The organism is Eubacterium sp. AF34-35BH (assembly GCF_003477765.1).
Taxonomy (GTDB): Bacteria; Bacillota; Clostridia; order Lachnospirales; family Lachnospiraceae; genus Eubacterium_G.
The window spans coordinates 57,672-115,342 of record NZ_QUDZ01000001.1; the positions used below are offsets into that span (position 1 = coordinate 57,672).

A 57,671-nucleotide genomic window follows, 5' to 3' on the forward strand; every position below is an offset into this window, starting at 1 on the left:
TGTAACGGTTGATTTCATCATTCGGCATGGAAACAAAATCATTCATCAGCGTGTGGTTCACTTCATGGAGAAATTCTGTGAACGTCAGCCACACCGATTTTTTGATGTTCTTCAGATTGAGCTGTTCTTCCGTAACCATGAGCTTAAAGCCAAGAAAAAAGCGGTAGTCCACTTGATTGTCCCCAATCATAGATACTAACGCTTCGGTCTGTTCGTCTATCTTCTGGCAGGCAACTTCCTTTAATTTTCCAGTTACCAGCTTCTTTGACTGTTCCTGCATACTGCGGATTGAGCTTTCTGTGGCAATCTGCAACGCATGAATTTTACCCTCACGGGACTGTGCGATAAGCTGTCGGAAACTGTCATGCACGATAAATTTCTGCTCTGCGGATAGAAAAGAATAGTTGTATGGTATCAGCTCATAGTAGGCGAACACCTCATTGTCCTTGTTCCAGACAAGGTTATTGTCAATATATTTTATCGGGAACATAGTTCACACTCCTTACTGCCGTGATTGTTTCATTCAATATCTGCTTATGCAGTTTTACGGCTTTTCCTGCATAAGTGATTTTTGGTCGCAGGGCATAGGTTATCTGTGATTTCAAAAAGCTGTACGGCTTCTTTCCGTCAAAGGTTTTCTGCGACATGAACCAAGTGAGAGCAACGGGAATACCAAAGTATTTGAGAAATGCTCCCTCAATCATGGAAAGTGGGGGAATATCCCCAAACAGAATGATGATAAATTCCGTAATCACAAACCATGTAATCTGTGTAAAAGTAACGGGAAAGGGTAAGTTAAAGTCATTGATTGCATACAAGACTTTTTCCACGTTCCAGATACCCGTGTAGCTTTTAATCTTTTTCAAGTTCTTTCAGCTCCTTTCAAAATAGAAAAGGACAGCCATTTTCAGACTGTCCCTTAAAGAGAAATACGCTGTCAGTAGCAACAATGCTTGTCGCTGATCTTCCAGCGTTAATATGGTATCTCGCACATACCTCGGCTTGTTTCAATAAAGCAACCGCCCATATCCAAATCTCGCCCGTAGGCTTCATAGTCAATGTAATTCTGTAAGCTGGGTGGAATGTCCCCAAGTGCCTGCAATTCGTCTATGTAGTAGTAGGCAACATCTGTCATGGTTTCACAGTCGGGATAATAGTAAATATCGTCCTTATGTTCCACGACTTCTTCCAGCGTCCCATAGTGGCTGATAAATTCGTCCAGACACTCTACAATATAGTCGGGAAGTTCCTCTATCATTTCATACATCTCATTGAGTTCTTCAATGGAAACATACTCGCCAATCGCAATGGGAAAGTTGTCGGTATCATGGATAGCGTATTCCTCATACTGTTCATTCAAGCCGATTTTTTCTTTCACATCTTCCTCGTCAATGGGGAACGTGAACCAAGCACCGACTAAATAGCCCTCATTGTATTTGCCAAGATTAGCAATATAAACCGCCATATCATCAATCATAAGCACCACCTCATTTCCTACTCTGGCAGTTCAAAGATACCGTGTTCTGTTACTAAAAATTTCCCGTGTTCCTGCAAGTGAGAAGCGTAGGCTTCAAAGTCAAAGTAGTATTCTTGACAGTCCTCGGATAAATGCTTGAACATCGGGTCGTTCATCAGCTTTTGCCTTGCAACATCTATCATGCTTTTACAGTCGGGATAAACAATAATCACGTTCCTGCAAATATAAAGTGCTTCTAAATTTTCAAACACCGTAAGTAGTGATACATATTCTTCCTGCATATCACTTGAAAGCTGGCGGTACATAAAATCTAATTCGTTGAGCTGGTACACGCTGGTGTGTTCGTGGACTTCATCAGCATAAGGCAACACCTTTTCGATAATACGATAATCCCCACTTTCTGCACCGATACCTAACTTTTCTTCAAACTCGGCAACATCTATCGGCAGGTCGAACCAGTATGATATTGTTTCTTCGCCAGTTGTTCCTCTCGTTTCCACCAGCACCCTTGTTTCCTGCATTGTTCCTCACGTCCTTTCTGTTGCTTCATCACATCTTTTAAGCTCTGGTACGACATACCAAACACATACTTTGAAAAATCTTCTAACTGTTTTATATCATAATTCGTAAGCGGTAATCGCTTCATTTCATGCCACACTTTACGCTTGTAAGAGGGCAGGTTAGAAATATAATCACAGCCGACGTTTGCCTGCATATCCTTAAAAATATCGCTCATTTCATCACTCCAATCTGATTTTAGGTAAGAAAAAAGCAGTCAATCCTAAGACTAACTGCTTTATGTATATGGATATAATTTGATTAAGTTTTAAAACCAGTTTGTTTTTTCATCTCTAAATTGAGGGTTATCGCTGTGTTGATATGGATTATAGTTATTCAGATTGCAACCATATTCTTTTAATGATTTGATTTTGTTATCTTCTGTCCATTCAATTAAGGAAATACCGTCAAATTCTTCAACGCTTCCCGTATTCATTTCATTTTTAAAATACCATTCTACGACAGTTTGATTTTCTTTATGAAAGAACTGTTTAATATCCCAAATAATGACTTTACCACGAGTATTCCATTCATTAAACCAATGTTTTACTGTTTTAAGATTTTCATATTTAGGACACCAGCTTTCCGTATAAACAACATCTTCTGTAAAAATTTTATCTATTCCTAAGTCTTGCTGTTTCAACCACATATCAAACCATAAACGAATAATTTTTTCTCTCTCATTCAAAATAGAACACCTCGATTACTTCTTTTTTCACATTATAGCACCCATACATCAGCCCCACAATAAAATTTTATGCACCGATAATCTTATTGAACAGCTCTAACAGTACATCTTTCACACCGCCAGCATTGAATACCAAGCCGACAGCAATCAAGGCAACTACCAAGAAACCGATAAGTTTTGAAAACTCACGCTTGAACCCTAAGTAGATACCGATAACCACAATCGACATAAGCACTAAGCTCTGTGCGTTGCTTAAAAACCATTGATACAAATTTTGCCCGAAATTCATGTTATTTGTCCTCGCTTTCTTTTAATTTCTTCATTTCATAGTCAGCTCCTTTGCCAACACTTAAAATACACATCAAGGCTACGCCGATACCCGTTCCAACAGATACCAGCAGGAAGTCTTTCAATAATTCCCACATTTTTTCATCACTCCTAACTTTCTACTAAATCTTTTGCAGGGGTCGTCTGCTGTTTGATTATCATTTCATGCTTTTCTGTGAGCTTTGCCTGCTGTTCGATAGTTTTCATGTAGTCTGTTCCGTTTCCCTTATCAATCCTTTTCAGCATTTTCAAGGTCGGTGCTACCTGCCGTTGTACCCACCGCAATGTACGGTCTAAGGTGTAAGGCTCTGGCTTTGTCGTCAGCTTCAAGCTCTGTCTGTTATCGCCGATAAACCACGCCCAGCGGTCATTGAGTTTCCAGTCATTTTTTCGCTTGTCTGCTTCTTCATCAACAAACCGCACATACTGGTTGATGATAGAAAAGGCAGTCTGCTCTGCGTCATAATAGGTCAGCAAATCTCGTACTGCATAATAGGCACGTTCATTTCTAAGCCGTATCTCAAAACGGTTGATAATGTCGGCTTCTTCCAGCGGTGTCCCTAACTTGACGTACTGCTCATAGTCCTTTTCATAGATACAGAAATACACATCTGATTTTAGCGAACCAAGATAAAGGGTGCGTCCCATATATTCTCTGTCGTCCTCTCTATGCTTGATAAGCTCGCCCGACTGATAAAACTTATAACTTCTGGACTTTCCGATATATTCCCGTTTCCTGCATTTTTCCGCAAGCTCTGGAATATCCAAAATACCCGTATGGTCGTTGATAGCAAGGTCGATACGCTTCATCACGCCACCGTCTATGAGTGCGTCCATGAGAAAGTCATACCAACTTCTTTGTTGTGCCAGCAGGTAACTTTCAAACTGTCGGCAACCACGCCCCTTTAACTCTAAAAGGACACCTTTTTCTTCGTCAGCCGACGTATAGATAAAGATGTCCCCTAAAGAATAATGCTCCGTATAACTGTAATGTCCGTAATCTTCATGGAGCATATAATTGATATTCAGTTTTAATATATCTTTGATGATGTGCTGTATATCCAGCGTGGGAAAACGAATTTTCACATAATCAAACAGCATGGTAAGCGGTACTTCTGGATTGAACCTTGCCAGTTCCTTATGCAGAGTTTCCAGAAGTTCCTTTGACGGCTTCATTTTTCCACTTTCTATCTTGTTGAAATATTCCCTTGTGATACCAGAAGCCACCGCCAGCCTGCCTTGTGAGATACCGTAAGCAATCCGTTTCTCCCGTAATTCTTTTATCCGTTGTTCTTCATTCAGAACCATACCCCCAATCTGTAAAGTGTGAAGTTTTTTAAGGCGACTTCACAGCCGATTTTTGCTAGAAAACCATGCCAGAAGCCTTATGTTTCCTATGTTTTTTGTCTATTGTCTATTTGCAAACGTACCCCTCTGTTAGATACCGAGGGGTTTTACCTGCTGGCGTGGCTGACGCCACACCAGCAACGGCTAGTCCGTGCCGTCGCCTTTCGCTTCGCACGTCGCCGTCCCGTCCTGCCTTGCTTGTGCAAGAGAGCTGATAGTCTGTAAAAAATCATGTCCTTTTGGGACTAAAGGCGTGTAAAACTCACTTATGACGCTTGTTCCCACATCACAATAGCCACGCCCCTTGATACGCTTCTGGAAAAACTGCTTTTTCACATCTGAACCAAACAGCATACCGTAACCTAATTCGCTGATACGCCCAAGTCCCACACGGAAATTGAAGTTATCTCTGATACCATCTGAAAAATACTTTGCGTCTGGACGCTGGCAGGCAACAATAAGGAAATAACCTGCTTGTCGCCCTAACATAACGATTTTCTTTAACTGGCTAAGTAAGCTCACGCTTTCTTTTGTCCCCAACATTTCAAAAAACGCTACATATTCATCAAAGATAAGAAAGCAGGGTGGAAGTCCCAGATAGGCGTAGTTTTCGCCCGTCTTATAGTTCGGGTGTTGCTTCATTTCCTCACTTCGCCGTACCATGCCCTCATAAAAGGCATTGACGCAATCAATCATTTCTTCTTTGGTGTGATAGACATTAGGCATGACTGTTCCCAAGTCTGCAAGGTCGCTGTTCTTTGGGTCTAAGATATAAAGGACAGCGTTGGTATGCAGTAAGGCTTCAATGAGCGTCAGCAGAAAATAAGTTTTACCGCCACCAGTCCCACCAGCAATCAAAGCGTGAGGGAGTGCGTCATATTCCCACACAAGATTTTTCATCAGCCTAAGACAGCCGTTTTCTGCCCATACTTCATCAATGGTAATGCGGTTTGCTATCATGTCATAAAGCAGGGTGTATTCAATATAGCCGTCATGTAAGGTCTTGTCGGTCAGCTCGCAATACAAGCCACTTTCCAATTTATCCTCTAACCGTAAAAGCTGGTCTTGATATTTTCCTAACGTGATTTCACAGCGGATATGGAGCAATCCCTTTTCCATTTGATAATAAATCTTTGGAAACCAGACGATTTTTTCCCTTGATCTGCTTTGCAGGTCAGTAAAAAAACCGCTGTCTTGTACGGTATCGGCTTCATACCACTTATTTTCCAGTATCATTCGTGCCAGCTTTTGACGGTGCAATAGCTTCTTGAAACTGTCGTAACAGAAGCGGTAATACAGAAAAGCGACCAATGCACAAACACCAGTCGCTATCAGCACAGTTATGAAGTTGTAAGGGGAAAGCGTCAAGCCGTTTTCTAACAAGCTGAAATGTTCCCAGTCGGTACGCATGAGCTGTTTGATGTTCAGTAGCAGAAGAACCGCCATGAATACAAACAGAAGCGTCCCTATGGAAAAGTGGTAGACAAGGTGCTTGTCGCTGGCTCTGATACGGTGTCCTTTGTTCCAAATCATACGCATAAATCAATCCTTTCTAGGTATGAAAAAAGCAGTCAATCCTAAGACTAACTGCTTAATCAACAATAAAGTGTAAATTTTATTGTTTCTTTTCTTCTTTTTTATCTTTTTTATTTTTTCTATCCCACCAAGTACCTGCTAATGAACAACTTCCGCCCATAACTATAAAGCCAATCATAATAAGCCAAAATTCCATGATTTCTCCTCCCTTTTAATTTGTTAAATGCTGGCAAATAAAAATTACAACAAAACATATAATAAGTGCGATTACACCTGCAATGAATGCAAATATGATTTTTTGATAATTTCTTTTTCCTATTTCTTGTTGTGTTTCATCATGCGTTAATTGCTTTCCGTCAATAAATGCCAAAATTTCTTTATAGGTTTGAATGTCATGGCTCTTTTTGAATTTTTCAATCTTACTTGCCGTATAGAGCGTTATTGCAAACAAGCATAACCAAATAATAATTCCTATATTTCCCTTAATACTAAATAAAGGATAGGCACTTATGGCTACGACTATCAATTCAATTAGGAAAACTACACTTATCACATTAAACTTTTTAATAGTTGCTTTTTCTACAATCTCCCTCATCTCCTTTATATCTTCTTTTATAAAATTATCTAAAGACACATTGAAGATATTAGATAAAGTAATTAAACTTTTAACATCTGGACAACTTTTATTTGTTTCCCAGTTAGAAATTGTTTGTCTTGAAACAAATATTTTAAGAGCCAGTTCTTCTTGAGAAATTTTTTGTTGTTCCCTAAATTTTTTGATTTGTAATCCAATATCCATCTTGAATCTTCTCCTTTATTGTATATGAATATAGCTATTTTGTCTGTCAAAAGCCTTTGACATTGCCATTTTCCCTTGTCAAAATAGTTTTACATGGCTTAAAACAGAACTTTTCAACTAATTATATCGGTTCTATATATAAGTTACAAGAAAAATATGGGCTCACATTTATTTTTTCATCTGTCCTTGCGGTACATGGTTCTGTGGATTGCCTGCGTTCTGATTGCCTTTATTCTTCAACACAATATCCTCTGCCTTTACATACCAGTCCACATCTGCACCCGTATAGGTTTTTCGTGATACCGTATCGGCTACTGGATTGACAAGCTCCACAACTGCATTGTACGGAAATTCCCTTACTGGTACTTCTGGCGGTACAGACACGGGGATAATTCCACCATGCAGACTGCACTTCAAATCATAGATACGCTTTTTAAGCTGGGTACTCGGTGTCCCGTCCTCATTCTGCAAGAATACATCACGCACTGCTGTAAATTTTAATTCTCCAAATGTTTTCTCTTTGTCAATAACAAAACCGTTTGATAATCTCATAATATTTTCACTCCTTTACTTTTCTTCAACTGCTACAATATCATCAGCAAGTAACACATAATCGGTATGTCCCATATCCCCAATTGCGTAACCTCTGCCGTATAATTTCGGATTGACAAGTTTTACTTTCTGTTCATACTTGAAATGCTTTTCGCCAGCCTGCACGGGAATTTCCACGACAACATTTTCGCCTTTCTGCACATCAGAATAAAGGTTGTAGCTTCGTCTGGCTAAGACCCTGCGGTTATTTTTATCTCTTTCAAAGATAGGCTCGCTTTCGCCTGCAAATTCAAGTGTTCCAAAAGACTGTGCCATATCTGGCACGACATATTTCATTTCCATATTGTTTTACCTCGTTTCTTTCTATATTTGATAAGTTTTTGATAGTGATTTCTTATTCTGGCGGTTAGGGAAGTACCAGCAAGTCCCCAGATAGTAAAGGGTAAAATAAATGCTTACGCACCCTTGACTATCCGTGTTCTTGCAGGTAAGTAGCAGACAAGCCAGAATAAGCGGAAGTCTGCCGACACGGTATCGGCGGAGAACGTGATTTTTCTTTTCTCATATCGTTACCGCCTTATGATTTCTTCATTTTACGGCGTTTGCAGAAGAAGATACCTGCCAGTCCAGCACCAGAAGTTAGTAATAATGCAAGCAGTCCGTAAAGGTTCGTGTTATCGCCCGTTTTTGGACTGTCTGTTTTATGCGGTGTATCTGGTGTCTGTGGTGTTTTGGGTTTCTCTGGTTCTTCTGGGACTTCGGGTTTTTCCTTAAAGGTAATCGTCTGTCCCTCGTTGTCAATGTCTTTATGCTCGGTAACTTTCTTCGGCTCGTCTGGATTGCTTAAATCGTACAATTCTTCAAAAGTTACAAGCTGTTTGCCGTCAAGAGAAGTAGCGTCAAAGGTAAAGGCAACTTCCGCTTTCATAGTTTCGCTGTCTGCGGTAAAGGTGTAATCACTTTCCACACGTTTTCCATTGATAAGAAGCTCTGCATTTTCTTCTTTCAACATCTGCCAGCCTACAAGTTTGTACTGTGTGCCGACTTCTAAGCCCTCTAAGGTTATGGTATCAATGATTGTTACCTCTTTTCCAGCTTCAAGCTCTTTGTTGCCGTCCTTATCGGTAGCAGTCGTATGAATTTTGATGATACGCTCTGTGATAAGTACCGTCTGTCCGTCGTCCTCAATGTCTTTATGTTCCGCAACTTTTACGGGTTCTTCTGGATTGCTCAAATCGTATAATTCCTCGAATGTTACCAGATTTTTACCGCCAAGCTCGGACGCATTGAATGTATAAGTAATTTCCACTTTCATAGCTTCATCATCAGCGATAAAGGTATAGTCATTTTCTACACGCTTTCCATTGATAAGAAGCTCGGTGTTTTCTTCCTTTAACATCTGCCAGCCTTTGAGCTGATATTTTGTGCCTTTTGTAAGTCCGTCTAATTTGACGGTATCAACGATTGTTACCTCTTTTCCTGCAAGGATTGTCTTTTCGCCGTCCTTACTGGTCGCTGTGGTATGGATAGAGATTTCTTTTTCGTATTCATCAGTCAAAGTACCTAAATCAATCACAAGGTTATTTCTTGATACCACGATTTCAAAAGGTGGGATAAGCTCAAAGCCTTTGTTACTATCGCAACGCATTTCTTCAATGATGTAGGTATCATAAGGCAACGCCCCTTTGCTGTCGTCTGGTTTAGAAGTTCCAAACCATACACCGTCCTCGCTGGTCTTTCCTGCGTTGGTATTATGCTTATGAGAAGCCCAGTCAGAAGAAGTGGAGAATTGCCCGTTATCATCAGTTACCACAACATGACTTTCGCCCGTTGTCTTGCTTGTGATCCTAAAGGGAACATCAGCAAGACGCTTGTGTGTGCCTGCTCCGATTTTTACGCCCTCAATATCTCCACGCTTAATCTGATTGTAGATAGAATGGGCTTCGTCGGTTAAATCAACGATTTTTCCATTCTCTGTGATTGCAAAATCAATCGGTTTTGCACCGTCTGTCAAATATCCGTTTGGAGCTTCACTCTCAACGATACGGAATTTTCCATAAGGTAAAAGGTCAGCAGACGTAGAAGCGACACCCTCAATGTCTGTATGGATTGTCTTTACCACTTCATTTTTCTTGTATAGCTTGCCCTCAACCAGTACCGCATTATCATTTAAGGAAATGATGTCAAAGGCAGTATCTTTCAAAGTGGCACTTCCTTGTGGTTTTGTATCGCCCGTTTCTAAATCTCGTTTCTGAATTTTCACACCGCCACGGATAACCTTGTCTGATACAGAAAACTGGTTACTTCCAGTCAATACGGCAAGGTCGCCGTCCTCGGTAATCTGTGTTACATATAAGCCCTTAATCTGTTCGGACTTATCGCCAGCCTGCATATATGCACCGTCCAGCAAGTAACCGTTTGGAGCTTTTGTTTCTTCTACGGTTAGTGTTCCAAGTGGAAGAACGGCTTTGCCGTCCTGCATATAGAAACTGTCGCCAGATACCTTGTATGCGTCCGCTAATTTTGTAACATAGTGGATTGTACCGTCGCTGTCTGTTTCGGCGATTGTCTTTGTAACCCATGTTCTTGTAGCTTCGGCAGGGAGATTGTCTTTATTGTAGAAGCCAGTATAATACTTCCATGTAAATTCCGCACCTGCTAAAGAAGCGTTCCCCTGCGGATTGTCTTTCTGTGTTTCCATATCAATCTTGAAGAGTTCAATCAAAGTGTCTGTTACCTTTGGTGTATCTGATACGTTCAAGGTCGCTGTCTTTCCAGCTTCAACCTTTAAGGAATATATATTTGTATCAACCTTATATCCTGCTGGTGCGGATAATTCCTTGATATAGACTGTGTCAGCCGTTACCTCTACGACATCTGTATTTCCGTTTTCATCAGTCGTAAGGGTGGCAAGCTGTTTCGTGCAGTCCTTATCAGCAAAGACACCGTATGTCGCACCAGCGATAGAGTAATTCCCGTTACCGTCTGTAATGCTGGTATTACTGGAAGTCTTTTGAAGTTTCGCATTTCCAACATTGAGTTTCGCCCAGAATTGTCCCAATTCCTGCCCCTCGCCAGAGTAGATATAACCGCCACATTCATAGCGTCCTTTATTCTCTTTGACAAAGGCTTTTGCACCAGCGAAAACTTCGTCCTGCGTTGCCTTTGGAATTTCATCATAAGAAGCTCGCACGTTATCGCATTGCCAGCCAAGATGTACGCTTAATCTCTGCCAGACAACAAGCTGTCTTAAAAGGTAGGCGTGGTTTTTGCTTATTCCGTTGTGGCTGTCTGTGTACTGTTTTACATATTCGATAGATAAGGCAACGTCGCTTATCTGGTCGGCACTCATACGGGTGCTTGCGTCAGCTCTGGTCTTGTAGCCATTCTTAAAGTCTGTGTTAATGTCGATACAGTAAGCGTCCTCGCCCTCAACGGTCAAATGTCCCTCATTAAAGGTAGAACCAATCGAACCGTCATTCATTACTTTTTCAACGATACCGACACGCTCTTTTGACTCCGTCCAGTATTGCTTACTTTCTGCATGAACGGGTGTAGTCGGCAAAGCAGTAACGACAGTTGCAAGAGCTAAGAAGCCCGTACACAATCGTTTTAACATCTTTTTCATAAATCTAATGCTCCTTTCATTTTTGGTAATAAAATAACCGTCCATAATGAACGGCTGAAAATAGAAAAGGAACGTCATTTTAGGCGTTCCATAGTCTATGAGTTATTCAATTTTTCTTGTTTCAATACTGATGTGCTGTACCATATCTTTGCATATCTAGGAAAACTTGCGTATCAAGGCTCATTCAATGGTAGTAAATAAGTAGTAAATTGATGTGTTTGTTTCCTTGAAAATGCTGATAGATACTGTGTTTTAGCGGATAATCAGATTTTTATTGTGTTTTTCAATTAAAAAACGGCAATGTGTATATCAAAAAAGCAGGTGTATCTGTTAGCGAGGAAGGTGAATATATTTCTGATTTGGATAAATAGGTTCGTTTAATACAAACATGAAGATATAATAAAATTTATACAGGAAAGATTGGTATAAATTCAGCTAAAATTCCACGATTTTACTAAATACATAATTGACAAACTACCTATAAAATAATAGAATTAGTGGGTATGACAAACGCGTTGAAAGGAAGAGTAGACTCTAACAAAGCTAACAGAGAGTTCTGGTTGGTGAAAAGGAACAGTGGAGTGAAAGTTGAAGATGGCCCTGGAGCGGTGAAGGTGAGTATAGTATATGAGCCGTCAACGGTTACACCCGTTATAGTGTTAATGAGGTCTGAAAGTTTAACATATTTCATTGAAGATATTTTGATGATTGATTATGAATAGATAATGAAATTTCAGATAAAGTAAAGTGGTACCACGAAGTCAACCCTCTCGTCTTTACAAGAAGACGGGAGGGATTTTTTTCATATAAAAGGAAATTCTATTAGATAAATTTCACAGTTAGACTGTAGAGAGTGTAGAAATGAAATGGGATTTCAGAAAAATAGTAGAAGGAGAAGTAAAATGAGCAAAACATATTATTTAACAACAGCAATTGCTTACACATCAGGTAAGCCACATATTGGAAATACTTATGAAGCAATTTTGGCAGACAGTATTGTACGTTTTAAAAGACAGCAGGGATATGACGTAAGATTCCAGACAGGAACAGATGAACATGGACAGAAAATCGAAATAAAGGCAGCAGAAGCAGGAGTAACACCAAAGGAATTTGTTGACAAAACAGCAGGTGTTATTAAAGAAATCTGGGATCAGATGAACACATCATACGACAGATTTATTAGAACAACTGATCCTGACCATGAAAAACAGGTTCAGAAGATTTTTAAGAAATTATATGACCAGGGTGATATTTACAAGGGTTACTATGAAGGTATGTACTGTACACCTTGTGAATCATTTTTTACAGAATCACAGTTAGTTGATGGAAAATGTCCTGATTGTGGTAGAGAAGTAACTCCGGCAAAGGAAGAGGCTTACTTCTTTAGAATGAGCAAATATGCAGACAGATTAATTGAACACATTAACACACATCCTGAATTTATACAGCCTGAATCAAGAAAGAATGAAATGATGAACAACTTCCTTCTTCCGGGACTTCAGGATTTATGCGTTTCAAGAACATCATTCAAATGGGGAATTCCTGTAGACTTTGATCCTGACCACGTAGTTTATGTATGGATTGACGCATTATCAAACTATATTACAGGATTAGGATTTGACCTTGATGGAAACAGTGATCCAATGTTTGAAAAATATTGGCCTGCAGACCTTCATTTAATTGGAAAAGATATTTTAAGATTCCATACAATTTATTGGCCAATTATGCTTATGGCACTTGATCTTCCACTTCCAAAGCAGGTATTTGGACATCCTTGGTTATTACAGGGTGATGGTAAGATGAGTAAGTCAAAGGGTAATGTGATTTATGCTGATGATTTAGCAAGTATTTTTGGCGTAGATGCAGTTAGATACTTTGTACTTCATGAAATGCCATTTGAAAATGATGGAACTATTACATGGGATTTAATGGTTGAGAGAATGAACTCAGACCTTGCAAATACATTAGGAAACCTTGTAAACAGAACAATTTCAATGTCAAATAAATATTTTGGTGGCGTTGTTGAAAACAAGGGTGTAGAAGGTGACGTTGATGTAGACTTTAAGAAAGTTGTATTAGAAGCGCCTGTTAAAGCAGCAGAAAAAATGGATAAATTACGTGTTGCAGATGCAATTACAGAAATTTTTGCATTATTTAAGAGAAGCAACAAATATATTGATGAAACAATGCCTTGGGCTTTGGCAAAGGACGAAGCACAGCAGGACAGACTTGCAACAGTTCTTTACAATTTAATTGAAGCAATTAATATTGGTGCAAGCTTACTTGAGCCATTTATGCCTGAAACATCAGCAAAGATTTTGGCACAGATTAACGGTGCACCAAGAGCTTTTGATGATATGACTGAATTTGGTAAATACCAGTCAGGAAACAAGGTTGTAGAAAAGCCTGAAATTCTTTTTGCCAGAATGGACCAGAAGGAAGTAATGGAAAAAGTTAAGGAAATCGAGGAAGCACAGAAGGCAGAAGTTCAGGGAGAAAAATATCCTGAAGTTGAAAAGAAGCCTGAAATTACAATTGATGACTTTGACAAAATCCAGATTCAGGTTGGTGAAGTTATTAAGTGCGAGCCTGTTAAGAAGGCAAAGAAACTTTTAGTTTCACAGATTAAGATTGGCGCAGAAACAAGACAGATTGTTTCCGGTATTGCAAAATACTATAAGCCTGAAGAAATGGTTGGAAAGAAAGTGGCTGTTATTACTAACTTAAAACCATGTAAACTTTGTGGTGTTGAATCACAGGGTATGATTCTTGCAGCAGGAGATGATGAAGGAAATCTTTCTGTTGTAACAGTTGATAAGGATATTGTAGCAGGAAGTGAAATCTGCTAAAGTTATATGTAGGTTCGGGGCTTTGTCCCTGAACCCATTAAAGCAATAGTGCTTTAGCATCAGGAGGAAATAAAATGATTTTTGATACACATGCTCACTATGATGACGAGGCTTTTGATGACGACAGAGAGCAACTTTTAGAGAGAATGAGAAACAGAGGAGTTGAGTATATTGTTAATGTTGGAGCTTCAATGGCATCATGTAAAAGCACAATAGGTTTAATTAGAAGATTTCCATATGTATACGGAGCGTTGGGAGTACATCCTGACGAAGTGGCTGAGCTAACTGACGATGATTATAATTGGTTAGCTAAGAGCGTGTATAAACCGAAGATTGTAGCTGTTGGTGAAATTGGATTGGATTATCATTGGAATGACAATAGGGAGCAGCAGATTGCAGCTTTTGAAAGACAGATGGACATTGCAAGAAAAGCAGAACTTCCAATTATTATTCACAGTAGAGATGCTGCAAAAGATACATATGATGTAATGAAGTCAAATAAGGCAGATGAAATTGGCGGAGTTATTCATTGTTTCTCATATACTAAAGAAATGGCAAAGCAGTTTTTAGATATGGGATTTTATCTTGGAATTGGCGGCGTTGTTACTTTTAATAATGCAAAAAAACTTCAGGAAGTTGTGGAGTATATGCCTATGGACAGAATGGTTATAGAAACAGATTGTCCATATCTTGCACCTGTTCCAAACAGAGGTAAGAGAAATGATTCCTTTAATCTCCCTTATGTTGTAAGTAAAATTGCTGAAATTAAAGGTATAAGTTCCGACGAGGTAATTGATATAACAAGCGAAAATGCAAAGAAGTTATACGGAATTGTACAAAATCAAATATAAATTTGATTAGTGAATTAAAGCAAATTAAAGTTTTAAATTAATTTTATATTAATTATAGAAGTAATTAGTGAGGTATTATATGGCATATTTAGGTTCGCCTAGTGCAACTAAAGAAATTATTAATAAATACAGTTTTGCTTTTCAAAAAAAATTTGGACAAAACTTTTTAATTGATTCTAATATATTAGAGAGCATTGTAAGTGCGGCTGATATTACAAAGGATGATTTCGTCCTTGAAATTGGACCTGGAATAGGAACAATGACACAGTATTTATGTGAGGCAGCGCGTCAGGTAGTGGCTGTTGAAATTGATAAAATGCTTATTCCAATTTTAAAAGATACATTGTCTGAATATGATAATGTAGAAGTGATTAATCAGGATGTTTTAAAACTGGATATTAAAGCTCTTGCACAGGAAAAGAACAATGGAAAGCCAATTAAGGTTGTAGCTAATTTGCCATATTATATTACAACACCAATTATTATGGGCTTGTTTGAAAGCAAGGTTCCTATTGAAAGTATTACCATTATGGTACAAAAGGAAGTTGCCGACAGAATGCAGACAGGTCCCGGTTCAAAAGATTATGGTGCTTTATCTCTTGCGGTTCAGTATTACGCAGATGCTAAGGTGCAGTTAAATGTATCAGCGTCATGTTTTATGCCAAGACCTAATGTGGATTCTGCAGTAATCAAATTAACTGCTCATGAAAAGCCAGTGGTTGATGTTGACGAAACATTAATGTTTAAAGTAATTAGAGCAAGCTTCAATCAGAGAAGAAAAACGTTAGTAAATGGTTTGAAAAATTCTTCCGAATTGGACTACACAAAGGAAGAAATAGTTCAGGCAATTAAAGCAATTGGCAAAGAAGAAAACATCCGCGGAGAAAAGTTGACTTTAGAAGAATTTGCTGCATTAAGTAATAGCTTGAAGGTGGTAAGAAAGATGAATCAATGATGCATTGAAAACTACTTCACGTCCAGATGTTAGTAATGATTTGTTTAATGAGGTTGAGACGGAACTGTTAGAGGATGGTTTTAAACCAATTGATGTGCCGGAAAACGATTTAAAATTATTAAATTCGTTAATAAATTAATCGATAATATAAAAAAAATTTTAACGGAGTTGTATTGTGATATCAGTATAGCTTCTTTTTTTATACAATAAGTGTAACACGAATTTTTGATGTTTCAAAAACATATAATTTACAAAAATAGGAACTGCTCTATTGGTAAAACATGATATCAGTAAAAAGTTATAAAAAAATGGAAATTTTCATGGCGATTATTCTGCTTGTTTCCGTAACTGCAATTGCCTGTAACATGGAAAAAGTAGTGAAAGAGCCGACAAAAGAAAAAGGCGAAGTAGTAACCACAAAAAAATTTAATGGAAAAACTGTTGTAATTGATCCGGGGCATGGTGGAGATGATCCGGGAAAAATTGGTGTAAATAAAGAGAAAGAAAAAGATGTGAATTTGGCTATTAGTAAGAAACTTTTTCAGGTACTAAATGAACAGGGGTATAAGGTTGTACTAACCAGAAGCGAAGATGTTGTTTTGGGGGATGGAGATAAGTTTTCTAAAATAAGCGATTTAAATAAACGCTGTGAAATAATAAACAACGCCTATGAAGAAAATAATAAATGTATTATGGTTAGTATTCACCAAAACAGCTTTACGCAGACTTCAGTTCATGGAGCACAAAGTTTTTATTTTCAAAGGTCAGAGCAAAGCAAGCTGCTAGGTGAAACTTTGCAGAAAATCCTAAATGAAAAGGTAAATGATAAAGAAAAAAAGGCAAAGCCAAATGACAGTTACTATATTTTAATAAATTCAAAATGTCCGGGAATAATTGTAGAGTGTGGTTTTTTAAGCAATAGCGATGAGGCAACAAAATTGACAAATGAAACATATCAAAAAGAGCTGGCAGAAATCTTGAGTGAAGGTATTTCTACATACTTTAATATGCAGCGATAAATGGCGATTCCTGGTGAAAAGATAAAGGCGTCTAACGTTGTATTTTAGATGTAATTATGATAAAATAAAACGGATATAGGTCAGGTGAGGCGAGAAATGAACACGAAGATAATTAACATTGATAAAGACAATATAGATGGGGAAGCATTAAAGGAAGCAGGGCAGATTATTCGAGATGGAGGCCTTGTTGCATTTCCAACAGAAACGGTTTATGGATTGGGTGCAAATGCACTTGACGCCCAGGCAGCTATGAAGGTTTATGCTGCGAAAGGACGCCCATCAGACAACCCATTAATTGCACATATTTGTGACATAGAAATGCTGAAACCATTGGTAAAGAAAATACCACCGGTGGCAGAAAAATTAATGGATGCTTTTTGGCCGGGACCACTTACTTTAATTTTTGAGAAAAGCGATATTGTTCCAAAAGGAACAACAGGTGGCTTGGATACTGTGGCTATCAGATTTCCAAATCATCCTATTGCAAGCAGATTAATTAAAGAAGCCGGAACAAGCATTGCGGCACCAAGTGCCAACTTATCAGGTAAGCCAAGTCCAACACTTGGTGAGCATGTAATCGATGATTTGGACGGTCGCATTGATATGATTATTGATGGTGGCATGGTAGGAATGGGATTGGAGTCTACAATTATAGATGTAACAGTAGATCCACCTCTTGTTTTACGACCAGGATTTATAACATACGAAATGGCAAAGAAGGTTGTTAGCAACCTTGAGATAGATCAGGCCATTTTGAAGAAACCGGTAGAAGGTTTGAAACCAAAAGCTCCGGGTATGAAATACAGACATTATGCACCGGCAGCAGATTTTCGTATTTTTAAAGGTGATGCGAATAAAGTTGCTCAGCACATAATTGATTCAGCTAATGCAAAAGCTGAAGAAGGAAAGAAGACAGGAATAATAACAGCTAACCAGCATTTAGGATTGTACCAGGGAAAAATAAATGAGAACATTAAGGTAGTATCTCTGGGCGATTTGGACAAGCCGGAAACAATAGCAAACATGTTGTTTAAAGCGCTTCGCGATTTTGACAAAGAGGGAACTGAATTCATTTTTGGGGAAGCTTTTTCAGAGGACAACATTGGATGGGCTATTATGAACAGGCTTACAAAGGCAGCTGGTTATAACATAATGGATGTGTAGCAGTTCGGAGGAAAAATGTTAGAATATTCAAAAGTAATATTTGTAACTGATACAGACACTTCGTTAGGACCATTGGCGGCAGCTCTACTTAAGCATTATTTACCACAGGAGAGAGCTACTATTGAGTCTAAGGGACTAGCAGTGTTATTTCCGGAACCTATGAACCCAAAGACCGTTGCCATTGCAGCGTCAAAGGGGATTGAAATTGACAGAAGTTCAGTTCAATTAACAGGTGAAGATTTTGGAAAAGATGTATTGGTACTTGTATTAGACGAAACAAAGAAGCAGGGTATTTATGATGACTTTGCTGAAGCAGTGAATGTCTATACACTTAAAGAGTATATTAATGAGCAAGGAAGTATAACTAACCCGGATGGTGGGGAACTTGCTGATTATGCGAAACTTTATGATACGGTTGATGAAGTGATTATAAAGTTAGCGAATAAGTTAAAACATAATAAGATATAATATGTACGGAGGAAGAAACATGGCAAAGATAATGATAATGGATCATCCATTGATTCAGCACAAGATTGGAATTATCAGACAGACAACTACAGGAACAAAGGATTTCAGACAGTTAATAAGCGAAATTGCAATGCTTATTACTTATGAAGCAACAAGAGATTTAGAGCTTGAAGATGTAGAAATTGAAACACCTATTTGTAAAACAACAATTAAGCAGTTAGGTGGAAAGAAACTTGCAATCGTTCCAATTCTTAGAGCTGGTTTAGGTATGGTTGATGGTATGCTTGCACTTATTCCATCAGCAAAGGTTGGACATATTGGTCTTTACAGAGATCCAGTAACAGCAGAACCTCACGAGTATTATTGCAAGCTTCCTGAAGATTGCGATAAGAGAGAAGTTTTTGTGGTAGATCCAATGCTTGCAACAGGTGGTTCAGCTATTGCAGCAATCCAGATGTTAAAGGATAAGGGCGTTAAGAACATTAGACTTATGTGCATTATTGCAGCACCTGAAGGAATTGAAGCTTTTGAAAAGGCTCATCCGGACGTAGATGTTTACATTGGTGCAAAAGACGAAAAATTAAACGAACACAAATATATTGTTCCAGGTCTTGGCGATGCAGGAGACAGAATTTTCGGAACAAAATAGTAACTAGAAATGAAGAAAGACTTTTCTTAAGGAGAAGGATTTCTTCATTTTTAATATAAGAAGGATTTTAAATATGAGGGCAAAACATGATTGGAGGACGAGACAATGAGTAACAAAAGAAAAGACTATATTTCATGGAACGAATATTTTATGGGCGTGGCATCGTTAGCTGCGTTGCGCTCAAAGGATCCAAATACTCAGGTGGGAGCCTGTATTGTAAGTGAAGATAACAAGATTTTGTCAATGGGATATAACGGACTTCCAATTGGCTGTAGTGACGATGAATTTCCTTGGAATAGGGAAAGTGACGATCCTTATGACAACAAATATTTTTATACAACTCATAGCGAACTAAATGCAATATTAAATTATCGCGGCGGTAGTTTAGAAGGGGCAAAAATATATGTAACTTTATTCCCTTGCAATGAATGTGCCAAGGCGATTATTCAATGTGGCATAAAGGAAGTTATTTACGGAGACGACAAATATGGTGACACTTCATCTGTGAAAGCTTCTAAAAGAATGATGGAAGCAGCGGGAGTTAAATACACATCATATGAAAAGTCAGGAAAGGAAATAAAAATAAAGTTGTAGAAGTTTTATATTTTATGCGGTAAACCTGTAACTAGGGTGCGGTATAAATTATAATTTAGTTGATTTATAATTGTAAAAATAAAAGTAAAAGGTATATATTTGTAGTAACAAATAATTGAAATCTGAATAGTATAAAATGATAAACTATTAGGATTGATTATGGACTATAAATATATACCTTTTTACGTTCAGGGAAATGCAATAAATGGATTTTATTATGGACAATGGAATCAAATGTCAGACAGAGATATTGATTATGTTAAGGAAATGTACCCGATAGCTTTTATGACAATTCAGGATTGGGTCGAAAGAGAGTGTGACAAACAGGAGTTTGCAGGAAGTCTAATGTTTGATGAATATCCCGATAAATTAGGTGTTTTGCAAATGGTAAACAACATATTCAGGCGGGTTAAGGAAGAGGAAGAACAGTGTGGCGACGGAGAAAACTGTATTAAATATCCGGATGATCAGTGGCTTAAAGATATAATTATGGTTTTGCTGTTAAATGAAATGTACAGAAGAAGGCAAAACAGAAGAAGATATTATTGAAAAATCGTAAAATAGAAGAATATATTATTAGAAAGATATTGTTGGAAAAGAGCAAAATGGAAAGAAATTACCCTATTTTATTTTCGAAAATGTGTAATTATTTTCATTTTTGTGCAAATAAAAATTTTATTACACAAAAAAATCTGGAAGAAATAACACTCTTCCAGATTTTATCTTTTTAGATCGTTAAACTTTTATAGAAAAGTTTGAAGACTTATAAGTTTATCGAAAATTATAAGGTTATAGAGCATAAAGAATAATTGCAAAGAAATGCAAAATGCTGCCTGCAAGAATGAATATATGGAAAATAGAATGCATCCATTTTTTAGTTTTGCCAAGTCCGTAAAGGATAGAGCCTACAGTGTAGGCAACACCTCCGGCAACAAGGAAAATTACTCCCCCCAGCGACATGACTTCGTAAGTCTGTTTTATGAAAAATATAATTGTCCAGCCCATTGCAAGGTAGCAAATCATGGAGAAAACACTGTATTTCTTTAAATCAATGGCTGTAAGTGCACAAGCAATAATTGCGCAGCCCCAAACAATTCCAAATAAAACCCAAGCAAGTGCAGGATATTTAGGTCGCATAGCAACTAATAAAATCGGTGTATAGCTGCCGGCAATTAGAAAATAAATGGTGCAATGGTCTAAAACCTGCATTACTTTTTTGGCCATACCCGGTCGTAAACCATGATAAACACTGGACATTGTATATAAAGTAATGAGGGTTACTCCATAAATACAACTGGAAACAACTCCGATGACACTACCTGCTTTGGCAGCTGTAATAACACAAAGTACAAGTGCTGCAATACCGAGAGCTCCGCCTACAATGTGAGAAACCATATTGAAAATCTCTTCGCCCTTTGAGTAGGTAGGCAATGTTCTGTCTGATAATTTAGTTCTTTTACTCATATATTTTCCTCCATATAATTGTTCTGCTTTGAAAAAATAAAACATCATTATTAGTATAATGACACGAAAAAAATAAAAATATGTATTATAACCATAACATCTAGTTATGAATACTACATAGAAGTATACCACTATATATTTATGTGTCAAGTGCACAAAAAATGAAAAAAACACACATTCTTTAAAATATATATAAAATCACAAAAAGGGTATAGACAAAGTGGGAGAAAGGTGTTTATAATGTGAAAACAGCATTACCTGAGACAAAAAATGCAGGCTGGTGTTGAAGAAAATTATGAAGTACCAGATGGTAAAAATTAGAATTAAGAAGAAAGGGGAGAAGAAAGATGACGGCAACTTTGGCAATTTATGATTTAGATGAAGTATATGCAAATAGTTTAATGAAATACATTAATCAAAAACAAAACATGCCATTTAAGGCAACGGCTTTTACAAATAAAGAGGCACTGGAAGAATATTTACAGGACAATCATATTGATATTCTATTGGTGGATTACAATTTATATGATGAATATTTGGAACTTGAAGATGTAAGTAAAATAATATTTTTAGTGGAAGATGATTGTCAGCAGTTCAAGGATTATTCTTATATTTATAAATTCCAATCATCTGAAAATATCATTAGAAAAATTTTGGATTATTTTGCCGAGCTGAATATAAGTAAAACAGGTTCAATAGTGAAAAGAAATGGAACAAAGATTGTTGGAGTTTATTCCCCTATAAAGAAGCCTGAACAAACTGTTTTTGCTTTTACTGTGGGGCAGGTGTTGGCTGAAAGCGGAAGTACCCTATACATAAACATGGATGAGTTTACGGCATTCGATAAAATCTACCATCAAAATTATCAGGGTGATTTGTCCGATTTAATGTATTATTTTAAACAAAATAAAGATACAGTTGCCATTAAGCTGAAAGCTATCGTAAATACAGTTAATACATTAGATTATGTGCCACCACTTAAATATTCAAGGGACTTGAGAACTATGGAAACAACAAAGTGGATAGAATTGCTGGAAACCATAATGGCTACAGGTATGTATGAAAATATTGTAATTGATATTGGAAATGTAGTGGAAGATATAACTTCGTTAATTGAATTTTGCGATAAAATCTATGTTCCTATGGAAAACAGTTATATGTACAAGATGAAAGTTGGGGAGTTTGAAGAGTTTTTGCTACGTAGCGAAGCTTTAGAGTTGATAGATAAAATTGAGCAGGTTACGCCACCTATAGATTTAGTTGACATAGAGGATGACAATTTCTTAGAAAGACAGTTGTGGAGTAATTTGGGAGATTACTCAAGACAGGTAGTAGGAGGTGGGGGCAATAGGTGAAAAAATTAGTAAAGAAACCATAAGAGAGAAAGTTATCTCAACTATTGATATGACCAGGGAACCTCAGGAGAAGGAACTTCACGAAATAATTGACCGTATTATGGAAGAGGAATTAAAAGAAAAATATTTGACTATTAAAGAAAGAATAAAAATTCATAAAGAAGTTTTTAATTCCATAAAGGGGCTGGGGATACTTGAAGATTTGCTGGAGATGGATGAAGTGACGGAAATTATGATAAACGGTAGGAATCATATTTTTATTGAAAAAGCGGGTAGAATCATACCTTATGATGATTCCATAGAGTCAGAGGAAAGACTTCAGGACATAATTCAACAGATAGTTGCAAAAACAAATAGAAGAGTAAATGAGTCTAATCCAATTGTTGACACAAGATTGGAGGACGGCTCCAGAGTGAACGTGGTTTTGCCACCAGTTGCTTTAGATGGCGCTGTTATAACTATTAGAAAATTTGCTAAAGAAAAAATTACCATTAATCAGTTAATTAAATGGGGGACTCTTACCAGAGAAGTAAGCGACTTGTTGGAAAAATTGGTTGTTGCAGGATACAACATTTTTGTAAGTGGTGGGACAGGCTCAGGGAAGACAACATTTTTAAATGTGTTGTCTAATTTTATCCCTAATGACCAAAGAGTTGTAACCATAGAAGATTCTGCAGAATTGCAGTTAAAGAGTGTGGATAATATTGTTCGTCTGGAGGCAAGACAGGCTAACAGTCAGGGAGAAAATGAAATTACTATAAGAGATTTAATAAAAACGTCTCTTCGAATGCGACCTGACAGAATTATTGTTGGGGAGGTTAGAGGCGCAGAAGCTCTTGACATGGTCCAAAGTTTAAATACGGGTCACGACGGCTCGATGAGCACAGGACATGGGAATTCTCCAAAAGACATGCTCGCCAGATTAGAAACTATGGTTTTAATGGGGGCAGATATACCACTAAATGCCATAAGGTCACAGTTAGCAGCAGGTATTGATATTATGGTTCATTTGGCACGAATGCCAGATAAGACAAGAAAAGTTATAGAGATTAATGAGATTCAGGAATTTAAGGACAATCAGATTATTTTAAATAAGCTATATTGTATGGAAAATGGCAAATTGAAAAAAGTAGGAACATTGAAAAACATATTTAAGTTACAAAGCTATGGGCTAAGTGTATAAAGAAGGGACAAAAATGAAATTATCTAAAAATGAAATCATAATAAATATTGCAGCAATACAGTTAATAGTTTTTGTTATTGGAAAATTATTTTATGGAAATTATGCATTTGGAATACTCTTAATCCCATTTACAGTAGCAATTTACAAGCAAAGAAAGAAAAGTCTTATAAACAAGAAAATTGCTTACGGAGAGCTGCAGTTTAAAGACATGCTAATAGCAATTTCTGATGGATTAAAAACAGGCTACTCAGTAGAGAATGCCATTAAATCAAGTTATAAAGATTTAAAGAACATATACGGAAAAGAATGTTTTGTGTGCAAAGAGTTGGAGATAGCAATATCACAGCTAAAACTAAATATATCAACAGAAAAAGTGTTAAAAGACATGGCAGAGAGAATGGAACTAAAAAATGCTATTTTGTTTTCGCAAATTTTTAGTGTGGCGAAAAGAACCGGCGGCAATATGCCTGAAATAATCAAAAATGTAACAGATGATATTGTAATGAAGGAAAATGCCAGAGAGGAAATTAATACATCAATAACAGAAAAAAGATTAGAGCAAAAGGTAATGACACTGATTCCAGGATTTATAATTATATACATTTCTGTAAGTTCTCCTGAATTTTTAAAGATAATGTATGAAAGTATAGTAGGCAAAATTGTTATGACAATATGTTTAATTCTATATTTATTAGCATATATATGGGGCGAAAGAATTGTGGACAGCATTATGGAGGAATAGGTGAAATGACAAAATTTATTATTGTGGTGTTTCTTGTTTTGAGTGCGTTTATTGTATTTACAATTCCTTATAGACACAGATATAAGAGGAAGTTAAGTAAGAAAAAACATAAATTATGGGGCTTATATGGAGTTGGCATGCTCATTGTGGATAGGTTACCCAAAAAGATTTTTCAAAATACAGGGGTTAATAATGACTTAAAGAAAATTACTGTTAAGGAGCATATAATAAAAGAGCAATATTTTTATTATGTAGAAAAAGTTTGTATTGTAGTTGGAGTTATCTGGCTAACGCTTGGAGTTTCAATTGCAGTTTTATATTCTGAATCTAAAACAGACAGGCAAATTAGTAAAGTAGAGAGAAGTGTAAAAAGTTCAAATAATTATAATGTGAGAATTATAGATGATGTTGGAGAAGAGACGGTTAAGTTAAATGTTGCAAAAAAGCAGTATACAGAGAGTGAAAAACAGAAGGTGTTGGAAAAAAACAAGAAAGTCCTTTTAAAAGAAGTTTTAGGTAAGAATAAAAGTCAGAACAAAGTAAACAGTAAACTGAATTTGGTTTCTGAAATAGGAAAAGAAAAAGTTAATGTATACTGGAAAATCAGTGATAAAAACATAATAAATTACAACGGAGAGATTTCTTCTAATGTGAAAAAACAGGGAGAAGTTGTAACACTTACGGCGACTATGACATTTAAAAAGAAAACCATAGATTATAGTTTTGGAGTGAATGTATACCCAAGCAGTGACAAAAAATCAAAAGGAAATTATGTGCAGGAATATGTGGATGAAAATGACAAATATAGTAATCAGGTCAAACTGCCGCAACAAATAAATGGGAAAAAAGTGACTTACAGAGAAACAAAGGACACAGTAGGAAAATATATACCAATAATAGGAATTATAGTAGGAATTACATTGTTCTTTCTGAAGGATAAAGATTTAAAAAAAGAAGTAGAAAAACGGAACAGGCAGTTACTAAATGACTATCCGGAAATAGTAAGTAAGATTTTGCTTTATTACGGAGCAGGACTATCAATTAAGTCGGCAATAGAGAGAATGGTCGCAGAGTATAACGTGGAAAAGAAAAAGAATAGTAAAGCATTCAGGTATGCATTTGAGGAACTTTCGATGTGCTCAGTGAAGATGAAGAGTGGTGTTCCTGAAACTGTGGCAATAAGTGAATATGGTAACAGATGCAACATTCATTGTTATATAAAACTGGCAGGTTTAATTGAACAGAATCTTAAGCGAGGAACAAAAGAATTAACGCTGGTGCTAAAGAGTGAATTAAAGGATGCAATGAATGAAAGAAAAAACAATCTGCTAAAAAATGGTGGACAGGTTTCGACAAAATTATTAGGCCCAATGGTGTTAATGCTGATTATAACCATTGCAATAATAATGGTACCAGCACTATTGTCCATTAACATTTAGCAGAAAGATTTTATGAAAAAAAGTAATTCAAACAGCAAGGCAATTTATATAACAAATTAACTTGGATAACAAACTGATTTAGGAAACAAATATGAGGCAGAAAATATGAAGCAGAAAATAAAATGAACAAAGTTTATTTTTAGGAATGTATCGATGAAATACCCACGACTAAAAGGAGGGGCAATAAATATTATAGTAGGAGGAAATAGCGAATGAAGAGTGTGGTTATGAATTTTATAAATAAAATAAAGAAAAATGTTAATGACGAAAGTGGAATGGGAGTAATTGAAATTGTATTGATTATTTTAGTTTTGGTAGGCTTAGCATTGGTATTTAAAGAACAGATTAGTGGTGTTGCCAATGGCGTATATGAATCAATTAATGAACAGATTGAAAACTTTTAGAATATGAGGATTAATAAAACAAAAAAAGCAAGCATTACAATATATCTTAGCTTAATATTTGTTACAGTATTATTGCTTATTAGCATAATAATAGAATCGGCAAGAATGAATATGGTGCAAAGTGAGTGTAAGACTTTTACATACTTAGCAACGGATTCTGTTTTGGCAGGCTATGCAAGACAGGTATATGAAGACTATGGTGTACTAATGTTTTGGGAAAACGAATCAGTAAATGAGAACTTAAAAAAATATATTCAGGCGAACATTGAATTGGGTGATGTGGAACATAAGGGCTCGAATCTTTTAATGACAAGACTTAAGAATATAAAAGCAAAAGAAAAGAAATATGTGTGGAGTAACGGTGGAGAAGAATTTGTCAGGGAAGTTTCTAATTACATGAAGTATGCAGTAGCTACAGAAGCAATAGATAAAGTTATAAACATATCCGCAAACAAAAGTGATGACCATAGCAATAGTAATATTAGTGGCAATAACAGCAATAGTAACAGCAATAAAATAAACGGCACTGGCAATAATAACGGCAAGAATGATAGCACTGATAGTAATAGTAATGGCAAGAATGATAGCGCTGATAGTAATAGTAATGGCGGTGTTGGGAGTGGTGAGTATAATCTCGGGGATGTAGATGAGATTATAGATGATTCAAAAAGCAAAGAAATCCAGGAAAATGTTGAAAAAATCTGTGATGAAATAAAGAATCTGAAAGATGCAGATATTCAAAAGAAACTAAAAACAAAGAAAAAGAGAGAAATGTTTTTAGAGAAAATAATGTCCATAGAAGAAGATATTAAACTATATCAAAAGGACAAGAAGGAATTTTTAAGTGAATTAAACAAAGATGGTCAAAATAAAGACAATCAGAATAGTATGAAGGATTTTATGGATGATAATTTAAATATATTGAAGTCTATAGAAAAGCAATTAACAGAGGAAATTAACAGATTACCTGAGAATTCAAAGGAGCAGTGGGAGACGATTGCCAAGGATATAGAAAGCAAAATTAGTTCATTGCAAATAAATGAAATAAGTGAAGAGGATAAGAAAAACAAAGGTATTTATGAGAGTGCAAAAGGCTTGATAGAAAAGGGGATTTTATCTTTAGTTATAGATGAAACAGATAAAATTTCGTCAACTACTGTAGAGTTAAAAGACTTGCCCTCGACTATTGACAATAAAGGTGAGAATAGTTTAGACAACGTTAAAACAAAAGCTGCACTTGTACTTTATGGTGCGATGAAGTTTGGAAATTTCACAAATCTTATAAAGAACAGGGAAATAAGTTATGAGCTTGAATATATTGTTGCTGGAAAAGATAGCGATAGAAGTAATTTGGCATCTACTGTGGAACAGATTGTTGCTGTGAGGAACGTTGTTACTTTAGCGTATTTAGTAACTGACAAAGAAAAAATGGCTTTAATTGAAACAACAGCAGCTTCGGCTGCAACAGCAATAGGTCTGCCTTTTTTGGAACCGGTTATTAAAGGTGTACTGTTAGAAGGCTGGGCTTTAGCAGAGGCAATTAATGACGTAAAAACTTTATTAAAGGGTAAGAAAATAGACCTAATGAAAAATGCTAACAATTGGAAAACCAGTTTGAAAAATCTATTAGCAAGTGGCAGTAGTGAATCTAAAAACAAAGCAGCAATAGATTATAAACAATTCTGCATGATATTAATAATGAAAAACAGCATAGAGACAACAGCATACAGAATCATGGATTTGATTCAGTTAAATGTTAGAAAGAACTATAATCAACAATTTGACATGAAGAAATGTGTAACATCATTGGATGTTGAGGCTCAATATGAGTCGGAACCATTGTTTGTTGCAATGCCATGGGTAATTAATGGATTAAATGGAAATATAGGCTCATATAATTTTAGCATAGAAAGTCAGTTAGAATATTAGTACAGATGAAAGAATGTGAGGAGGTGAATAAATATGCCCTTTTTCCCACCTGTTGTACATAGTGAAAAACATAAAAAAATAAAATTAGGATGTGATTCTCTCCAAGTACAGAAGCCAAAAAAATATAAAGAAAAAATAAAAAAAATAAATGTGTCCCAGGGAAAAAGGGTATATTTATTTACCTCCAAAGGAAGCATTACTTTGGAAGCTGCTATTGTTATAACAATTTTTATGTTGGCAATTCTTTCGGTGATAAGTTACATAACAGTTCTTAACAAACAGTTACATAATCAAAAACAAATAAATAATATGGGAATTGCGTTATCAAAACTAAATTACTATAAACAATGTACTGAAAAAAGTAAGAAGTATAGTGAGGATTTAGGACTGTTAGAAAGTGGAATGCAAAGCCTTAAACAAAGTGGCGAGATAGAGAAAAAAACTTCAGAAGAAGGAGTAATAGATATTGTTTTTCCGTATATCGTTAGAATTCCGTACGTTAATAAGCCTATAGTTTTAACTCAACGGTGCTATTTAAAGGATTGGACAGGTTATGATTTAACAAAGGAACAGGAACTTGTTTATATTACAAAAAACGGAAAAGTCTATCATGTTACTAAAGAATGTACACATCTGTCTCTGAAAATAAGCAAGATTGGCGTTATAGAATTAAAAATTAAAAGAAACTGTTACGGGCAGGCGTACAGTAGATGTTCTATATGTGTAAATAAAAAAGGCACATTAGGATCAGAGGTGTTTATTACTGAAGATGGAAATAAATACCATAATAGTTTAATGTGTAGCGGACTTTTGAGAAATATTATCACAGTAGAAAAGAGTAAGGTTAAAAATATGCCACCTTGTAGTAGATGTTCAGGAAAATAATACAAGGTTATATATGGCAATTTGTAGCAAAATATTATGGGCTTTTTATGAAGACAGTATTAGATATATGTATTAGGAGAATAAAATGTATGAAATATGGAGTGTAGTGTTTTTACTTGTATGTGCAATTGCAGATTATAAAACAAAAGAAATTTATGTATGGTTCTGCTTGCTAAATTATTTTTTAGCCATAGTAATGAAAGTGGTAACCAATAATTTGAAATTAGAAAATATTATAATCGGCATTATTGTGTGTACATTATTATATATTATTGCGTTAGTAACAAAGGAAGCAGTAGGTGTAGGAGATATTTTGATAATTTTAACCTTAACGGCAATGGTTGAATTGAAGGTTGTCTTAAACGTAATGATGATTGCATTTATTATTAGTGCGATTTTTTCGATAATAGGTGTTTCTATGGGTAAGATGAGTTTGAAAACAAATATCCCGTTTGTACCATTTATATTTTGTGGAAATATTCTGTTTTATTTATGCAAGGCATAGAAAAGGAAGGTGTATGATAAAAACATTGTACAGGAAAATGGTCAGGAAAACTTTAAAAGGACAAATTACAATTGAGGCATCAATAATTGTACCAATAACAATATTAATTGTAGCATCGTTAGTTTATGTTTCTCTTTATTGTCACGACTTGGTGACTGTGAGAAGCACAGCGCTAACTTATATTGACGGTGAACAAAATGGTAATGGAGGGTGCTTTGTAATAACCCCTTTAATAGTTAAAGACGAAGATAAGATTAGCACAAAAGTAAGTGCTGATTTTGGAAGTAAAAGTAATGCTAATTTTTTAAATAAAATAATTAGTCGGAAATCAAAAGATGAAATTAAAATTCAAAAAGTGATGAATAGAGAGCTTTTATACGCAATAAGAGCTATGGAAGATGGATTTGGAAGGAAGTGATAGTATGGAAATATCTTATATAAAAGACGGAAATAGAAACACGATGATTATAAAAGACATAAAAATAGAGAAGAATGATTATAAACTTCAGATGGTATTAAACAATCATATTGAGGGATTAGTTCAAATAAGTGTGGAGTCAATAAATAATGAAACCATGTTATATTATGATATTTCGTCTAAAACACAAATGTCTAACATGTTTACCAGAAAACAAATGTCAGGTAAGGAACTTTACATATTTATAAAAGATATAAAAATGCTATCCGAGAGAATGAGTGAATATTTACTTACATTAGACAATATAATATTTGACACAGATTTAATATTTTTCAACAGACAAAAAGGAAAATATGAGTTTTGTTATGTTTCTGAGAATAAAGAAGATTATCAGGTAAATCTGAGAACTCTTTTTGATAAACTATTGGAATACATAGATCATAATGATAAAGAAGCTGTGCTTATTGCTTATGGAATTCAGCAAATGACAACAAATGCAGATTTCACATTGCAGGAGTTACTTAGATGTGCATTTGAAAATATACAGGAATATAAGAAAGAAAAAAGCAATAGCGAAAAAATAAGAACAGAAGATATAGTAAAACTTGATATAGAAAATAAAAACGAGAATTCAAAGGAAAAATATAGCATAAGAAAGAAAAACAAAAAGGAAGACAAAAAAGAAAATAGAAAACAAAATGAGAAAGAATCTGAAAAAGAAAATGAAAAGAGAAATATATTAAAATCCATAGCAGGTATATTTAAAAGAAAAGACAAATATAAAACGGAAGAAGATTTAGATTTCTTTGATTATCTTGAAGAGGAGGAAGCTTCTTTTGTTGCAGAAGAAACTGGAACTTATAAAGCTGAGGGTTATGGGGAGGAAACTTATAAGAAAGAAATACACAAAAGTGTAGGAGATTACTTTGATAATTCCGTAAAAAGTTTTTGCACAAAGAACAGTCAACAGTTTCAGGAAGACAGGACTATGGTGTTGATTAATCCACTACTATCTAAAGACATAAAACTTGTAGCAGTGGGGACAGAAATACCAATAAATATTAAGCCGTCAAACTATCCTTATATAATTGGAAAAAGCAGTTCAAGTAGTGATTTCTGTATTGATAGTGCAGTAATTAGCAGAGTACATGCACGAATTACAGAAGAGTTAGGAGATTACTTTATTGAAGATTTGAACTCGACTAACGGTACATTTTTAAATGGAGAAAAATTAGAACCTCATAAGCTGTTACCGATAGAAATTGGGGACAAAATTACCCTTGCAAACATAGACTTTATTGTAGAGTAAGAATTGTAAAGATGTTATAATAATACCAGTGTAGTTAAATATAATTGTATTTATACTTATATTTATATTTGGTATTAAATAAAATCCTTAATGTAAACCAGTTGTTTGAGAGTGAGTAACAGAACAAGAAAAAGAGGTGCTTATAATGGAAGAAAACATAAAGAAATTAAAAGAGATTATTGATGGAAGCGATAATATTGTATTTTTTGGTGGAGCAGGTGTTTCTACAGAAAGCGGAGTACCTGATTTTAGAAGCGTGGATGGATTATATAATCAGGAATATGCATATCCACCGGAAACTATTTTAAGCCACAGTTTCTATAGAAGAAATCCGGAGGAGTTCTATAGATTCTACAGAAATAAGATGCTTTTTCCTAATGCAGAACCTAATATGGCTCATAAAGCTTTAGCCAAATTAGAGGAAATGGGAAAATTAAAAGCAGTGATTACTCAGAATATAGATGGTTTGCATCAGGCGGCAGGTAGCAAAAACGTATACGAATTACATGGCTCAGTACACAGAAATCATTGTCAGGATTGTGGAAAATTCTACGGTTTTGATCAGGTTTATGAAATGGAAGGCATACCAAGATGTCAGTGTGGTGGAATTATCAAACCAGATGTTGTGTTATATGAGGAAGGATTAGATCAGAAAACCATACAACTTTCAGTGGAGGCAATTGCCAAGGCTGATGTTCTAATTATTGGTGGAACATCACTGGCAGTATATCCGGCAGCAGGTCTTGTGGATTACTATAGAGGAAATAAGCTTGTTCTTATTAATAAGAGTAAAACACAAAAAGATCAAAGAGCAGACCTTGTAATAAATCAACCGATAGGTGAAGTTTTAGGTCAGGTTGTGGAGTTATAAAGATTAAATTGTAATTAACAAGGCACTGGTGTATTCCCAGTGTCTTTTTTGTCGCAAACTTTTACAAGGGTTCAAACTGTTTTTGACAAAATAGAACAGAGCCTATGTGCTATTATCATTGGGTATTATAGAAAAGGAGGGGCCCATGATAGAGATGGTATATAGTAGCAAAGAGTCTGAGGAACAGGGAAATGTAACTATTCCTAAAAACATACGCCAAATAGGTGAAAATAATTCCAATCAAAAAATTTACGTTGAGGATAATGTTATAACAAATTTAAAGAAAAGAACAGGAAAACAGGAAGATGTAAATTATGGAGTTTTACTTGGGGAAATAAAAAGAAAAAATGGAAATACATATGTTTTTGTTAAGGGAATGGTAGAAGTAAGGGAAGTGATAGAAAATAGTTTGATTTTCAATGATGACATCTGGGCAGCAATATATAAAGACATAAAAAAATATTTCTCTAAAATGAATATTGTTGGATGGTTTGTTTCAGTACCATATAGAGTTCGGGATGATTTGAAAGGCATACGCAAACTGCATTTAGATAACTTCGCAGGCAATGATAAAGTTTGTTTTCTTACAGACAGAACTGAAAATGATGAAAATTTCTATATGTGCAAGCAAGGGAACTTAGAAAAGCAATCCGGATACTATATCTATTATGAGAGAAATGAAAAAATGAAGAAATATATTAAAAGTTTAAATAATGAGAAAAATGAAAGTAATGAGAATAATGTAGCAAAAGAAAATAGTAAGGGGGTAACTTCAAAACAAAAAGCAACCAATGACAATTTGGTGAATAATGATTTGAAAAAAATCTTGGCCGGGAATTCATCGCATAATTCAAGTCAGAATGCAAATCATAATTCAATCCAAAATTCAACCCGCAAAAACGAAAATCTAATAGACCAAAATAAAAACAAGCTTGGCACAAAGGGTGGAAAGTTAGCAGCAACTTTTAAAAATCAAAGAAATAATATGCAGGCAGGCGGCACAAATCAACATAAGACAATCAAGGGTAGTGAACATGTAGAAATAAAAGAAAGAGATATTAACAGACCAAAAAGCTTTAGAGAAATACTGAAAGAAGAAAGTGGCAACAGAAAGCAGGGGAGAGTTGCTTATGGAATAAGTGGTCTATTAATTATAGCATTATTGCTATCAACGGTTGTAATGCTAAATAATTATGGAGAACTAAAAAACATAAAACAAACATTATCCGGCTACAGCATGAATGAGGAAGCAAGAGCGGTTAATCAACAATTAAATAGTAACAGTGAGGAAACAAAGGAAATTTTAGAAGATAGTAAAGACAAATCCAAAAGTGCTACCAATAGCAATTTAGATAAAAACAACAAAGTAAGTGAAAAGGATGGTGTACAATCTGATGGCGTGAGTAAAGATATGCAAGATGAAAACGACAATCAGGAAAATATTAATCAGAAGAGTAAAAACCAGGGTGATTCTTCTCAAACCGGAACCCCAAAAAACGAAATACAAAACAACAGTTCGCAAAATAGTTCATCAAAAAATAACAGTGAGCAGAACTTTAATGAATTGGAAAACGAAAATGCAAATAGCAGTGTAAAGAAGGAAGCGAATGCAGCTAATGATTCTTCTAAAAAAACGAAAAAAGTAAACAATGTTGCAGGTATGTCTTATACGGTAAAGAAGGGACAAACCCTATACGATATTAGTATGAAAGTTTATGGAACGAGCAAAATGGTAGATGAAATAAAAGAATATAATGATATTGATGATGACTATACAATTATTGAAGGTCAGAAAATTTTATTACCATAAAAAACATAGTGCCATAATCCAAAACTTATTGTATAATCGTTTATAGATTTTAGATAGGAAGTGAGATTGTGGCACAGAGTAATAAAAATTCTGATAAAGTAAGACAGTTTAAAAAGTCTTATTTAGATTTTAATTTTATAGAGGTAATAAAGAAACATACAAATAGATTTACAATAAAAATTGCAATTTGCGTTTTGGTGGCAATCGTAGCAGTTATTGGTATATTCTTGTATAAACGATATAGTAGTTACGATGGTTATAAGGTAATTAATTCCATTAAGATTGATGGAAGTACAGAAAGTAAATATTTATCTTATAAGGATTTCGTAATCAAATATAGTGGAGATGGAATTTCTTATATTGATGATGATGGTACTGTTTGGAATGAAGCTTTTCAGATGAAGTCTCCAATGGTAGATATATGTGGAGATTATATAGCTGTTGCCGACAAAAACAGCAATGATGTTTACATATATAATCAGGATGGCAATCAGGGAAAGGTAACAACTAATTTCCCAATTGTGAAAGTGGAAGTTGCAGAGCAGGGCGTTATAGCTGTTTTGTCAGAAGATAAAGATGCCAATTATATAGAAGTTTATGACAGAGACGGAAATAAGTTGGTTATTCACAAAACCCTTTTAGATGAAAACGGATACCCTCTTGATTTCTCAATATCAAAAGATGGGGACAAAATGGCAGTATCATATATAACTGTCAATAACGGTTCTATGAGTAACAGAGTTGTGTTTTACAATTTTTCTAATGCAGGTAAAAATTCCACTGACAAAATAGTGGGAGAGTTTGACCAGTACAAAGAGGTTATTGTACCTACGGTAAAATTTGTAACAAACGATGATGTTGTAGCAGCAGGTGAGAACATTCTGTCTTTGTATGGATTTAAAAATAAACCTTCATTAAGGGAAGATGTTAAAATAAATGAAGAGATTCAGAAAATATTTTATAGTGACCAGTATGTGGGCGTGATTCTAAAAAATACTAATAGTAAGTTCCCATACAGAATACAGGTTTATGACTTGAATGGAAACAAAAAAATGGAAAAAGAAATCAAATTAGAGTATGATAATGTTTCTTTTTCAGGGGATAATGTTTTAATGTACGATGACATGAACTGTCAGATTATATCTTTTGATGGAGTTCAGAAGTTTAAGGTGACATTTAATGGAGCAGTAAATGCAATTATTCCAATTGATGGTTCAAGAACTTTTCTTATTATGACAAAGTCAAAAATACAGAAAGTTAAATTAAAATAAAAAATTAATTGTGTGAAAACAGAAAAATCTTATAAAGTTGTTTAAGATAGATTATACAAATTATAAGAACGAATCAAAAAAAGATAAGGGAAAAGATAAAGAACAAAATAATTTAAAAAATCAGATTAACGGAATAACAAAAAGAAAAGGAAATTTCTTTAAGGAGAATACTAATGGGAAATACATTATTAATAATAGTAGGTATATTTATGGTTGCAATGACGGCAATCGGCTTAAAAAGAGGAATGCTTAAGATGGCATTTTCGCTTATATCAGTAGTAGTAGTTTTATTATTGGTTAATATTTTGACCCCTCCAACTAAGCAGTTGTTGAAAGCAACACCAATTTATACAGGCATACAAAACACAATAGAGGAATATGTTAGTAATAACATAGAATCATCGGCACAAAGTGTAACACAAACAGGTGTTGGTGCTCAAAAGAAAATTATTGAAAAATTGCCTTTACCAAAGGAAATAAAAGCAACGCTTAATGAAAATAACACTGAAGAAAGTTACGCAAGTTTGAAAGTAACTACTTTTTCAGAATATATAGCTGAGTCTTTAACTGATATGGTTATGAATGCAGTTACCTTTATTATTTTATTTGTTATATTAACAATTCTTGTGAAGATTGTAGTTCATGCCTTAGATATTATCGCTAAGTTACCTGTTCTTAGAACTTTCAACACTATTGGTGGAGCATTAATAGGTTTAGGTGAATCATTAGTAATTATATGGATTGCCTGCATTGTTGTAACAGCATTCAGCGCAACAAGTTGGGGACAGCAGATTTGTACAGGAATATCAGAGAATGGATTGCTAAGTCTGATTTATGACAACAACATTATTCAGCATTATATAAGCGGAATCTTCAGCTAAGAATAAAGATTATAACAATGAAAATAATATAAAAATAAATATAAAAAACTCTTGACAAATAAAAATACATTTGATAGACTACTAAAGCTGTTAAGAAACAAACAGCTTTATATGGCTCCTTGGTCAAGCGGTTAAGACATCGCCCTTTCACGGCGGTAACACGGGTTCGATTCCCGTAGGAGTCACTTCCGTTAAGAATTTTATTTCTTGACGATAACAAGAACCCTTGATATAATAAAGGGGTTCTAAATATAAGGCGCAATAGCCAAGTGGTAAGGCACGGGTCTGCAACACCCTGATCACCAGTTCAAATCTGGTTTGCGCCTCTTGAGAATCGTTCATGTGAGCGGTTCTTTTTTTGTAGCAAAAGCCCAGCAAGCGATATCGTGCTTGCACGAAATATCATTTGCCGGGCGTAAGAACATCGAAACGCTATGCTTTGAGATGTCTGCTAGCTACAATCGAGTAGGAGACAGCCTACTCGGTTGTAATAAAAAATTCCTTCGTAATTTCTTATTACACAAAAAACGTTCCGCTAAAAAACGATATTCTTTGCTATGGATTTTAGTGTACTGCTGTGGTATCATTGAAGTAGTGGGCTAAAATTAGAAACAGAATTTGCCGATTATTATAGGAAGGAAACGTTATATGTTTGTAGGAAGATATGGAAGAAATACAGCGGGAGGTTTTGTTTCAAAGACTAAACCACCAATTAAGAAAATAGTAATTTCATTTATTATAGTAGCAGTTATTGAGTTTTTAGCATTTTATGCATTTCTCCCACCATTGAATATTCATTCTATGGAGTTTTGGGAGTTTCAGGGATTCTTTATAGTAGCATTCTTTTTGTTCACATTTAAAATTCCTAATTTTGAAGAGGCAAAAATTCAGTACAATATTGTATCAAAGATATTTGGTATAATTATTTTGTTGGCAGTAATAATTGTAATTATTGGAAATGTAATTTCTGCAAAGATATTTAACGCAGGCAGATATTCATCTTTAATAGATATAGAGAACACAAAATTTGAAGATACTATTAAAGAAACAGATACAATAACAGACGTAGCTTTAATGGACACAGATAGTGCAAAGGTAGTTGGACAAAGAGCTATCGGAGCATTATCAGATGTAGTAAGTCAGTATGAGATTGGAAGTGATTATAGCCAAATTGCATTAAAAGGTGAACCGATGAAAGTGGCATCTTTGGAATATGCAGGCTTTTTCAAATGGTTTAATAATAGAAAAAACGGAATACCAGGTTATGTATTAGTTGATGCTGTTAAATTTGAAGCTAATTATGTAAAATTAGACAAGCCAATTAAATACACAGAATCTGGCTGGTTTAATGACAATTTGGAAAGACATTTAAGATTTAAATATCCAACAGCAATATTTGAAGGCTATTATTTTGAGTTAGATGAAGATGGCAAGCCATATTATATCTGCCCTACAATGACTGCGCGAGTAGGCATGTTTGGTGGTATGGATGTAAATGGCGTTGTTATCTGTGATCCATGTACAGGCAAAACTAAGAAATATGATTTAGACGATGTGCCTAAGTGGGTCGACAGAGTATATGATGGAGATTTGATTGAGCAGAAGTATAACTGGCATGGAATGTTGGCAGACGGATTTATTAATAGCGTAATCGGTCAAAAGGATTGCAAGAAAGCAACGGAAGATTATGGCTACAAAGTAATTGACAATGATGTTTGGATTTACACAGGAGTAACTTCTGTTATAGATGATTCTTCAAATATTGGATTTGTAATGGTTAATGCCAGAACGGGCAAGGCAAAATATTTTAACGTGGCAGGAGCAGAAGAGTTTTCAGCCATGGAAGCCGCAGAAGGTCAGGTACAGAATCTTGGCTATGATGCAGCATTTCCATCTTTAATAAACATTGATGGAAGACCAACTTATTTTATGGTGTTGAAGGACAAAGGAAATCTTGTAAAACAATATGCATTGGTTGATGTAAAAAAATACAGCATTGTAGCAACAGGAACAAGTCAAAAAGATACATTAAATACTTACAGAAAACTTATAAAAGAAAATGGTGTAAAAACAAGTTCAGGTAAGTACAAAAATATTGAACAACAGTACAAGCATGAGCAGGTTACTGTTAAGGATATTAAATATATAAATATGTCAGGAGAAACCTATGTGTACATTACAAGTAATGTCGGTAATGTATATAAGATGAAGTTTTCTGATGATGAAACAATTGTTTTTGTTCAACCGGGAAGTAAAGTCGAGATATTTTATGATGAAAGCAATGAAACAGGAATACGCAGTATAGAAGAGTGGAAAGTGCAAGGTGAAAACGAAACAAATGAAACAACTAACGAACAAACAGGTAAACAAACAGAAGAAGCAACAAAAAACAATAATCAGTAAATGTGTAAGCGCAGTTTTAGTGCTGGCAATGGTTATAACTTTATGTAATGTTCCATACAAAGCAAAGGCGGCAACAACATATTCAATGTCAACGTCAGCGATAACATTACTAAAAGGAAAGAAGCATAAATTAAAAATTGTCAATGCACCAAAAAATGCAAAGATTAAATGGAAAACTTCTAACAAGTTTGCAGTTACCGTATCAAAAAAGGGTAAATTGAAAGCCGTTAATTACGGAACAGCAACAATTAAAGCTACTTATAAAAAGAAAAATTATTATTGTCAGGTTACAGTTCCTGACAGTTCAAAACGAGTTACATTAAATACTTATAACGTAAGTTTGGTAGAGGGAAGCACATATCAGTTACAGCCAACATCAGCCAAAACAGTTAAGTATTTTTCAAACAATGATCACATTGCAACAGTTCATGCAAATGGATTAATAAAGGCGCATAATCCGGGAACAGTAGCCATTGCAGCAGAAAATTCTGAAGGATATGCAACATGCACAGTTACAGTTACTCCAAATGAAGAAAATCAGACAGCTTTGGATAATTCAGTTAGCAAAAAAACTACAGCAATTAGACGTTTAACAACTAAGAACAATATAAAATACGAAAGAATTACATGGGCTAAGAATAAGATAATACGATTTAAGATTGCAAATTTAGATTCAGATAACGTAAAAAAATGCGTTTGGTCTACTCAGGATGATGAAATATTGTCAAAGCCAAACAATGACAGCAACGTAATAGTGGCTGGTGCCAAAACAGGAACAACAGGAAAAACAACTATTACGGCTACAGTAACAGATAAGACAGGAAAAACAACAACATATAACAATACCGTTTATGTAACAAAACCCGGAATTAACACAAAGAATCTTGTGCTAATGGGACCTAACATGGGAGCGAACAGACAGCAGTACATATCTTTTTCCGGAATGTCGAAATACAGTAAGATAACATGGGATATGTCACATGCACCGCATGTATCTATTGTAAAATATCACAATAAAGCTAGCATAGTCGGACACAAGGCAGGTTCAGGTGTGATTAAGGCAACTGTTGATGGAAAAAAATATAATGTAAATTACACAGTTTACAATCCTAAATTTAAGTCAATTAAAGCTGTTTTAGCAAAGAAGAAAACAACAACGATTAAAATTGACGGCATTACAGGCCTTACACCTACATATAAAAGTAGAAATACTGCAGTTGCAACAGTTGATGCTAACGGAAAAATCAAAGGAAAAGGTTCAGGGGTAACATTTGTAGATGTGAAACTTGGTAGCTATACAAAGACATATCGTGTGGAAGTTGCAGCCACAGGTATGAAAACAATAATTTCTAAAGCACAGAAAATCGTTAATACTTGGAAATACAATCAGGGAAAACGTATGCAGTATGGGTATTATGATTGTTCATCATTAGTATGGAAGGGATATCAGGTATACAAAAATTACAACAAGAAGTTGGGTAGCACTTCCTGGGCATATACAGCAGGAGAGTTATTTGACTACTTAAAAGGTAAAAATCAGATAGTATACTACGGTTATATAGGATACAACTATATGAAACCGGGTGACCTTATTTTCTATGGCGATTACAATAGTGCGGTAATGTATAGCACACCTGGAAGAACATTAGATATTTACCATGTGTCAATGTATGCCGGAAATGGTAAAGTTGTAGAAAAAGGCGGTAAGACAATAAATTATAACAACACAAAACACATTGTTGGAATAGGAAGGGTAGTTAAATAGTGGAGTACAATATTGGAAATATAGTAACGCTAAAAAAAGGCCATCCCTGCGGAACAAATCAGTGGAAAATCATACGAACAGGGGCGGATTTTAAGTTGAAGTGCTGTGGATGTGATAGAATAGTAATGATTCCGCGGAAAACATTTGAAAAAAGTGTAAAAAAGATAATTTCGGAATAATACCTTAAGATAATTTCGAAGTTCTGTTTTATGCAACCAATCCAGAAGTTAGTTTTGCATTCAACCAATTAATTATAATTAAATAAGTTTTAATTATAATTAATTGAAAATTAAATACACAAAATTAAACAAAATGTAGAAAAGCCCTTGATTTAGGGGCTTTTTTATGTTATTATGTATATTCGTGAAAAAAATAATTTTTCCTTGCTTTTTTACTTATAGGTAGAAAGGCCAGAGACCAAAAGGAGGTAAACGCATGAACAAATATGAGATGACAGTTGTTATTAGTGCAAAACTTGAAGAAGAAGGAAGAACTGCAGAACTTGACAAGGTAAAAGCTTTTGTTGAAAAGTTTGGTGGTACTATTGCTAACATTGATGACGCTGGAAAGAAGAAATTCGCTTATGAAATCCAGAAGATGTCAGAAGGTTACTATTACTTCATCACATTTGATACTGATAATGTAAACGCTCCAAGCGAAATAGAAAGCCAGCTTCGTATTATGGAAAATGTCCTTAGATTCATGACTGTTGCAGTAGAAGCATAGTTAAGATAGAGAGGTATTTAATATGAACAAGATTATACTAATGGGTCGTTTGACTCGTGATCCTGAAGTTAGATATTCAACATCAGGTGACAATCAGTTAGCTATTGCTAGATATACATTAGCAGTAGACAGAAGATTCAAAAGAGATGGAGAGCAGACAGCAGATTTTATCAGATGTGTAGCATTTGGTAGAAGCGGTGAGTTTGCAGAAAAGTACTTCCATCAGGGAACTAAAATCGTAGCAGAAGGTCGTATTCAGACTGGAAGTTATCAGGACAAAGATGGTAAGACAGTTTACACTACAGAAGTAGTTGTAGAAAATCAGGAGTTTGCAGAAAGCAAAGCAGCGTCTGATAATAACGCAGGATTTGCTCAGGCACCTGCAGCGTCAGCACCAACAGCTCCAGCAGGAGATGGTTTTATGAACATTCCTGATAATGTAGACGATTCAGGATTACCATTCAACTTTTAATTAAATTAGGAGGTCAAGTTATGCCATATAATAAGAGTGAAAGACCAGATTCTCCAATGAGAAGAAGAGGCGGTCGTAGAAGAAGAAAAGTTTGTGCATTCTGTGCAAGCGAAAATAAGGCAATCGATTATAAAGATGTAGCAACATTAAAGAGATACGTATCTGAAAGAGGAAAAATTCTTCCTAGAAGAATGACAGGTACATGTGCTAGACATCAGAGAGCTCTTACAACAGCAATCAAGAGAGCTAGAAATATCGCATTAATGCCATATACAGTAGAATAATCGCGAAGCTTTGAGCAAAGCGTCACAATAAAAGAAGAGACAGGCAACCCGTTATGCTTGCATAAACGGGAGTCTGTCTCTTCTTTTATTGAGCGGCATTCGTTTTGCGAATGCCGCGTGCTTATTGATTTTTCTCAAATGCTTACACAAAATAAACAAGTAAAAATAAAAATCAATAAGTAGTGAGGTATTATTTTTCCGAACTATTTATTTCCATGTTTACTTCATTTTTATTTTTATCCATATTTACATTTACATCCATGCTTTCATCTTCAATAGTATCCTTGTTTACATTCACCTCCATTTCTTCATCGTTACTTTTATAAATGTATTTCCCTTTTTCTGTTTCCTTTAGTTCTGTCTTTTTGCCGTTTTCATCTGTTAGCATTACCTGTATGTTTTTGGTAATACTAGAGCCGGTAGCTGCATATGACACAACGTTTGATGTAGCGAATAAAGCTATAAGAACTAGTGCTACAGCAGCATAACGTAATCTAAAGTTTTTGATTTTATTATTTTTTGCTTCCATATTTCTTACCTTTCTTAAACAGTCATCGGAAATATTAATTTCGTCAAACATTTTTTTATAATTACTCATCTAACCAATCTCCTTTCAACTTGTTTTTTAATTGAGCTCTTGCACGCATTAATCTAGTTTGAATAGTGGTTTCTTTTATATGCAGGATTTGAGAAATCTCCTTTATGGAATATCCCTCGTAGTAATACAAATGAACCACGATTCTATACTTTGAATTTAGATTCATTACTGCATCGTAGAGCGTTGATGTTTTTTCGTCTTCAAAAGAAAATTCGGCATCTGATACAGATTCATCCCAGGATACAATTCTTTTATGCCAAAAAGAAGTACACATATTCTTTGACTCGTTTATGGCTACACGAATAAGCCAGCGTTTTATATGTTCTTCGTCTGTGAAGCCATCCTTGCGCTGTAATAATTTTAAAAAAGTATTCTGCACAACATCTTCTGCATCATATTTGTTTTTGCAATAATTGTAGGCAATTTTGAATACAGTATTGGCATGTTTAGTTACGATCTGATTGTATAATTGTATGTCCACAGGACTTCCTCCTTAATGTCTTGAAAGATCTTTCTAATAATACAACAATTCAAATGGAAAAAATATCACAAAAAAATAATTTTATGAGATAATAAGTTGTATGCAAATCAGAAGTTAGTTTTGCATTCAACCCCTTGAAATTTTTTCGAGACCTTTTTCCACCCCACACCGTCTAATTAATGTATACAAAAAAAGATGATCATCAGGAAGGACGTACAAACAGTATGAAAAAAGAAAAGTTAGGTGAGACAATAATCGAGTCTCAGGAAAAACTGTATCATATAGCAAAGTCAATGCTTTTTGATGATGAAGACTGTTCAGATGCAATTTCTGAGACTATTGTTAAGGCTTTTAGTAAGATCCACACACTCAAGTCAGAGGAATATGTAGATACATGGTTAGTGAGAATCCTAATAAATGAGTGCTACAACGTTATCAGACAGAAGAAAAGAGTAGTGTCATTAGAGGATTATATGATGAAAAGTCAGACGACAGAGCATAAGGATTATACGGATTTGTACAATGCAATCGGACATCTAAGTGAAAATGAACGTATTTGCGTATCGTTATATTATTTAGATGGTTACAAAGTTAAGGATATTGCCGAGATATTGAAAACAACAGAAAGCGCTGTAAAAAATAGATTGGCAAGAGCCAGAGCAAAAATGAATGATGAAAGTTATTCCATGGATAAGATAATGTACATTAATTTTGAAAAACAGTATTATGTAGTCCAGTTAAATCTAGGTGAAGATATTTCAAAAGATGAAGCCGTTAAAATAGCCGAAGGTGTACAACTTGTTGAATCAAAAGTAGCTGACAGAGCGGTTGAAGATTACAGTGACAGTGTGGCTCAGGGAAAACTCGAGTCTACAGATGCTACAGCGGAAGTTACAAGTGTAGATAAGGCTAAAGTTAATTTAGCTAAGGTTGGTAACAGCTTTAAGGAAAGTGGGGCTGATGATGAAAATAAACTCCTAACAGGTAAGGTTACAGATGTAAAAATTTTTGATAACCTTAACATTTTAGGAGCTGATAAGAAAAACTATAGCGAGGTAATTGATTCAAAAGGAAATCTTTTACAGGACACAATTAAATACTACAAGAGTGGGGATGGTGAAAATAGTATAGATAAGGTTGTTAAGTCACGCAAGGTTAATCAGAAATTTATTTATGCAACTGTTCAGTACACAAAAGCTATATTATTATATTGTATCAGAAATAGGTGATATGATACAATGAAAATATAGTATAGATACGGATTAAATTTAAGGAGGGAATTTTTATGAAAAAAATTATTACATTTATTGTAGTGGGAGTTTTGATGCTTTCGACAAACGCTGCAGTGTTTGCTAATAGCACTACAACCTCTATGAGTGTAGGAACAACACATACAGGATTGGTAAAGGAAGATGGACAGCTTGTCATGTGGGGGATGAATGAATATGGAGAGTTTGGAATAGGGAAAACATCTATGTTTAAACAGGGATTTACAGATAGTGAAAAAGATGTTGTAGATGTTGCCTGTGGATATTTTTATTCTACTGCAATATTAAAAAAAGATGGAAGTATGTGGGTTTGTGGCAGGAACAATTATGGACAACTAGGTAACGGAAAACATGGAATTACGCAGATAAGTAAAGAATTTGTCAAATTGGACACGAATGTAGTAAAAATTGGTGCAGGTGAAGGCTATTTCATATATTTGAAAAAAGATGGTAGCTTATGGGGAGTTGGTAGTTCAGACTCAGGTAAATTGACTAACAAGTATAGTGGAGATTACGTTACAAAACCTGTAAAATTAATTGATGGAATTAGAGATTTTTCTACCTACTGTAGAAACACAGCTGCAATTAATAAAAGTAATGAACTCTATATGTTTGGAAATAACACAAACGGTCAGTTAGGAATTGGAAATAATAATGAATCTGTTAATGTAAATTTACCGGTTAAGGTTTTAGAAAATGTAAGAACAGTTTCATGTGGTGTGGATTATGTGTTAGCAGTAAAAAATGACAACACATTATATAGCTGGGGAAAAAATGACTATTGCCAGCTTATGAATGGAAAAACAGCTTATGACAAAGATTATGTTCAGGTATATAAACCAACCAAAGTGGCAGACAATGTTTTGAAAGCCTGTGCGGGAGGAGATGATTCGGCATACATAACAATAGATAATAAATTATACATGACAGGTCGCAGTTTATATGGACAGTCAGGAATAGATCCGGTTACATATATAATTAAAGAGCCAAGATTAGTGGCAGAAAAAGTAAAGGATGTAGCAGTTCAGGAACATACAATATATACCACTTTAGATGGGAAAACTTATACAGCAGGCCATAATATGAATGGGAGTGGGGATTTCTATGATGGATTTATGGAAAGACCTTATACAATAGCAGAAGAATATGAATTTAGTAAATTACTTGATTTTAATAATAAAAGTTACGTTGTTCCAAAAAAAATAAAACAATCCATAATTGTAAAAACAAAAAAGGTAAAGGTTAAGCAGAAAAAACTTAAAAAGAAAAAACAAATCGTAAAAGCCATTACTGTCAAGAATGCTCAAGGAAAAGTAAATTATATAAAAATAAAAAAGGGATCATCGTCCAAACTTTCAATAAATAAAAAAAGTGGAAAAATCTTAATTAAGAAAGGCACGAAGAAAGGAACATATAAGATAAAAGTTAAGGTGGTAGCAGCAGGAAACTCAAAATATGAATCAACATATAAAGTTGTAACGGTAAAAATTAAGGTAAACAAATAAAGATAAAACATTGAAATAATAACAAAGGAAACATTTTTCAAACTTATTGAAGTGCGAAAGATGTTTTCTTTTTTGGTAAACTTTGTTAAAAAAATATCTATTATAGATTTTTGAAAAAAAGAGTTCTATAATAGTAAATCGAGGTGTTATAAATGAGAAAGAAAGTATGTATATTGGCTATTTCAGCGATGACTATATGTTCCGTACCAGTTTCGGCAAATACTCATACTATATCCACAACTCAGAAGGTATTGGAACATTCATCTGAGAATCAAATAGTCGATGATGGCGTTTTTGAAGTAGACAAGGTATCAGAGAAGAAGATTATAAAGTTCTACAAGAAAAATTCCAAAAAGAAAAAATTAACAAAAATTGATAAATATAAATTAAAAGTAGAAGATTTAGGAATTGTTAAGAATTCAAGGGATGACGATTTTACAAAGATTAAGTCAGAGGATAATAAAAAGTCAAAAACAGCAGGCTATATCAAAAACAATTCGGCTGTTAAAGTAATTGAGTATTCTAACAATTTTTACAAAATAAAATCAGGAAAAGTAACAGGCTATATTGGTGAAAAAAATTTATTGGTAGACAAAGAAGTAGAGCCTTTTTTGCTGAAAAATAAAAACGTTACAGCAAGTTTCCATAAAGGAAATACAAACTTAAGAAACAGTGAGAGAAGCAAAAGCACTGTAATTGGTGTTTGCTATAAGAATAGTGAGTACCCAATTGTTAAGTTTTCCAAGGATTATAAGAAAGCAGAAATTAAAAGAAGCGAAACTGTAACAGGTTGGGTTTCGGTGAAAGAAATTAATATTGGAATCGAATCTCATAAGGCAATGACCACGAAAGCATATAAAGAGTATATTGCAGCAGAGAAGAAAAAAGAGCAGGAAGCTTTAGATCAGGCTTTGAAGCAGGCAATTAATGCAAGTGTTGGTACAACGGGCAATAGCTTGGTTGACGCATCAATTTCTTTGATTTCACGTAATGAATCGGGAGATTTTAGAGCCGCAAGAAACAAGTTGTCAAGATTCGCAGGCGAAAAGACAATTACTGTTGGCGCATGGCAGTGGTATGGCGAGAGAGCTCACAATCTTTTGAAGGAAATATATGCTGCTGATAAGGATAAAGCATTTAATCTTGCAAAAAGCGTTTATTATGGCAAAAAGCGAGAAGAAAATGCAAAGAAATTTATTGCAGATATCACTTCATCAGACAACTGGGAAAGTACAAAGCGTAAATTTACTGACAAGGAAATTACGGCTGTAAAAGCACTTCTTGGAAGTGGAAATGGCGTTGCGGTTCAGAAATCGCAGGTGAAAAAAGACGTTAATAACATTGTAAGTATTGCAAAGAATACATATAAATTAAAAAATCCGGCACTTGTTGTATATTTCGCAGATATGTTTTGGCAGAGCCCTAATACGGCAAGAGAAGTGGCAAAACAGACAATAGATTATTTCAAAGGTACAGACAAGTTGAATGCAGACAAAAATGGATTAGCAAAAATGCATGAGTTTGCAACAAAAAGCTCAACTTTTGGAAAATTTTCAACAAGACGCAATTATACATATTCTGCATGTAAAAAACTTAATTCAGGTACTGTGGATACAATAGCGATTGAGAAAAAGAAGCAGAAACTAGCCCAGGAGAAGGCAAAGAAAGCAGAAGAAAAGAAGAAACGTCAGGAAGAAAAAGCCAAAAAGAAATTAGAGCAAAATAAAAAACAGGAAAAGCTCGAAAAAGAGCAGAACAAATAAGAAAATAACTAATATTAGGGAATCCCCCAAAAACGTAAAGCAATAAAAAAGAGATGCTGCTAAGGTTAAAAACTTAGCGGTGTCTCTTTTTTTGAACTAATAATAAACAAGGGGTGACCGATTAGGTCGCCCCTCTATATTACCTTGAAGAACCATTACATCTTCATAAGATCTTCCTGTGAAACTAATTTCACGCCATTCTTTTTCATAATGGCTGCAACTTTGTCATTGTCTTTAACGCGACAAACCATAAGTGCATCGTCAGTTCCTCTTGCAAGGAATGTGTAAACATATTCAACACTTACACCAGCTTCTGCAAGAATGTTCATTGTTTTTGCCATGGCACCTGGTTCATCGGGAATTTTCACACCAACAACCTGTGTAAGATTGCAAATCCAATCGTTATCTTTTAACAATGTAAGCGTATCTAAGGGCTTATCTACAATTATTCTAATAATACCAAAATCGCTTGAATCAGCAATTTCAAAAGCACGCATGTCAACGTGATTATCTGCTAAAAAGTTTGTAAACTTGGCAAGGTTGCCTGGTTTATTTTCTATAAAAACTGAAATCTGATTTATATACATAACTGACCTCCTAAAATATTAAATTTTTCTCTTGTCAATAACACGAACAGCTTTTCCTTCTGAACGAGTAATTGATTTTGGCTCTACTAGTTTTACCTTTGCATAAATTCCAAGCATGCTCTTAAGGGCGGCAACAATATCTTTTTCTTTTGTTTCAATGTCGCTAATTGTGTCAGAGAACATTTCAGGAGTCATTTCAACTAAAACTTCCATTGTATCGCTATTGTTTACGCGGTCAATAATAAGCTGATAGTTTGCAGGCATACCCTGTTTAATAAGAACTTCTTCAATTTGTGAAGGATAAACATTAACGCCTTTAATAATAAGCATGTCATCTGAACGACCCATAAGTCTGTGAATTCTTGCATGTGTACGTCCGCATTTACATTTTTCTCTTGTAATGTATGTAATATCTTTTGTACGGTATCTGATAAGTGGAAAGGCTTCCTTAGCAAAACTTGTAAATACTAATTCGCCGATTTCTCCATCAGGAAGTGGTTCAAGTGTATCCGGATCAACTATTTCAGGGATAAAATAGTCTTCACAAATATGCATACCTTCCTGAGCTTCACATTCAAAAGCAACACCAGGACCTTCAATTTCTGTTAGGCCGTAAATATCGTATGCTTTGATGCCAAGCTTTTCTTCCAAATTGTGTCTCATTTCTTCAGACCATGCTTCTGCACCGAAAATACCGGCTTTTAACTTGATTTGGTCTTTGATTCCACGCTCTTCAATTGATTCTGCCAAATATGAAGCATAACTTGGTGTACAGCAAAGAATAGTTGAACCTAAGTCTGTCATAAACTGAAGCTGTCTGTCTGTGTTCCCTGATGACATAGGAAGAGTCAGGGCTCCAACTTTATGAGAACCACCGTTTAATCCAGCACCACCTGTAAAAAGTCCATAACCGTATGAAACGTGAACTACATCTTCGTCTGAACCACCTGCGGCAACAATTGCTCTTGCACAACCGTTTTCCCATTTGTCAAGATCTCCATGTGTGTAGAAGTCAACTACTCGTTTTCCGGTTGTACCTGAAGTTGAATGAATTCGCACACAATCCTTAAGAGGAAGTGCCATTAAGTCATATGGGTAAGCATCTCTTAAATCATCCTTAGTTAAAAAAGGTAATTTTGAGATGTCATCAATTGACTTGATATCATCAGGAGTAACTCCTACAGCTTCCATTTTTTTCCTGTAAAAAGGTACGTTTTCATATACTCTTTTTACTACATCTAAAAGTCCGTCGTTTTGCCATTGATTGATCTGCTCTCTTGAGGCAGTTTCAATATCTTCTTGAAAATATTTTCCCATTGTTTAAGTTCCTTTCCTACGTTCATTTTGTAGTAAAATTTTTTGAAAAATTAACTACACATAGTAATTTAATTTTAACTTATTTAGCGCGTTAAAGCAATAAATTACAAAGGGTAAACATAACCAAAAAAAAGTTTGAAAATTTATAATAATTATCCAATAAATTTTATATTAAATATGGGAAAAAGATTTTATAGTGTTAAAATATAGTGCGTGATAAAAATACAGTGTTGGGATTAGCGCATTCAGCACCGATAATGTCTCTGGCGACATTATTTCTTTAAAAAAAGTAATAAAAAGTATTTTATGTTTAAAAATAAAAACGTTACAATTATAGACCGACATTATGTATAATGCCTTTTCATGCGAATAAAAAACAGAAATAAAAATGTTTTCGGAAAAGCGGCAAATTCACGCTAATAAAAACATTTTTCTGCCCATAAAATCTAGTAATTCCCATTTCCCTATGATATAGTGATTTATAGATATTTAGCGTGAGATTTTTAATGAAAAAATCATTGAATTTAATTATGTTAAGGGATAATAAAGTTGGAGGAAAATTGAATGAGCGAGAATTTAAGGGGCGTTCCTGTTAAGGGATTCGCAGAAAAAAGCCGAGAAGCGGCAGTTGAAGGCATTGTTTTACTAAAGAATCAGAACAATGTACTCCCATTTTCAACAGAGGATAAGATTTCAGTTTTTGGTAGACCACAGTTAGAATATTATAGAAGCGGAACCGGTTCAGGTGGAGAGGTTCAGGTAGAATATGCTACAAATATTATAGATGGTTTCAAAAACAGCAATCTTAATATTAATGAAGAACTTGCAAATGATTATGTAGAATGGCTTAAGGACCATCCATTTGACAATGGTGGCGGCGGCTGGGCTTGCGAGCCTTGGTTCCAGAAAGACATGGACATTACTGTAGAGTACGCAAAGAAACAGGCTCAGGTATCAAACAAGGCTGTTTACATTATTGGACGTACAGCCGGAGAAGACAAAGATAACTATAACGGAGAGGGAAGTTATTTATTAACAGAAGAAGAAATTTCTAATATTAAAAACATAACAGAAGCATTTGAAGATGTAGTAGTTGTCTTAAATGTTTCTAATATAATTGATATGAAGTGGGTTAATAATCCAAAGTTTAACAGCAGGGTTAAGGCAGTAGCATACGTTTGGTCAGGTGGTATGGAAGGTGGAAACGCAGTTGTTGACGTTCTTTCAGGAAAAGAGACACCAAGTGGTAAGTTACCTGACACAATTGCTGAGAACCTTGAAGATTACCCATCACATGAGAATTTCGGAGATCCACTTACAAATCTTTATAAAGAAGATATTTATGTTGGTTACAGATATTTCGAAACTTTTGCACCTGAAAAGGTTGTCTATGAATTTGGCTTCGGACAGTCATACACAACATTTGATATTGAAACTTTATCTGCAAAGGTAGAAGACGAAAAAGTTAAACTTCAGGCGAAAGTTACAAACACAGGTGATACATATTCAGGAAAAGAAGTTGTTCAGGTTTACTACAGCGCACCACAGGGCAAGTTAGGAAAGCCTGCAAAAGAACTTTGTGCTTATGTTAAAACAAATAAGCTTGCACCATCAGAAAGCCAGACAGTTGAAATTGAATTTGCTGTAAAAGACATGGCTTCCTATGATGACAGTGGAGTTACAGGAAATAAGTCCAGCTATGTTTTAGAAGCAGGTGACTATGCAATATATGTAGGTAACAGTGTAAGAAATGTAAAAGAAGTTCTTACATACAATGTTGAAGAATTAGTAGTAACAGAACAGCTATCAGAAGTTTGTTGCCCAAATGACGAGAACTTAACTATTTTAAAACCAGGCAAACAGAAAGCTGACGGAACTTTTGAAAAAGAATACATCCCTTCACAGAAGCCAACAGTAGACATGGCAAAGAGAATTGAAAATAATTTACCAGAAACAATGGAAATTACAGGTGATAAGGGAATTACTCTTCAGGATGTATATAAAGGAAAAAACACAATTGAAGATTTTGTAGCACAGCTTTCAGTTGAAGAATTAGCACAGATTGTAAGAGGCGAAGGTATGAGTAATCCTAGAGTAACTCAGGGTACAGCTTCAGCTTTTGGTGGAATTTCAGATGCATTATTTAATTATGGAATTCCTGCAGCATGTTGTGCAGATGGACCAAGTGGTCTTAGATATGATGGAAAAGCTACACAGCTTCCAATTGGTACAGCTCTTTCAGCTTCATGGAATGCTCCGTTAGTAAGAGAACTTTACACAATGGAAGGTGAAGAATTAAGAGCAAATCAGGTAGATACTTTACTTGGACCTGGTGTAAACATTCACAGACATCCGCTTAACGGACGTAACTTTGAATATTATTCAGAAGATCCATACCTTTCAGCAACAATGTCAGTTGCTTCAACAGGAGGTATTAAGGATGGTGGTACCTGGGGAACAATTAAGCATTTTGCTTTAAACGGACAGGAATCACATAGATTTAAGGTTGACGCTGTTTGTTCAGAACGTGCAATTAGAGAAATTTACTTAAAGTCATTTGAAATGGCTGTAAAAGAAGGCACTGTAATGACTCTTATGACAAGTTACAATCCTATTAACGGACATTGGGCTGCATCAAACTATGACCTTTGTACAACAGTTCTTCGTGGAGAATGGGGATACAAAGGTATTGTAATGACTGACTGGTGGGCAAAGATGAACGACGTTGCCTTCGGTGGAGAAGAATCAAATCAGGATATAAGAGACATGGTTCGTTCACAGAATGATGTATACATGGTTGTAAATAACAATGGTGCAGAAGTAAACTCAAACAACGATAACACAGAAAGCTCTGTTGAAGCAGGAACTTTAACAGTTGGAGAACTTCAAAGAGCAGCAATTAACATTTGCAACTTTATCCTTAACGCACAGGTAATTGAAAGAGAATTAGTTGACACAGATGTTGCTAAACATTATCCTTCAGTTCCTGTAAGTGAAGCAAAATATGAACAGTTTAACTTAGCAGAAGACAACAAGGTTATGTTCAACAGTGGCAAGGAAGCAACAATGATTGTAGAAGAAGATGCAGAATACACAATCATTGTAAATATTGCATTTGAGAAATCAAACTTAGCTCAGTCTACTGTAAATGTAAATGCAAACGGCGAGAACATGGCAGTTATTCAGACAAACGGTACAGACGGTAACTGGATTACTCAAAAACTTTGCAAGGTTAAGTTAGACAAGGGTGCATATAATATTAAACTAGAAGTTGTTTTAGCCGGAATCAAGGTTAAATATATGCAGTTTAAGAAACTTAAAAGAAAATAAATTTAGATAAGCCATATATCAAAAAGGAGAGGTCTCTTCAAAACAGTTTGTAGTTTTGGAGTGACCTCTTTACGTTTGAAAATGAATCGTTTTTATACGGTTTATCTCTTGTGTATGAAAAATAAAAAAGTAACGTTACTTAAAGGTGCTATAACCATCAATCTTACTTGAAAATAAGCCCTAAATTTTGTATACTTAAAAGAACTGAAAGGTTAGTAAAACGTAGGAGGCAGAAATGATCAAATTATCAAATGGCGGAGCGTATCTCATTAACGGAACAGAAGTTATTGAGGACGGAAACGAAGAACTTTTAAAAAGTAAATTAGGAAGTAAGTATCTTTCAAAAGAAGAAGCAGGCAAGAACACAATTGCTTATGGAATTTTGAAGGATCATAACACATCTGGAAGCATAGACAAGCTTCAGATTAAGTTTGATAAATTAACATCTCACGATATTACTTTCGTTGGAATTATTCAGACAGCAAGGGCATCAGGACTTGAAAAATTCCCAATTCCTTATGTACTTACAAACTGTCATAACAGTTTATGTGCAGTAGGTGGAACAATTAATGAAGATGACCATATGTTTGGACTTACATGCGCAAAGAAATATGGTGGAGTTTATGTACCACCTCATCAGGCAGTTATTCATCAGTTTGCGAGAGAAATGTTAGCTGGTGGTGGAAAGATGATTCTTGGTTCTGATTCACATACACGTTATGGTGCCCTTGGTACTATGGCAATGGGTGAAGGTGGACCTGAATTAGTAAAACAGCTTCTTTCACAGACATATGACATTAACAGACCTGAAGTAATTGGAATTTACATGACAGGAGAACCTGCAAAGGGAGTTGGACCACAGGACGTTGCACTTGCAATTATCGGCGAAGTATTTGACAAGGGCTATGTTAAGAACAAGGTTATGGAATTTGTTGGACCTGGTGTGTCAAGTCTTAGTGCAGACTTCAGAATCGGTGTTGATGTAATGACTACAGAAACAACATGTTTATCATCAATTTGGAGAACAGATGAAAAGATTAAGGAATTCTATGACATTCATGGAAGAGTAGATGAATACAAGGAATTAAATCCTGGAGAAGTTACATACTACGATGGAATGGTTTATGTAGATTTATCAAAGATTAAACCTATGATAGCAATGCCTTTCCACCCAAGTAACACATATACAATTGAAGAAGTAAATGCAAATCTTGAAGATATTTTAAGAGATGTTGAAAAGAAGGCTTTAGTTTCATTAGATGGTCAGGTTGACTACAAGCTTACTAACAAAATCAGAAACGGAAAGTTATATGTTGATCAAGGTATCATCGCAGGTTGTGCAGGTGGTGGATTTGAAAATATTTGTGCAGCAGCAGATATTCTTGATGGAAAGAGCATTGGTGCTGATGAATTTACACTTAGTGTATATCCTGCTTCAATGCCTGTATACATGGAACTTATAAAGAACGGTGCAGCAGCATCAATTATGGAATCAGGAGCAGTTATGAAAACAGCATTCTGTGGACCATGTTTCGGTGCAGGTGACACACCAAGTAATAATGCATTTAGTATCAGACATTCAACAAGAAACTTCCCTAACAGAGAAGGCAGTAAATTACAGAATGGTCAGATTTCATCAGTTGCACTTATGGATGCAAGATCTATTGCAGCTACAGCAGCCAACAAGGGTTATTTAACAGCAGCTACAGATGTTGATGTAGAATTTAAGAATCGTACATATCACTTTGATAGTAGCATATATTCAAACAGAGTATTTGACTCACATGGCGTTGCAGACCCTGATACTGAAATTCAGTTTGGACCAAACATTAAGGACTGGCCTGAAATGGTTGCACTTACAGACAATCTTTTACTTAAAGTTGTATCAGAAATTCATGACCCTGTAACAACAACTGACGAACTTATTCCTTCAGGAGAAACATCTTCATACAGATCAAATCCTTTAGGACTTGCAGAGTTTGCACTTTCAAGAAAAGACCCTGAATATGTAGGCAAGGCCAAGGAAGTTCAGAAGGTTGAAAAAGCTAGAGAAGAAGGCAAGTGCATGTGCGATTATTCAGATGAATATAAAGCAATCATGGAAACAATCAAGGGACAGTTCCCTGATGTAAATAAAGACAATGTTGGAGTTGGTAGCACAATCTATGCTGTAAAACCAGGTGACGGTTCAGCAAGAGAACAGGCTGCATCATGTCAGAAAGTTTTAGGCGGCTGGGCTAACATTGCACAGGAATATGCTACAAAGAGATATCGTTCAAACCTTATTAACTGGGGTATGCTTCCATTTATTTATGAACAGGAAGAACTTCCATTTAAGAAAGATGACTATATTTTTGTACCTAACATTGCAGAAGCTGTTAAGGACAAGAAGTCAGATATACCTGCATATGTAGTTGGTGAGGGCGAATTAAAACCATTTACATTAAAGTTAGGTGAAATGACAGACGATGAAAGAGATATTATCTTAAAGGGATGTTTAATTAACTATAACAGAGTATAAAAATCAAACTAATAAAGGGCGTATTGGTGCGCGGGAAGGAAGGCCATATGCAAAATAAAAGAGCTATAACAAAAGACGACTGTTATTTATTTGGAGAAGGTACACACTACGAAATATATGAAAAATTAGGAGCACATGTTACGGAAATTGATGGTGTTAAAGGAACATATTTTGCAGTGTGGGCACCACATGCTACAAATGTTTCAGTCATTGGAGAATTTAATAACTGGATTGGATACGACCATAATATGAAGATGGAGAATGATTCAGGTATTTGGGAACTATTCATTCCAGGAGTAGACGAAGGAGCATTGTATAAGTACGTTATTTCTACTCAAACCGGAGACACTTTATATAAAGCAGATCCTTACGGAAACTGGGCAGAAATGAGACCTGGCAACGCTTCTCGTGTAGCCAATATCGACTCATATACATGGAATGACCAAAAATGGATTAAGGAAAAAGCGTCTGAAAATCATTATGAAAAGCCAATGTCTATATACGAAGTACATCCTGGCTCATGGAGAAAGAACTATAAAGGACCTGACGATGAAGATGGCTTCTATGACTATAGAAGAATGGCTGATGAACTTGTAAAATATGTTGTGGACATGGGATACACACATGTAGAATTAATGGGAATTTTGGAACATCCATTTGATGGTTCATGGGGATATCAGGTAGTAGGTTATTATGCACCTACTTCAAGATATGGAACCCCACAGGATTTTATGTATCTTGTGGATTCATTCCATGAAGCAGGAATTGCGGTAATACTTGATTGGGTTCCTGCACATTTCCCAAGGGATGAACATGGTTTAGCATTTTTTGATGGAACACCATTGTATGAATATGCTGACAGCAGAATGGGTGAACATCCTGATTGGGGCACAAAGGTATTTGATTATTCAAAGACAGAAGTAAGCAATTTCCTTATTGCAAATGCTTTATTCTGGGTTGAAAAATATCATATTGACGGACTTAGAGTTGATGCCGTAGCATCAATGCTTTACCGCGATTATGGTAGAGAAGACGGTCAGTGGATTCCAAACATTTATGGTGGAAAAGAAAATCTTGAAGCTGTAGAATTTTTCAAACATTTAAGCAGTGTTATGAACTACAGAAATCCAAGAGCTTATATTATTGCTGAAGAATCAACAGCATGGCCAAAGGTAACAATGGATCCTAAAGAGGGAGGACTTGGTTTCTCTTACAAATGGAACATGGGCTGGATGCATGATTTCTTAGAATATACTAAGTTAGATCCATTGTTTAAAAAGAACAACCATAACAAGATGACTTTTGGCATGACATATGCATTTAGCGAAAACTTCATTTTAGTTTTATCACATGATGAGGTTGTTCATTTGAAATGCTCTATGATTAATAAGATGCCAGGTTATCCTGCTGATAAATTTAAGAATTTAAAAACTGCATATACATTTATGTTGGGTCATCCCGGACGTAAGTTACTGTTTATGGGACAAGAATTTGCACAGTTACAGGAATGGTCAGAAAGCAGAAGTCTTGATTGGTATTTATTAGACGAACCAGAACACAAGGATATGCAGGATTATGTAAAGAAATTATTGCATTTATACAAAGAATATCCTGCTCTCTATACAGAGACAAAAGGTTATGGTGCTTTCGAATGGATTAATGCAAATGATGCAGACAGGAGTATTTTTAGTTTCATAAGAAAAACAACAGAACCTGACAATAAGAATTCAATTGGTTTTGTTTGCAACTTCACTCCGATAGAAAGACCTGACTACTGCGTTGGAGTACCAAAGGCAGGAACTTATACACGACTTCTTACTACAGAAACAGGAGAAAAACAGGAGGTTACATATAAGGCAATTGAAAGCGAATGTGACGGTATGCCGTTTAGACTTGAAATGCCACTTAGACCTTACGAATCAGTTATTTTTAAATTTCCTGAAGTAGTAAATAAGAAAGTGAAAAAGAAAGAACCAAAGGCAGAAACTAAAGCCCAGGCAAAGAACGAAACTATAGAATCTGAAAAGGCAAAGGAAGAACCAAGTGTTGAATCTAAGCCGGTACAGAAAAAGCATACAAAGAAAATGTCCAGAAGAGACAGAAAAAAACAGAAAGTAAAAACAACAAAAGGAAAATAAATTAACTAAAGGGCAGCTTGAACTGCCCTTTCAGTGCCTAAAAAGATAGGTTGAAATAGGAGATATAATGAAAAAGAAGACAACAGTAGTGGTATCTGTTTTGGCAGTAATACTTATAGCAGTTGCAGGTGCAATTGTTTTCAAAAGCCATCAGGATAACACAGCACAAAATAACAATCAAAAAGAAGAAACAAAAATGAAAAAACTTCCTACAATTACATTGAAGTATGGTGATGAAGTTATAGGAAAACTTGACGGTTACACAATGCCAATGGACGAGAGCTTAATGAGAGATGTAATCGTTCCAATTTCAACAAGTCATAAGGTTCCTATGGCTATCAAAACGCAGGGAAACAGAATTAAAACTGTTAAGTATGAAGTAAAAGAATACAACAACAATAGTCTTGTTGATAATGGTACAATTGAAGATTGGAAAGAAAATGGAGGAACTATTGATTTAACATATCAGGCAAGTGCCATTATGGAACAGGGAAAAGAATATTTCCTTAAATTTATAATCGAGACTGCAAGTGACCATGAAGTATATTACTACACAAGAGCCACAATTATGAATGGAGATAAGATT

At 35.1% G+C, this 57,671-nt stretch carries 55 protein-coding genes, 2 tRNA genes and 1 other annotated feature (2 of these 58 cut by a window edge); of the genes, 38 read left to right on the top strand and 19 right to left on the bottom strand.

Going from position 1 to position 57,671, the window contains the following annotated elements:
• From DWZ69_RS00300 to DWZ69_RS00375, 14 genes are all read right to left on the bottom strand, one after another.
• Window positions 1–490 carry the start of an ATP-binding protein gene (locus DWZ69_RS00300; RefSeq protein ID WP_003060327.1) on the bottom strand. Its footprint begins 1,961 nt before the window's first position, so 490 of the gene's 2,451 nt are visible here — the first part of the coding sequence; its start codon is at window positions 488–490; its stop codon lies beyond the left edge, outside the window.
• Complete coding sequence (locus DWZ69_RS00305) at window positions 468–866, bottom strand: conjugal transfer protein (RefSeq protein WP_003061368.1); 399 nt, start codon at window positions 864–866, stop codon at window positions 468–470. Before DWZ69_RS00305 ends, DWZ69_RS00300 begins: the two co-directional genes overlap by 23 nt.
• A gap of 107 nt (window positions 867–973) precedes the next feature.
• On the bottom strand, window positions 974–1,477 hold the full coding sequence (locus tag DWZ69_RS00310) for an antirestriction protein ArdA (protein WP_002323345.1): 504 nt from the start codon (window positions 1,475–1,477) through the stop codon (window positions 974–976).
• Between the two features lie 17 nt (window positions 1,478–1,494).
• Window positions 1,495–1,998, bottom strand: a complete 504-nt coding sequence (locus DWZ69_RS00315; RefSeq protein WP_003062492.1) for an antirestriction protein ArdA — start codon at window positions 1,996–1,998, stop codon at window positions 1,495–1,497.
• Window positions 1,917–2,213, bottom strand: coding sequence for a hypothetical protein (locus DWZ69_RS00320; RefSeq protein WP_008687105.1), 297 nt, complete (start codon window positions 2,211–2,213; stop codon window positions 1,917–1,919). Before DWZ69_RS00320 ends, DWZ69_RS00315 begins: the two co-directional genes overlap by 82 nt.
• A 90-nt stretch (window positions 2,214–2,303) precedes the next feature.
• On the bottom strand, window positions 2,304–2,723 hold the full coding sequence (locus DWZ69_RS00325; RefSeq protein WP_003060053.1) for a nuclear transport factor 2 family protein: 420 nt from the start codon (window positions 2,721–2,723) through the stop codon (window positions 2,304–2,306).
• Between the two features lie 67 nt (window positions 2,724–2,790).
• Entirely contained in the window at window positions 2,791–3,012 is a 222-nt protein-coding gene (locus DWZ69_RS00330; RefSeq protein ID WP_003060793.1) for a hypothetical protein, read from the bottom strand.
• Between the two features lies 1 nt (window position 3,013).
• The gene (locus DWZ69_RS00335) at window positions 3,014–3,148 is read right to left on the bottom strand and encodes a DUF3789 domain-containing protein (RefSeq protein ID WP_003061156.1); all 135 of its coding nucleotides are present in this window, start codon (window positions 3,146–3,148) and stop codon (window positions 3,014–3,016) included.
• Window positions 3,149–3,161: 13 nt separating this feature from the next.
• Window positions 3,162–4,358 (bottom strand): MobT family relaxase, encoded by a 1,197-nt coding sequence (mobT, locus tag DWZ69_RS00340; protein WP_003062030.1) that lies wholly within the window; start codon window positions 4,356–4,358, stop codon window positions 3,162–3,164.
• 183 nt (window positions 4,359–4,541) lie between these two features.
• Entirely contained in the window at window positions 4,542–5,936 is a 1,395-nt protein-coding gene (locus DWZ69_RS00350) for an FtsK/SpoIIIE domain-containing protein (RefSeq protein ID WP_003062524.1), read from the bottom strand.
• A 208-nt stretch (window positions 5,937–6,144) separates the two neighbouring features.
• Complete coding sequence (locus DWZ69_RS00355) at window positions 6,145–6,732, bottom strand: helix-turn-helix transcriptional regulator (protein ID WP_003061262.1); 588 nt, start codon at window positions 6,730–6,732, stop codon at window positions 6,145–6,147.
• Window positions 6,733–6,900: 168 nt separating this feature from the next.
• Window positions 6,901–7,284 carry a YdcP family protein gene (locus tag DWZ69_RS00360; RefSeq protein ID WP_003062614.1) on the bottom strand — a complete coding sequence of 128 codons (384 nt, stop codon included), beginning with the start codon at window positions 7,282–7,284 and terminating at the stop codon, window positions 6,901–6,903.
• A gap of 15 nt (window positions 7,285–7,299) precedes the next feature.
• Window positions 7,300–7,626: a YdcP family protein gene (locus DWZ69_RS00365; RefSeq protein WP_003059926.1), complete on the bottom strand. Its 327-nt coding sequence runs from the start codon at window positions 7,624–7,626 to the stop codon at window positions 7,300–7,302.
• A gap of 235 nt (window positions 7,627–7,861) precedes the next feature.
• Complete coding sequence (locus DWZ69_RS00375; protein ID WP_003060618.1) at window positions 7,862–10,912, bottom strand: SrtB-anchored collagen-binding adhesin; 3,051 nt, start codon at window positions 10,910–10,912, stop codon at window positions 7,862–7,864.
• A gap of 506 nt (window positions 10,913–11,418) precedes the next feature.
• Window positions 11,419–11,693, top strand: a binding site (T-box leader).
• Between the two features lie 85 nt (window positions 11,694–11,778).
• Here DWZ69_RS00375 and metG point away from each other — a divergent pair.
• From metG to DWZ69_RS00425, 9 genes are all read left to right on the top strand, one after another.
• The gene (gene metG / locus DWZ69_RS00385; protein WP_117999260.1) at window positions 11,779–13,761 is read left to right on the top strand and encodes a methionine--tRNA ligase; all 1,983 of its coding nucleotides are present in this window, start codon (window positions 11,779–11,781) and stop codon (window positions 13,759–13,761) included.
• Window positions 13,762–13,835: 74 nt separating this feature from the next.
• On the top strand, window positions 13,836–14,612 hold the full coding sequence (locus tag DWZ69_RS00390) for a TatD family hydrolase (RefSeq protein WP_022165963.1): 777 nt from the start codon (window positions 13,836–13,838) through the stop codon (window positions 14,610–14,612).
• A 79-nt stretch (window positions 14,613–14,691) separates the two neighbouring features.
• Window positions 14,692–15,567 (top strand): 16S rRNA (adenine(1518)-N(6)/adenine(1519)-N(6))-dimethyltransferase RsmA, encoded by an 876-nt coding sequence (gene rsmA, locus DWZ69_RS00395; RefSeq protein WP_117999261.1) that lies wholly within the window; start codon window positions 14,692–14,694, stop codon window positions 15,565–15,567.
• Between the two features lie 320 nt (window positions 15,568–15,887).
• The gene (locus tag DWZ69_RS00400; protein ID WP_158561071.1) at window positions 15,888–16,586 is read left to right on the top strand and encodes an N-acetylmuramoyl-L-alanine amidase; all 699 of its coding nucleotides are present in this window, start codon (window positions 15,888–15,890) and stop codon (window positions 16,584–16,586) included.
• A gap of 96 nt (window positions 16,587–16,682) precedes the next feature.
• Window positions 16,683–17,750 carry an L-threonylcarbamoyladenylate synthase gene (locus tag DWZ69_RS00405; protein WP_022165960.1) on the top strand — a complete coding sequence of 356 codons (1,068 nt, stop codon included), beginning with the start codon at window positions 16,683–16,685 and terminating at the stop codon, window positions 17,748–17,750.
• Window positions 17,751–17,765: 15 nt separating this feature from the next.
• Window positions 17,766–18,218, top strand: a complete 453-nt coding sequence (locus DWZ69_RS00410) for a low molecular weight phosphotyrosine protein phosphatase (RefSeq protein WP_022165959.1) — start codon at window positions 17,766–17,768, stop codon at window positions 18,216–18,218.
• A gap of 19 nt (window positions 18,219–18,237) precedes the next feature.
• On the top strand, window positions 18,238–18,867 hold the full coding sequence (upp, locus tag DWZ69_RS00415; protein ID WP_118435541.1) for a uracil phosphoribosyltransferase: 630 nt from the start codon (window positions 18,238–18,240) through the stop codon (window positions 18,865–18,867).
• Window positions 18,868–18,972: 105 nt separating this feature from the next.
• Window positions 18,973–19,461 (top strand): dCMP deaminase family protein, encoded by a 489-nt coding sequence (locus tag DWZ69_RS00420; RefSeq protein WP_117999265.1) that lies wholly within the window; start codon window positions 18,973–18,975, stop codon window positions 19,459–19,461.
• Window positions 19,462–19,620: 159 nt separating this feature from the next.
• Window positions 19,621–20,010: a hypothetical protein gene (locus tag DWZ69_RS00425; protein WP_117999266.1), complete on the top strand. Its 390-nt coding sequence runs from the start codon at window positions 19,621–19,623 to the stop codon at window positions 20,008–20,010.
• A 240-nt stretch (window positions 20,011–20,250) separates the two neighbouring features.
• Here DWZ69_RS00425 and DWZ69_RS00435 read toward each other — a convergent pair whose 3' ends face one another.
• A complete protein-coding gene (locus tag DWZ69_RS00435; protein ID WP_117999268.1) occupies window positions 20,251–20,925 on the bottom strand; it encodes a hemolysin III family protein in 675 nt (224 codons plus the stop codon).
• 347 nt (window positions 20,926–21,272) lie between these two features.
• Here DWZ69_RS00435 and DWZ69_RS00440 point away from each other — a divergent pair, with 347 nt between their 5' ends.
• From DWZ69_RS00440 to rpsR, 22 genes are all read left to right on the top strand, one after another.
• Complete coding sequence (locus DWZ69_RS00440; protein ID WP_117999269.1) at window positions 21,273–22,280, top strand: hypothetical protein; 1,008 nt, start codon at window positions 21,273–21,275, stop codon at window positions 22,278–22,280.
• Window positions 22,264–23,463 (top strand): CpaF family protein, encoded by a 1,200-nt coding sequence (locus DWZ69_RS00445; protein WP_243081021.1) that lies wholly within the window; start codon window positions 22,264–22,266, stop codon window positions 23,461–23,463. The genes DWZ69_RS00440 and DWZ69_RS00445 overlap by 17 nt, the downstream gene beginning before the upstream one ends.
• A 13-nt stretch (window positions 23,464–23,476) precedes the next feature.
• Window positions 23,477–24,205 carry a hypothetical protein gene (locus DWZ69_RS00450; protein WP_118435546.1) on the top strand — a complete coding sequence of 243 codons (729 nt, stop codon included), beginning with the start codon at window positions 23,477–23,479 and terminating at the stop codon, window positions 24,203–24,205.
• A 5-nt stretch (window positions 24,206–24,210) separates the two neighbouring features.
• On the top strand, window positions 24,211–25,644 hold the full coding sequence (locus DWZ69_RS00455) for an immunoglobulin-like domain-containing protein (protein ID WP_117999271.1): 1,434 nt from the start codon (window positions 24,211–24,213) through the stop codon (window positions 25,642–25,644).
• 212 nt (window positions 25,645–25,856) lie between these two features.
• On the top strand, window positions 25,857–26,048 hold the full coding sequence (locus tag DWZ69_RS00460; protein WP_243002582.1) for a Flp1 family type IVb pilin: 192 nt from the start codon (window positions 25,857–25,859) through the stop codon (window positions 26,046–26,048).
• Between the two features lie 3 nt (window positions 26,049–26,051).
• Window positions 26,052–27,977 (top strand): DUF5702 domain-containing protein, encoded by a 1,926-nt coding sequence (locus DWZ69_RS00465; protein WP_118435549.1) that lies wholly within the window; start codon window positions 26,052–26,054, stop codon window positions 27,975–27,977.
• Window positions 27,978–28,178: 201 nt separating this feature from the next.
• Window positions 28,179–28,862, top strand: coding sequence for a hypothetical protein (locus tag DWZ69_RS00470; RefSeq protein ID WP_147364237.1), 684 nt, complete (start codon window positions 28,179–28,181; stop codon window positions 28,860–28,862).
• A gap of 85 nt (window positions 28,863–28,947) precedes the next feature.
• Entirely contained in the window at window positions 28,948–29,367 is a 420-nt protein-coding gene (locus tag DWZ69_RS00475; RefSeq protein WP_118435555.1) for a prepilin peptidase, read from the top strand.
• A 13-nt stretch (window positions 29,368–29,380) separates the two neighbouring features.
• Window positions 29,381–29,785: a pilus assembly protein gene (locus DWZ69_RS00480; RefSeq protein ID WP_118435558.1), complete on the top strand. Its 405-nt coding sequence runs from the start codon at window positions 29,381–29,383 to the stop codon at window positions 29,783–29,785.
• A gap of 4 nt (window positions 29,786–29,789) precedes the next feature.
• Window positions 29,790–31,094 carry a DUF6382 domain-containing protein gene (locus DWZ69_RS00485; RefSeq protein WP_158561072.1) on the top strand — a complete coding sequence of 435 codons (1,305 nt, stop codon included), beginning with the start codon at window positions 29,790–29,792 and terminating at the stop codon, window positions 31,092–31,094.
• Between the two features lie 145 nt (window positions 31,095–31,239).
• Window positions 31,240–31,965, top strand: a complete 726-nt coding sequence (locus tag DWZ69_RS00490) for an NAD-dependent protein deacylase (protein WP_022165689.1) — start codon at window positions 31,240–31,242, stop codon at window positions 31,963–31,965.
• Between the two features lie 145 nt (window positions 31,966–32,110).
• The gene (locus DWZ69_RS00495) at window positions 32,111–33,775 is read left to right on the top strand and encodes a LysM domain-containing protein (RefSeq protein WP_118435562.1); all 1,665 of its coding nucleotides are present in this window, start codon (window positions 32,111–32,113) and stop codon (window positions 33,773–33,775) included.
• A gap of 68 nt (window positions 33,776–33,843) precedes the next feature.
• Window positions 33,844–35,046, top strand: a complete 1,203-nt coding sequence (locus DWZ69_RS00500; protein ID WP_117999279.1) for a DUF5711 family protein — start codon at window positions 33,844–33,846, stop codon at window positions 35,044–35,046.
• A gap of 173 nt (window positions 35,047–35,219) precedes the next feature.
• Window positions 35,220–35,927, top strand: a complete 708-nt coding sequence (locus tag DWZ69_RS00505) for a CvpA family protein (RefSeq protein ID WP_022165691.1) — start codon at window positions 35,220–35,222, stop codon at window positions 35,925–35,927.
• Window positions 35,928–36,040: 113 nt separating this feature from the next.
• Window positions 36,041–36,112, top strand: a tRNA-Glu gene (locus DWZ69_RS00510).
• Between the two features lie 70 nt (window positions 36,113–36,182).
• A tRNA-Cys gene (locus tag DWZ69_RS00515) sits at window positions 36,183–36,253 on the top strand.
• Window positions 36,254–36,575: 322 nt separating this feature from the next.
• The gene (locus DWZ69_RS00520; protein ID WP_118435564.1) at window positions 36,576–38,330 is read left to right on the top strand and encodes a hypothetical protein; all 1,755 of its coding nucleotides are present in this window, start codon (window positions 36,576–36,578) and stop codon (window positions 38,328–38,330) included.
• Entirely contained in the window at window positions 38,266–40,095 is a 1,830-nt protein-coding gene (locus DWZ69_RS00525; protein WP_118435566.1) for an Ig-like domain-containing protein, read from the top strand. Before DWZ69_RS00520 ends, DWZ69_RS00525 begins: the two co-directional genes overlap by 65 nt.
• Entirely contained in the window at window positions 40,095–40,274 is a 180-nt protein-coding gene (locus DWZ69_RS00530; RefSeq protein WP_117999282.1) for a DUF951 domain-containing protein, read from the top strand. The genes DWZ69_RS00525 and DWZ69_RS00530 overlap by 1 nt, the downstream gene beginning before the upstream one ends.
• Before the next feature lie 256 nt (window positions 40,275–40,530).
• Window positions 40,531–40,821, top strand: a complete 291-nt coding sequence (gene rpsF, locus DWZ69_RS00535) for a 30S ribosomal protein S6 (protein ID WP_022165694.1) — start codon at window positions 40,531–40,533, stop codon at window positions 40,819–40,821.
• A gap of 22 nt (window positions 40,822–40,843) precedes the next feature.
• Window positions 40,844–41,293, top strand: a complete 450-nt coding sequence (locus tag DWZ69_RS00540; protein WP_117999283.1) for a single-stranded DNA-binding protein — start codon at window positions 40,844–40,846, stop codon at window positions 41,291–41,293.
• Between the two features lie 20 nt (window positions 41,294–41,313).
• Window positions 41,314–41,577, top strand: coding sequence for a 30S ribosomal protein S18 (gene rpsR / locus DWZ69_RS00545; protein ID WP_022165696.1), 264 nt, complete (start codon window positions 41,314–41,316; stop codon window positions 41,575–41,577).
• Between the two features lie 190 nt (window positions 41,578–41,767).
• On the opposite strand, the gene DWZ69_RS00550 is transcribed toward rpsR, so the two are convergent.
• Both DWZ69_RS00550 and DWZ69_RS00555 read right to left on the bottom strand, forming a co-directional pair.
• On the bottom strand, window positions 41,768–42,175 hold the full coding sequence (locus DWZ69_RS00550) for a hypothetical protein (RefSeq protein WP_117999284.1): 408 nt from the start codon (window positions 42,173–42,175) through the stop codon (window positions 41,768–41,770).
• Complete coding sequence (locus DWZ69_RS00555) at window positions 42,168–42,656, bottom strand: sigma-70 family RNA polymerase sigma factor (protein WP_117999285.1); 489 nt, start codon at window positions 42,654–42,656, stop codon at window positions 42,168–42,170. The genes DWZ69_RS00550 and DWZ69_RS00555 overlap by 8 nt, the downstream gene beginning before the upstream one ends.
• A gap of 224 nt (window positions 42,657–42,880) precedes the next feature.
• On the opposite strand from DWZ69_RS00555, the gene DWZ69_RS00560 reads away from it, so the two are divergent.
• The 3 genes from DWZ69_RS00560 (at window position 42,881) to DWZ69_RS00570 (ending at window position 47,192) form a co-directional block, all read left to right on the top strand.
• Window positions 42,881–43,885, top strand: a complete 1,005-nt coding sequence (locus tag DWZ69_RS00560; protein WP_117999429.1) for a sigma-70 family RNA polymerase sigma factor — start codon at window positions 42,881–42,883, stop codon at window positions 43,883–43,885.
• A gap of 56 nt (window positions 43,886–43,941) precedes the next feature.
• Window positions 43,942–45,429, top strand: a complete 1,488-nt coding sequence (locus DWZ69_RS00565; RefSeq protein WP_117999286.1) for a hypothetical protein — start codon at window positions 43,942–43,944, stop codon at window positions 45,427–45,429.
• A 152-nt stretch (window positions 45,430–45,581) separates the two neighbouring features.
• A complete protein-coding gene (locus DWZ69_RS00570) occupies window positions 45,582–47,192 on the top strand; it encodes a hypothetical protein (RefSeq protein ID WP_117999287.1) in 1,611 nt (536 codons plus the stop codon).
• 155 nt (window positions 47,193–47,347) lie between these two features.
• Here DWZ69_RS00570 and DWZ69_RS00575 read toward each other — a convergent pair whose 3' ends face one another.
• Both DWZ69_RS00575 and DWZ69_RS00580 read right to left on the bottom strand, forming a co-directional pair.
• Window positions 47,348–47,779, bottom strand: a complete 432-nt coding sequence (locus tag DWZ69_RS00575; protein ID WP_117999288.1) for an acetolactate synthase — start codon at window positions 47,777–47,779, stop codon at window positions 47,348–47,350.
• A gap of 18 nt (window positions 47,780–47,797) precedes the next feature.
• Window positions 47,798–49,096 carry a phenylacetate--CoA ligase gene (locus DWZ69_RS00580; protein WP_118435568.1) on the bottom strand — a complete coding sequence of 433 codons (1,299 nt, stop codon included), beginning with the start codon at window positions 49,094–49,096 and terminating at the stop codon, window positions 47,798–47,800.
• A 564-nt stretch (window positions 49,097–49,660) separates the two neighbouring features.
• Between DWZ69_RS00580 and DWZ69_RS00585 the strand changes: the two genes are divergently transcribed.
• The 4 genes from DWZ69_RS00585 to DWZ69_RS00600 form a co-directional block, all read left to right on the top strand.
• Window positions 49,661–52,426 carry a glycoside hydrolase family 3 protein gene (locus tag DWZ69_RS00585; protein ID WP_118435571.1) on the top strand — a complete coding sequence of 922 codons (2,766 nt, stop codon included), beginning with the start codon at window positions 49,661–49,663 and terminating at the stop codon, window positions 52,424–52,426.
• Window positions 52,427–52,661: 235 nt separating this feature from the next.
• Entirely contained in the window at window positions 52,662–54,947 is a 2,286-nt protein-coding gene (locus DWZ69_RS00590; protein WP_118435574.1) for a hydratase, read from the top strand.
• 47 nt (window positions 54,948–54,994) lie between these two features.
• Window positions 54,995–57,085 carry a 1,4-alpha-glucan branching protein GlgB gene (gene glgB / locus DWZ69_RS00595; RefSeq protein ID WP_117999292.1) on the top strand — a complete coding sequence of 697 codons (2,091 nt, stop codon included), beginning with the start codon at window positions 54,995–54,997 and terminating at the stop codon, window positions 57,083–57,085.
• Between the two features lie 67 nt (window positions 57,086–57,152).
• Window positions 57,153–57,671 carry the beginning of a hypothetical protein gene (locus DWZ69_RS00600; RefSeq protein WP_118435577.1) on the top strand. It continues 1,602 nt past the right edge of the window, so the window shows 519 of its 2,121 coding nt (coding positions 1–519); it begins with the start codon at window positions 57,153–57,155; its stop codon lies beyond the right edge, outside the window.

What these genes read in the sequence shown, in the direction of transcription:
- DWZ69_RS00495 (WP_118435562.1), top strand. Translation starts at nt 32,111, where the DNA reads ATGATAGAGATGGTATATAGTAGCAAAGAGTCTGAGGAACAGGGAAAT.
- DWZ69_RS00310 (WP_002323345.1), bottom strand. Translation starts at nt 1,477, where the DNA reads ATGATTGATGATATGGCGGTTTATATTGCTAATCTTGGCAAATACAAT.
- DWZ69_RS00480 (WP_118435558.1), top strand. Translation starts at nt 29,381, where the DNA reads ATGATAAAAACATTGTACAGGAAAATGGTCAGGAAAACTTTAAAAGGA.
- DWZ69_RS00490 (WP_022165689.1), top strand. Translation starts at nt 31,240, where the DNA reads ATGGAAGAAAACATAAAGAAATTAAAAGAGATTATTGATGGAAGCGAT.
- DWZ69_RS00550 (WP_117999284.1), bottom strand. Translation starts at nt 42,175, where the DNA reads ATGAGTAATTATAAAAAAATGTTTGACGAAATTAATATTTCCGATGAC.
- DWZ69_RS00315 (WP_003062492.1), bottom strand. Translation starts at nt 1,998, where the DNA reads ATGCAGGAAACAAGGGTGCTGGTGGAAACGAGAGGAACAACTGGCGAA.
- DWZ69_RS00365 (WP_003059926.1), bottom strand. Translation starts at nt 7,626, where the DNA reads ATGGAAATGAAATATGTCGTGCCAGATATGGCACAGTCTTTTGGAACA.
- DWZ69_RS00425 (WP_117999266.1), top strand. Translation starts at nt 19,621, where the DNA reads ATGGACTATAAATATATACCTTTTTACGTTCAGGGAAATGCAATAAAT.
- DWZ69_RS00435 (WP_117999268.1), bottom strand. Translation starts at nt 20,925, where the DNA reads ATGAGTAAAAGAACTAAATTATCAGACAGAACATTGCCTACCTACTCA.
- DWZ69_RS00320 (WP_008687105.1), bottom strand. Translation starts at nt 2,213, where the DNA reads ATGAGCGATATTTTTAAGGATATGCAGGCAAACGTCGGCTGTGATTAT.
- DWZ69_RS00505 (WP_022165691.1), top strand. Translation starts at nt 35,220, where the DNA reads ATGGGAAATACATTATTAATAATAGTAGGTATATTTATGGTTGCAATG.
- DWZ69_RS00420 (WP_117999265.1), top strand. Translation starts at nt 18,973, where the DNA reads ATGAGTAACAAAAGAAAAGACTATATTTCATGGAACGAATATTTTATG.
- rsmA (WP_117999261.1), top strand. Translation starts at nt 14,692, where the DNA reads ATGGCATATTTAGGTTCGCCTAGTGCAACTAAAGAAATTATTAATAAA.
- rpsF (WP_022165694.1), top strand. Translation starts at nt 40,531, where the DNA reads ATGAACAAATATGAGATGACAGTTGTTATTAGTGCAAAACTTGAAGAA.
- DWZ69_RS00485 (WP_158561072.1), top strand. Translation starts at nt 29,790, where the DNA reads ATGGAAATATCTTATATAAAAGACGGAAATAGAAACACGATGATTATA.
- DWZ69_RS00410 (WP_022165959.1), top strand. Translation starts at nt 17,766, where the DNA reads ATGTTAGAATATTCAAAAGTAATATTTGTAACTGATACAGACACTTCG.
- DWZ69_RS00560 (WP_117999429.1), top strand. Translation starts at nt 42,881, where the DNA reads ATGAAAAAAGAAAAGTTAGGTGAGACAATAATCGAGTCTCAGGAAAAA.
- DWZ69_RS00330 (WP_003060793.1), bottom strand. Translation starts at nt 3,012, where the DNA reads ATGAATTTCGGGCAAAATTTGTATCAATGGTTTTTAAGCAACGCACAG.
- DWZ69_RS00540 (WP_117999283.1), top strand. Translation starts at nt 40,844, where the DNA reads ATGAACAAGATTATACTAATGGGTCGTTTGACTCGTGATCCTGAAGTT.
- DWZ69_RS00565 (WP_117999286.1), top strand. Translation starts at nt 43,942, where the DNA reads ATGAAAAAAATTATTACATTTATTGTAGTGGGAGTTTTGATGCTTTCG.
- DWZ69_RS00570 (WP_117999287.1), top strand. Translation starts at nt 45,582, where the DNA reads ATGAGAAAGAAAGTATGTATATTGGCTATTTCAGCGATGACTATATGT.
- DWZ69_RS00350 (WP_003062524.1), bottom strand. Translation starts at nt 5,936, where the DNA reads ATGCGTATGATTTGGAACAAAGGACACCGTATCAGAGCCAGCGACAAG.
- mobT (WP_003062030.1), bottom strand. Translation starts at nt 4,358, where the DNA reads ATGGTTCTGAATGAAGAACAACGGATAAAAGAATTACGGGAGAAACGG.
- DWZ69_RS00335 (WP_003061156.1), bottom strand. Translation starts at nt 3,148, where the DNA reads ATGTGGGAATTATTGAAAGACTTCCTGCTGGTATCTGTTGGAACGGGT.
- rpsR (WP_022165696.1), top strand. Translation starts at nt 41,314, where the DNA reads ATGCCATATAATAAGAGTGAAAGACCAGATTCTCCAATGAGAAGAAGA.
- DWZ69_RS00460 (WP_243002582.1), top strand. Translation starts at nt 25,857, where the DNA reads ATGAAGAGTGTGGTTATGAATTTTATAAATAAAATAAAGAAAAATGTT.
- DWZ69_RS00360 (WP_003062614.1), bottom strand. Translation starts at nt 7,284, where the DNA reads ATGAGATTATCAAACGGTTTTGTTATTGACAAAGAGAAAACATTTGGA.
- DWZ69_RS00405 (WP_022165960.1), top strand. Translation starts at nt 16,683, where the DNA reads ATGAACACGAAGATAATTAACATTGATAAAGACAATATAGATGGGGAA.
- DWZ69_RS00455 (WP_117999271.1), top strand. Translation starts at nt 24,211, where the DNA reads ATGACAAAATTTATTATTGTGGTGTTTCTTGTTTTGAGTGCGTTTATT.
- glgB (WP_117999292.1), top strand. Translation starts at nt 54,995, where the DNA reads ATGCAAAATAAAAGAGCTATAACAAAAGACGACTGTTATTTATTTGGA.
- DWZ69_RS00580 (WP_118435568.1), bottom strand. Translation starts at nt 49,096, where the DNA reads ATGGGAAAATATTTTCAAGAAGATATTGAAACTGCCTCAAGAGAGCAG.
- DWZ69_RS00355 (WP_003061262.1), bottom strand. Translation starts at nt 6,732, where the DNA reads ATGGATATTGGATTACAAATCAAAAAATTTAGGGAACAACAAAAAATT.
- DWZ69_RS00475 (WP_118435555.1), top strand. Translation starts at nt 28,948, where the DNA reads ATGTATGAAATATGGAGTGTAGTGTTTTTACTTGTATGTGCAATTGCA.
- DWZ69_RS00525 (WP_118435566.1), top strand. Translation starts at nt 38,266, where the DNA reads ATGAAACAACTAACGAACAAACAGGTAAACAAACAGAAGAAGCAACAA.
- metG (WP_117999260.1), top strand. Translation starts at nt 11,779, where the DNA reads ATGGGATTTCAGAAAAATAGTAGAAGGAGAAGTAAAATGAGCAAAACA.
- DWZ69_RS00375 (WP_003060618.1), bottom strand. Translation starts at nt 10,912, where the DNA reads ATGAAAAAGATGTTAAAACGATTGTGTACGGGCTTCTTAGCTCTTGCA.
- DWZ69_RS00590 (WP_118435574.1), top strand. Translation starts at nt 52,662, where the DNA reads ATGATCAAATTATCAAATGGCGGAGCGTATCTCATTAACGGAACAGAA.
- DWZ69_RS00520 (WP_118435564.1), top strand. Translation starts at nt 36,576, where the DNA reads ATGTTTGTAGGAAGATATGGAAGAAATACAGCGGGAGGTTTTGTTTCA.
- DWZ69_RS00450 (WP_118435546.1), top strand. Translation starts at nt 23,477, where the DNA reads ATGAAATTATCTAAAAATGAAATCATAATAAATATTGCAGCAATACAG.
- DWZ69_RS00400 (WP_158561071.1), top strand. Translation starts at nt 15,888, where the DNA reads ATGGCGATTATTCTGCTTGTTTCCGTAACTGCAATTGCCTGTAACATG.
- DWZ69_RS00465 (WP_118435549.1), top strand. Translation starts at nt 26,052, where the DNA reads ATGAGGATTAATAAAACAAAAAAAGCAAGCATTACAATATATCTTAGC.
- DWZ69_RS00390 (WP_022165963.1), top strand. Translation starts at nt 13,836, where the DNA reads ATGATTTTTGATACACATGCTCACTATGATGACGAGGCTTTTGATGAC.
- upp (WP_118435541.1), top strand. Translation starts at nt 18,238, where the DNA reads ATGGCAAAGATAATGATAATGGATCATCCATTGATTCAGCACAAGATT.
- DWZ69_RS00585 (WP_118435571.1), top strand. Translation starts at nt 49,661, where the DNA reads ATGAGCGAGAATTTAAGGGGCGTTCCTGTTAAGGGATTCGCAGAAAAA.
- DWZ69_RS00575 (WP_117999288.1), bottom strand. Translation starts at nt 47,779, where the DNA reads ATGTATATAAATCAGATTTCAGTTTTTATAGAAAATAAACCAGGCAAC.
- DWZ69_RS00440 (WP_117999269.1), top strand. Translation starts at nt 21,273, where the DNA reads ATGACGGCAACTTTGGCAATTTATGATTTAGATGAAGTATATGCAAAT.